Origin of the sequence: Dactylosporangium sp. CA-152071 (assembly GCF_050936335.1) — a bacterium.
In the GTDB taxonomy this organism is placed as follows: domain Bacteria; phylum Actinomycetota; class Actinomycetes; order Mycobacteriales; family Micromonosporaceae; genus Dactylosporangium; species Dactylosporangium maewongense.
This window is the reverse complement of sequence record NZ_JBNJMZ010000001.1, coordinates 6,759,197-6,815,831: the sequence shown is the minus strand read 5'-3', so window position 1 is coordinate 6,815,831 and position 56,635 is coordinate 6,759,197. Positions and strand designations below refer to the sequence as shown.

Genomic DNA, 56,635 nt, shown 5'->3' with positions numbered 1-56,635 from the left:
ATCATCGCGACCAGGATCACCGGCAGGGCGGCGACCAGCGCCGCGGCGACCCCCGCGGCGGTCTCCCGGCCGGCGCCGAGCGCGACCCTGCCGATCCGCCGCTGCACGTCGGGCTCCACGTCGAGCAGGAGCTTCGTCTGCCAGGCCAGGACCCCGAACAGCACGGCCGCGGACACCCCGTAGGCCTCGCCGGCCTGGGACTGCCCGCCGCCGTACAGGATGGACAGCACGACCAGGGCGGCCAGCAGCGGCGCGGCGGCCCGGCCCGTCTGGACGAAGCCCGCGAGCCGCATCCTGACCAGGGCGGTCACCGCTCCTCCCGGACGCCGAGGACGTCGAACCCGTCGGCGCGCAGCCTCGCCACCGCCCGGTCCGCGTGCGTCGCCGCGACGGCGAGCTCGATGATGCGCCTGGCGGCGGGGCGCTCGCCCCGGGGGCCGGTCACGCCCTTCCGGCCGTCTTCGCCCACCCGGCCGTCTTCGCCCACCCGGCCGTCTTCGCCCACCCGGCTGTCGTCGCCCACCCGGCTGTCTTCGCTCACCCGGCCGTCGCGGACGTGCCAGCGGCGGGCCCCCGGCAGGCGGGCGACCTCGCCGAGGTGGTCGCTGATGAGCACCGACCCGCCGCGGGCCACCACGTCGGCGACGATCGCCGGCACCTGTTCACGGGTCGCGGCGTCGAGACCCTCCCACGGCTCGTCGAGGACCAGCAGGCCCGGCGGGTCCAGCAGTGCCTGGACGAGGCCCACCTTCTGGGCGGAGCCCTTGGAGAGGCGGCTCAGGCGTACATCGAGAAACCCCACGAAATTGAGGCGGTCGGCCCATTCGTCGATGCCGGCGCTGTCGGCTCCGCGGATTGCCGCCATGTGCGTCAGGTAGGCCCGGGCGGTGAACGGCTGGTCGGCGGGGAACCGCTCCGGGACCCAGCCCACCACCGGCGGCCTTCCGGAGACCGTGCCCCGGCCGGGCCTCAGCACCCCGGCGGCGAGCTGGAGCAGGGTCGACTTGCCGGAACCGTTGGGGCCGAGCACGACCGCGGTCTCGCCGGGACCGAGCTCCAGGTCGACGTGCTGCAGGGTCCACGCCGCATTGCGGGCGTACCGGAACCAGACGTCGTGGAACTGCACGCCCCCGAACATAGACGACGGCGGGCACCCTCGGATGCCCGCCGTCGTCGTGCCGCTGTGCTTACTCCGCGGACGCGTCGTCCTCGAGGAGGTTGCGCGTGCGGTTCGGGTCGACCGGGATGCCGGGGCCCATGGTGGTGGTGATGAAGATCTTCTTCAGATACTTGCCCTTGGCCGCGCTCGGCTTGGCCCGGTTGACCTCGTCGAGGACCGCCGCGTAGTTCTCCACCAGCTGCTGCTCGGAGAAGCTCGCCTTGCCGATGATCAGGTGGAGGTTGGAGTGCTTGTCCACCCGGTAGGTGATCTTGCCGCCCTTGATCTCGTTGACCGCCTTGGTGACGTCCATCGTGACCGTGCCCGTCTTCGGGTTCGGCATCAGGCCGCGCGGGCCCAGGATCCGCGCGATCCGGCCGATCTTGGCCATCTGGTCGGGGGTGGCGATCGCCGCGTCGAAGTCCAGCCAGCCTTCCTGGATCCGGGCGACGAGGTCGTCGGTGCCCACCGCGTCGGCGCCGGCGGCCTCGGCCTCAGCGGCCTTCGGGCCCTGCGCGAAGACGATGACGCGGGCGGTCTTGCCGGTGCCGTGGGGCAGGTTGACCGTGCCACGGACCATCTGGTCGGCCTTGCGGGGGTCGACGCCCAGCCGCATGGCCACCTCGACGGTGGGGTCGAACTTGACGGTGGTGGTCTGCTTGGCCAGCTTCACCGCGGCGATGGGGCTGTACAGCGCGTTGCGGTCGACAAGGTCCGAGACCTTGCGGTAGTTCTTTCCGTGCTGCGACATGTCGCTTTTACTCCTGTGGTGATCGTGCGGGCGCTTTCCGCGCCCTCCCACTTGGTCTTTGGTTGTGCTTGCCGGCGGAGCTTGATCAGTCCTTGACGACGATGCCCATGGAGCGGGCGGTGCCGGCGATGATCTTCTCGGCCTGCTCGATGTCGTTGGCGTTGAGGTCTGCCATCTTCTTCTCGGCGACCTCACGCAGCTGGGCCTTGGTGATCGAGCCGACCTTGTCCTTCTGCGGCACGCCCGACCCCTTCGGCACGCCGGCGGCCTTGAGCAGCAGGCGGGCGGCGGGCGGGGTCTTGAGGATGAACGTGAACGTCCGGTCCTCGTAGACGCTGATCTGCGCGGGGATGATGTCGCCGCGCTGGGACTCCGTCTGGGCGTTGTACGCCTTGACGAACTCCATGATGTTCACACCGTGCTGACCGAGCGCGGGGCCGACCGGCGGCGCCGGAGTGGCCTGGCCGCCCGGCAACTGAAGCGTGAAGGTCTTGACGAGCTTCTTCTTCGGAGGCATGGCTGCTTTCGTCTTCCTGGGCTGGAGTTTCGTGCCTTGTTGTATGACGGCTCGCGGCCGTCTCCACGCACGACTGAGCGCCCGGCACTTGGCCGGACGCTCAAGCGTACCGCAGACGAATTAGATCTTCGTGACCTGGTTGAAGTTGAGCTCGACCGGGGTCTCCCGGCCGAAGATCGAGACCAGGACCTTGAGCTTCTGCTGATCGGCGTTGATCTCGCTGATCGTGGCCTGCAGCGAGGCGAACGCGCCGTCGGTGACGGTGACCGAGTCGCCGACCTCGAAGTCGAGGACCTTGACCTCGGGCTTGCCGGCCTTCTTGCCCTCCTGCTGCACCACCGGCGCGAGCCACTTGAGGACCTCGTCCAGCGACAGCGGCGCCGGCCGGTCGGCCCGGTCGGTCGCGCCGACGAAGCCGGTCACGCCGGGCGTGTTGCGCACGCACGAGTAGGACTCCGCCGTCAGCTCCATCCGGACGAGGATGTAGCCGGGGAAGACCTTGTTCTGCACCTGGGTGCGCTTGCCGTTCTTGATCTCGACCTCTTCACGAGTCGGGACCTCGACCTGGTAGATGAACTCTTCCATGTCGAGGCTCGTGATACGGGTCTCGAGATTCGTCTTGACCTTGTTCTCATACCCGGCGTAGGAGTGCACCACGAACCAGTCACCGGGCGCGAATCGCAGTGCGGCACGCAGCTCGGCGACGGGGTCCTCGGCGTCGGCCGCCGCCCCTGCCGGCTCGGGGGCCGTGCTGGGCGTGGAGGCCGTCATCACCGTCGACGTTTCCTCGTGCTGCTCGTCGTCGGTTGAGGCGGTCTCGTCGAATTCCTGCACGCTGCTCACTTCCGTCTGTCAAGTCTTCGCATCTGCGGCCGGTCCGCTGTGGACTACTCCGCTTTGTTGCCGAAGGCCCAGAGGACGCCCTTGGCGAGCAGGTAGTCGAGGCCACCCACGATCGTCAGCATCACGATCACGAACACGACGACAACCACCGTGTAAGTGGTCAGCTCTTTGCGGGTCGGCCAGATCACCTTACGCAGTTCGGCGACAACCTCGCGGACGAAGTTGATGAGCCGCGCGAAGATGTTGTTCGAGCTGCCCTCTTTGACCTTGGTCTTCTTCTTGTCCGTCTCTTTGACGTCCTTGGACTTGGCCTTCGCGTCCTTGGACTTCGTCAGGACCGTCTTGCCGTCCGCGTCGTCGTCATCGGCGTCCACGTCATCGTCAAGGTCGCCGTCGAGCTCGTCGAGCTCATCGGCGAACTCCTCCTCGATGGCCGCGTCCTCGGCGCTGAGCTCCTCGTCACGGCGATCGTCGGCGGGGTCGGTCCCGCGTCGCCTGCGTTCGGCCACTTTCGCCCTCTTCCGTGATCTCGCGAGTGCTCGGTCCGATGAGTGGCCCGCGGATCCGCCCGACCAGGGCCACCGGCGATGAGCCGGCGGCACTCGGCGGGACCAACCCGTGACCGCTGGAGGTCCGACCCGATCGGCGGATCGGGCACCCCAGACCCAGGTCAGGCCTTCGGCGCAGGGGCGACAGGACTTGAACCTGCAACCTGCGGTTTTGGAGACCGCTGCGCTGCCAATTGCGCCACACCCCTTCGTGGTGATCGCGCCTCCCGGACCCCTCTTCAGAGGGTGCCGAGAGGTTGCTCACCCCACGGGCGACCAGTGTACGGGTTCGGGTGGGATATCCCAACCACCCCCCTCCACCGAGTCGCTCTCTATGCCCTGACCAGGGCTTTTGCGGCACCAAGAATCTTGTCGCCGTTGCACGTGGCGGTGATGTCGATCTGCGCGACACCATCCTCCGCTACCCGCTTCACGACGCCGCTCACCACGATCTCGGTGCCTTTGTCGTCGTCCGGGACCACCACCGGGTTGGCGAACCGGGTGGAGTACTCGACGATCGACGCGGTGCCACCCACCCAGCAGGCAACCGCCTGTCCCGCCAGGGCCATCGTCAGCATGCCGTGCGCGATGACACCCGGCAGCCCGACCGAGGTCGCGACGCGGTCGCTCCAGTGGATCGGGTTGAAGTCGCCGGAGGCCCCCGCATACCGCACCAGATCGGCGCGGGTCACCTGGAACGTCTGCGGCGGGAAAACGGTGCCGACCTGCATCTCAGCCCTCCCCACGGACCACGAGCCGGGTCCAGATCGTCACGACGAGCTCGCCCTCGACGGTCGACACCTCGTGCCTGGTCGTCAGGAACGCGTGCCCGGCGCGGCTGCTGATCTCCTCCACCGCCATCACCGTCACCAGATGGTCGCCGGCGACGATCGGCCGCTCGTAGCGGAACGTCTGCCCGCCGTGCACCACCCGGCTGTAGTCCAACCCGAACGCCTGGTCCTCGACCAACTGCTGCCCGGCGTTCTGACTCAGGATGATCGCGAACGTGGGCGGGGCGATCACGTCCTTGTAGCCCTTGGCGCGCGCCTCGGCGAGATCCCGGTGCACCGGGTCGCTGGCGCTCACCGCGTCGGCGAACTCCCGGATCTTCTCCCGGGCGACCTCGTATGGCGGGGTCGGCGGAAACACCCGACCCATGTACGACTGATCCAACGGCATGGTGTGCAACTTACCGCTGACACGAAAAAGCCCCGGCCGTGGGCCGGGGCTTTGTTCCTTCGTTCCTGAGACTGGTTACCGCGTCTCGCGGTGCACGGTGTGCTTGCCGTCCCGGGGGCAGAACTTCTTCAGCTCGATGCGGTCCGGGTCGTTACGGCGGTTCTTCTTCGTGATGTAGTTCCGCTCTTTGCACTCCGTGCACGCCAGCGTGATCTTCGGACGAACGTCGGTCGCCTTGGCCATGGCGAAGTGCCTTCCTTCAGAGCGGGGTTCAGGTCCAGCGAACGAGCATAGCGGCTCACACTGGCAGTCGCCGAATCGGACGACCTCTGTGGTGCGTCTGTAGCGGTGGCCGGACTTGAACCGGCGACACAGCGATTATGAGCCGCTTGCTCTACCATCTGAGCTACACCGCCGCGGCGGACTCGATGACTCAAGCCCGGTCTCTCGAGCCCCCTTACGGAATCGAACCGTAGACCTTCTCCTTACCATGGAGACGCTCTGCCGACTGAGCTAAGGGGGCGCATCAAGTGCGATCCCGCACATGCGCTCGCTAAGCGTACACGGCCCTCGCCGTGGCACGAAATCGAGTTCCCCGAAGTGGTGTTTGCCCAGCTTGTGCCCCCTGCCTCCGGCGTGTCTCCCCGCTTCGGCCGACCCTTCCCGCACTCGCCGAGTGGGCCACGTCACCACCTTCTCGCGGATGCGCCACCGTCCAGCATCACTGCCTGCCGCACCGGCCTGAACGTCGCGCAGCCCCGGTCCAGGGCGCTGCTTCGTGTGTCGCCGCGAACCCACTGCACCGGGGCGCGCCGCCGGGTGACGATTCGGCCGGGAGGTCGGCGGACGACCGGGACCCTTGGTTCCCGCATGTCGCGGAACCGCTCGGGCCTCTCCGAGAGGCACAGGGGCCTCTAGAGGCAACGTCCGCCGGCACGCCCTACGCCCGGCACGTCCACGCCCGGTGACCACCGCGCCGGAGCCGCGTCGCTCTGCCACATCACCCCGCCGCGTCGCCCAGCCCAGCCGCCCGCCCGTGTCGCCCCGCCGGATCGGTTGGCGGGCCTACGGCGCATCGCAGGGCACGGAGCTCGGCGGCTGGAGTGGGGCTACGGCACGGCGCGGAGCCAGCGGACCTCGCCCGCGGGTGGGACGGTGGGGTCGGCGTCGGCCTGGATCTGGAGCCAGGACTCGAAGCGCTCGTAGGGCAGTGCGCGGCTGAACAGGAAGCCCTGACCCATGTCGCAGTACATGTCCTCGAGCAGCCCGAGTGTGAGCTCGCTCTCAACGCCTTCGGCGACCACGGCGAGCCCGAAGTGGCGGGCCATGTCGACAACGGTCCGCACGATCGCGAGATCCGCGGTGTCGGTCGCCATGCCCTGCACGAACGCGCGGTCGATCTTGACCTCCTGCACCGGCAGGCGGCTGAGGTCCGCGAACGACGACCGGCCCGCGCCGAAGTCGTCGACGGACAGCAGCACGCCCAGCTCGCGCAGGCGCTTCAGGGCGGGAACGCTGCGGCCGCTGCCGAGCAGCTCCTGCTCGGAGAGCTCCAGGATGATCCGCTCGGCCGGCACGCCGTGCTCCTCGAGCAGCTCCGACACCTGTAACGGGAAGTCTGCGTCGCCCAGGGTGCGGACCGAGATGTTGACCGCCACGGTGAGCGAACGCCCGGCGTCGGCCCATTCACGGGCCCTGCGGATGCCTTCTTTGAGGACCACACTGTTGAGCCGGGCGAGCTGACCGGTGTGCTCCGCGACCGCGACGAAGTCCGGCGGCGCCACCTGACCGTGCACCGGATGCTCCCAGCGGGCCAGGCACTCCACCCCGACCAGCCGGCGGTCCTTGAGCGACACCTTGGGCTGGAAGTAGACCTCCAGCTCGCCGGTGTTGAGCGCGGCATCCAGGTCCGCGGCCAGCCCGACGCGCCGCACAGAGCGCGACTGCAGGCCGGCGTTGAACAGCTGGACGATCCCGCGCGACTTCGCCACCGATGTGGCCACCACGGCCCGCTGCAGCAGCGCCTCGGGCTCCGAGCCGTGGTCCGGGTAGATCGACACACCGACGTTGGTGTCGACGTCGATCGTGAGCGAGTCGATGACCATCCGGTCGCGCAGCCCCGCCCGCAGCGTGTCGGCAACCGCCGCGGCCGCCTCGGCACTGGCCGTGCGCAGCTCGACCGCGAACTCGTCGCCGCCGACCCGAGCCACCAGCGCACCCTGCGGCGCCAGCCCACGCAGCCGCTTCGCGACCTGGATCAGCACCTGGTCGCCGGCGTCATGCCCCAGCGACTCATTGACCTCGCGCAGCGCGACGACGTCGAACAGCAGCACGGCGACGACCTCGCGCGGTCCCCGGCCGGTCATCGCCTCGCCCAACGCGGTGAGCATCCGGCGCCGGTTGGCCAGGCCGGTGAGCGCGTCGTGGTTGGCGTCGAACTGGAGCCGGTCGACCAGGCGGCTGTTCTCGACCGCCGCGCCGACCTGCAGCGACACCGTTTCCAGCAGCTGCACGTCTTCTTTGCCGAAGAGCACCTTGTCGCCGAGTCGGCCGGCGACCTCCAGCGTGCCGATCGCGACGCCGCTGGAGCGCAGCGGCACGACGATGATGTCCTTGACCTGCGCCTCTTGCAGCGCGGACTGCAGCTCCGGCCCGCCGGCCCTGGGCCCGGCGACGACGGTCTGCCCGGTGCGCATCGCCAGCTGCCGGAACAGGTCCGGTGTCGGGGCGCTGTCCAGCAGCCCCTGGTAGTCGAACCTGGACGACAGCAGCATCTCGTGATGGCGCCCGTGCCGCGGCAGCCAGAGCGTCGCCGAGTCCGCGGTCAGCAGCGCCCGCACCCGGCCGAGCAGCACGTCCGGCAGCGTGCCGTCGTGGTTGGTCGCGGCGATCTCACGCGTCAACGCATAGATCTCGGTGAGGTTGCGGTGCTGCCGGAAGAACTGCGTGTAGGAGCGATACAGAATGAACAGCACGATCGCCAGTGCGACCAGCAGCAGCGCACCCCAGTCGCTGGCGACCAGGGCGAGCAGCATGACCAGGCCCAGGACGATGTTGACGCCCATCACGGCGAATCCGGGGACCGACGACTTCAGGAACTGCGGCAGCTGGCCGACGCCCTGCAGCAGCACCATGACGCCCGCGATGGCAGCCAGGGTGACCACGTTGCCCGCGAGGATGGCCATGCCGAGCACCAGCCACGTCAGCGGCGAGCCGCCGCCGTGCAGCCCGAACTGGAACACGATCAGGTTGGCCGTCGCGGTGCCGGCGAAGTGGCTGGCGGCGTTGAAGGCGACCTTGTGCCAGCTGAACCGCGCACCGAAGACGTTCCACACCAGCCCGGCCGTCACCCGCACCGCCAGGACGAGCCACGGCGAGAGGTAGTACAGCGCCAGGATGAGCGGGATCTCGTTCATCTTGGTGCTCAGGCCCTGCCGCCTGATGTCGAAGCGGAGCTCGAGCGGCGTGGCGAGGGTCGCGAGGGCCAGCAGCGCCAGCGCGTGACCGTAGTGGTGCCCGACGTGTGACGGCCGGTCGGAGAGCAGGATGGGGAGCGAGAGCAGGACCCCCAGGACGAACAGGGGAGCCGTGATCAGCCACGAGTGGACCTCAGAGCGGCTGATCGGAACCTTTGGAGCCGGCACCCATTCCCCTACCTTTCGGGCATGGAGCCTGGTGCATCACACCGTCCGCGACGCGGGCGGGCCGGCTAGCTCCAGTCCCAGCCTTCAGTGACAAAGATCGGCTCGACCACCGGCGGGGCAGCCTGCGGCTGGATGGCGCGCAGAACGCTCACCAGTCTCACCACAGATCCCTCACTGTCCGTGCTCGCATGCGCTGCACCGGCCGAGACACCGAGCGCAACCACGCCAGCGCCGATCATCACCGCGAACCGTGTCATCCAACGGCCAGGCGTCGTCTCTCGCATCTGTCGCTCCCATGCGATCGCAGTGACATCAGGGTCCCGTATGGATACCCACGATCCTGCCACAGCCAACGTCTGATCCAACAGTGCGAGGGCCAGGATGAAGCGCCACCACGGAAGAATCGACCTTTCGGCCGATTCCGATAGTGGCGATCCGGCTACATCAGCCCGCCTGATCTAAATCCCTGGCAACTTTTTCGCGACGCCGGGAGTCAGACCTGCCCATCTTTCGTCCCCTGACGGACGGGAGACGGGGGGCCTCGTCGCGCATCTCACGCCAACCGGCTTCGGGATCGTCGGCAAGGACCGCGGACTCGACCCAGCCGACCGCATCCCGCTCGGAGTCGAACGACCGGACCCGGAGCCGCCCGTCGGGGCCGCCGCGCCGGAGCTCCACCTGCCACCGACCGCCGGCCGCGTTGCGCACGAAGACGTCCCGCCGCACGAGCCGGGACCACCGCCCGTTCCACCACTGCCGCTCATTCATGGGTACATCTTAGAACGCATGTACGACAATTTTCGGAGCTTCGGGAGCAGGCTCAACCGGTAGCTTGCCTACAGGTCTGGGGAGGGCCGCCGGAACGAGAACGGCCCCGGACCAGAGTCACCCCCGGTCCGGGGCCGTGCTGTCTTGCCAGTGGCGGGTAGAGGATTCGAACCTCTGTAGCTTTCGCGACGGATTTACAGTCCGCTCCCATTGGCCGCTCGGGCAACCCGCCTGGCGGAAGCAAGAATAGCGGTACGCCCCGGGGGCAATGCAAACGGGTACCCTCGGCACGCCCATACCGCCAATCGACCGCACCTCAGGAGCAGCTGCCATGGCTTCGGCACCCTCGTTCGACATCGTCAGCAAGGTCGACCGGCAGGAGGTCGACAACGCGCTCAACCAGGCCGACAAGGAGTTGGGGCAGCGGTTCGACTTCCGCGGCACCGGCGCTGAGATCAAGTGGGCCGGGGAGGAGACGGTCAGCCTCCAGGCGGAGACCGAGGAGCGCGTGGTCGCGGCGCTCGAGGTCTTCAAGGAGAAGCTGGTCAAGCGCAACATCTCGCTCAAGTCGCTGGACGCGGGCGAGCCGCGCGCGTCCGGCAAGACGTACAAGATCGACGCGAAGATCGTGCAGGGCATCGAGTCGGAGAAGGCGAAGGCGATCTCCAAGAAGATCCGCGACGAGGGGCCCAAGGGCGTCCAGGCGCAGATCCAGGGCGATCAGCTGCGCGTGACCGGCAAGAAGAAGGACGACCTGCAGGCGGTCATCACGCTGCTCAAGGGCGAGGACTTCGGGATCGCGCTGCAGTTCACCAACTACCGGTGACGGCTCAGTCCTGGCGGGCCGGCGGGCGCCGCTCGGGGCGCTCCGCGGTCTCCTCGGCCCGGATCAGCACGAAACTGTCGGTGTCACAGATCTCGGTGTCGGCCTTCTCCCGATGATCGGGGTCTGCCAGCACGGCGTGGATCGGCAATGCCATGAGGCTGGACCATACACGGACGTGCTCCTGGCATCACTCATGTGAGTGACGTCTGCGTGGCGGCCCGCGCGATCGCGCCGCGCGGGTTGGCCGCCACCAGGGCGCCGAACGCGACAGCGGTGCCCGCCAGCAGAAACGCCCAGACGACGCCGCCGGGGCGGTCGACGACGAGTCCCATCGCGGCGACGCCGGCGGCGCTGGACGCCACGGAGACGGTCACCAGCCAGGTGTACGCCTCGTTCAGCATCGATCCGGGCACGATCTGCCCGACGAGCGAGTTCTGCACGGTGAGGGCCGGGGCGATGGTCGCGCCGCCGAGCACGAGTGCGATGCCGAGCGCCAGCGCGCTGGGCATCGCGGCCAGGATCAGGATGCTGGCGGAGACCCCGCCGAGCAGCCAGCCGAGGCGCCCCGGCGGGCGCGTGCCGAAGTAGAAGCCGCTCACGGCGCTGCCGATGCCCCACACCCCGAGCAGCAGCCCGCCGACGCCGGCCGGGTCGTGCTCGACGTACGCGGTGGCGTACGCCGGCACCGCGACCCCGACCCCGCCGAACGCGAACCCGAGGCCGAACGCGGTCACCAGCAGCGGCACGAAGCCGGGGACCCGCAGCGGGCCGAGGCCCTTGGCGTTGGTGTGGTCCGCGTGGCGGCGCCAGGACCGGATGGCCCGGCCCCGGGCGACGGTCAGTGTGCCGAGGAGCGTGACGCCGGCGGCGGCGCCGAGCGCGACCGCGGGCTGCCACAGCACGACGCACAGCGCGACCAGCATCGGCCCGGCCACGAAGACGACCTCGAACAGCGCCGTCTCGGCCGCGAGCGCCGTCACCCGAACGTGTGGCAGTTCGGCGGTCAGCGCGTTCCACGTACCGCGCACCGCGGCCGTCAGCGGCGGGAACGTGGCGCCGGCCAGCACCGCTGTACCGACGACGAACGGCATCGGCGAATGCCGGAGCGCGACCACGATCAGCGCCGCGAGGGCGAGCGGGTGGGCGATGCCGGTGACGAGCAGGACCGGTCCGGGACCGACCCGGTCGGCGAGCCGTCCGGCGATCGGGCTGGCCGCGGCGCCCGCGAGGGCGTAGACGGCGCAGGCGGCGGCCGCCTGCGCGTACCGGCCGGTCGTCTGCTGCAGGAGCAGCAGCAGCGACAGCGAGACCATGCCGATGCCGAGCCTGGCGATCACGCCGACGACCAGGAGGACCGGTGCGCCGGGGAGCCGCCAAACCGCCGCGTACTGCCGCAACGCACTGCCTCATTTCCTGCCGGTAACGGGTGAAGAGCCTGCCGATCCTAACGGCAGGCTCCGGTCACCCGTTCAGGAATTTGCGTCAGCGGCGCGTGACACCCGCCATCTGCTCCAGCCTGGCGATCCGCTGCTCCATCGGCGGGTGGGTCGAGAACAGCGATGCGATGCCCCCGCTCCGCAGCGGGTTGTCGATCATCAGGTGGGCCTGGCTGGCGAGCTGACCGTCGGCCGGCAGCGGCAGGGCCTGCGTACCGCGATGGATCTTGCGCAGGGCGCTGGCCAGGGCGAGCGGGTCCGTGGTGAGCCGGGCGCCCGACTCGTCCGCCTGGTACTCACGGCTACGGCTGATGGCGAGCTGGATCACGGTCGCGGCGAGCGGGCCGAGGATCAGCATCAGCAGCAGGCCGCCGATGCCCGGACCGTCGTCGTCGCTCGACGAGCCCCCGATCGGCAGGAAGATCGCCAGCTGCGCCAGCATGGTGATCATGCCGCCGAGCGCGCCGGCGACGCTGGAGATGAGGATGTCGCGGTTGTACACGTGTGACAGCTCATGTCCGATCACGCCGCGCAGCTCGCGCGGGGTGAGGATGCCGAGGATGCCCTGCGTGACGGCGACCGCCGCGTGCCGTGGGCTGCGCCCGGTGGCGAAGGCGTTCGGTTGCGCCGTCGGGCTGATGTACAGCCTGGGCATGGGCTGCCCGGCGGACGTCGCGAGCTCCCGGACGATGGCGTAGAGCTCGGGCGCCTGGGCCTCCGTGACAGGCTGGGCGTTCATCGCACGCAGGGACAGCTTGTCGGAGAAGAAGTAGCTGAACGCGTTCATGCCGAGCGACAGGAACACGGCGACGACCAGGCCGGTGCTACCACCGAGCCAATAGCCGACGAGCAGGATCAGCGAGGTCAGCAGCCCCAGGAGAGCCGCCGTCTTGAGACCGTTGAGATGCCTGTGCTGCATACCATCTACAACACCCCGGTCGGCCGTGCCCCTTCCCTACGCCGGCTGTGAGCTGGCTGAACGTCTCGTCCGAGCCTCATGCAGTGCCTCATGGGGTGAAGAACGCTGCCAGCTCGAGCACTCCCTGCGGCGCCAGCCCGACCAGCACCGCGAGCACGGCGGCGACCCCGACCGCCGCGGCGACCGGCCACCCGGCGCGCACCGGCGCCGCGCCTGGGGCCATGACCGCTGCGATGGCCGGTGCCGGCGCGGTCACCGTGGTCGTGGTTGTGGCGGGCGCCGGTGCGCCCGCAGTGGTCGCGGTCGTCGCGGCTGTGACGGCCGTCACGGTCGCTGGTTCCGCGGAACCAGAGAACAGGCTCGCGACGACCCGGATGTAGTACGCGAGGCCGATGACCGCGTTGATCGCGACGACGATCGCCAGCCACGCCGCGTCACCGCCGAGCAGGGATCGCACCACGGCGACCTTGGCGAACAGGCCGGCCAGGCCCGGCGGCAGCCCTGCGAGGCCCGTCAACGCGATCACGAGGACCGCCGTCAGCCACGGCGAGCGGCGGGCGAGCCCCCGGTAGTCGGCGATCTCACCACCGTCGGCACTGCCCCGGACCGCGACGACGGCGGCGAACGCCGAGAACTCGAGGATGACGTAGAAGAGGGCGTACGCGACGGTCGCGGTGACGGCGAGCGCGACCGCCTCGGTGGTGCGGCCGCCGGTCGCCAGGAGCGCGCCGAGCGGGGCCAGCACGTAGCCCGCCTGGGCCACCGACGACCAGGCGAGCAGCCGCACCATGCGCCGCTGCCGGAGGGCGACGAGGTTGCCGACCGTCATGCTGAGCACGGCGATCACCGCGAGCGTCAGCCCCGACGTGGCGAGGACCGGACCGCCGGCCAGCACACCGACCAGCAGCAGCGCGACAACCCCACCGAGCTTCGAGGCGGTCGACAGGTACGCGGCGACCGGCAGCGGGGCGCCGTCGTACGTGGCCGGCGCCCAGGCGTGCGCGGGCACGGCGGCGACCTTGAACGCCAGCCCCGCCAGCAGCAGCACCATGCCGACCTTCAGCAGCGGGCGCAGCTCGGGCACGGCGAGGTCCGCCCGGGCGATGTCGGCGAGGTGCACGCCGCCGGTCGCCGTGTACACGAGGGCGGCCCCGAGCAGCGCCACCGCCGTCGACACGACGCTGACCACGAAGAACGTGACCGCCGCCGACGCCCCGGCGGTGGCGCCGCGCCTGATGCCGACCAGCAGGTACAGCGGCAGGGTGAGCGTCTCGAGCGCCACGATCAGCGTGATCAGGTCGCGGGCTCCGCCGAGGACGACCGCGCCGGTCAGCGAGCAGGCGAGCAGGAAGCAGTACTCGCCGACGGGCACCTCACCCGTCCGCAGCACCGGCAGCGACAGCGCCACCGCGCCGAGCGCCAGGATCGCGAACGCGGCACCGACGGCTGCGGCGGCCGGGTCCGCCACCAGCGAGCACTGGTCGGGCCCGACGCAGAACGCGGTCCGCCGGCCGGCGTCACCGAGCCCCAGCCCGACCCCGATGGCGGTGCCCGCGGTCGCCACCATCCCGAACGCCGTCGTCCCCACGACCGCGCCCAGCCTGCCCGGCGCGACCAGGTCGGCGAGCAGCACGAGGACCGCGGTGGCGGCGGCGACGTACGTCGGCAGGAGCGCGATCTGGTCGATCGTCATCGCCCGACCTCCCTGACAGGCTCACGGCCCACCGGCCCGGGCGCGAACCCGGACTCCGGGCCAGGCAGAGCCCAGGCCGCCGAACCGGGCACGTGGTCGGGGCGTGGGCCGGGTGGACGGGCGGCCACGGGTGCGGTGGCCCGGAGTGCGGCGCGGCGCGTGGAAGGCGTCATCGGGTGATCACGCCTGCCAGGGCGTCGGCGGCGCCGGCGGAGAAGAACAGGACGCCCATCGGGACCACGCCGATGGCGAGGGTGAGGACGATCAGCGGGGACCAGGCGACCAGTTCGCCCGGTCGGAGGCGGCCGGTCGCGGTCGTGGTGAGCGCGGTGACCGGTGGCGTCGCGGCGCCGTGGGTGACGCGGCGGAGCAGGCGCAGGAAGTACGCGGCGGCGAGGGCGGCGCCGATGGCCGCGACGACGCCGAGGGTGGTCCAGAGGGGGCCGCCGCGCTCGAAGGCGGCGACGACCGCGAACGCCTCACCCCAGAAGCCGGCGAGGCCGGGCAGCCCGAGGGACGCGATGGCGGCGAACGCGAGAACGCCGCTGAGCGCCGGCGCGGTCTCCCGCAGCCCGCCGAGCTGGGCGAGGTCGCCGGTGTGCGTGCGGTCCTTGATGCCGCCCGCCACGAAGAACAGCAGGCCGGTGATGACGCCGTGGGCGATGTTGCCGATGAGGGCGGCCTGGAAGCCGGTCGTGGTGAGGGTGGCGACGCCGAGGAGGACGAAGCCCATGTGGCCGACGGAGGAATACGCGATGAGGCGCTTGAGCTCCGTCTGGGCGAGGCACACGAGGCCCCCGACGATGATGGCGGCGGTCGCGAGGATCCCGAGGACCGGCGCGCTGCGGGCGGCGGCCTCCGGCGCGACGCCGACGGCGACGCGGAGCAGGCCGTAGGTGCCCATCTTCAGCAGGACGCCGGCGAGGATGACCGAGCCGACGGTCGGCGCCTCGGTGTGCGCGGCGGGCAGCCAGGTGTGCAGCGGCCAGAGCGGGCTCTTGACCGCGAACGCCACGGCGAGCAACACGAACGCGAGCAGCTGCACGCCGCCGCCCATCCGGGTGCTCGTCGGGTCGGACAGCGCGACGAGGTCACCGGTGCCGGCGGCCGACACGACGGTGAAGATGCCGACGAGCAGCAGCACCGAGCCGAACAGCGTGTACAGCACGAACTTGCGCGCGGCGCGGCGGCGGTCGGGGCCGCCCCAGACGGCGATGACCGCGTACATCGGCAGGAGGACGACCTCGAAGAACACGAAGAACAGCACCAGGTCGAGGGCGAGGAACACGCCGATGATGCCGACCTCGAGGACCAGCAGCAGCGCCACGAGGAGCCGACCGCGGCCGGGGTCGGGCACCCGCCAGAGGCAGTACGCGCAGCAGAGCATCGTCAGCCCGGCCGTGAGCGCCACGAGCGGATACGAGATGCCGTCGATGCCGAGATGGAACCGCAGGCTCAGGTCGGGCGCCCACGGCAGGTCAATCTCGGCCCACGGCGCGATGGGGTTGGCCTTGATGGGCGCGAACGTCGGGACCTCGCTCGCCGACGACGGCGGATCCCCGCCGGGCAGGAACGCGAGGACCACGCCGCAGTTCGCGGCGGCGAAGGCGGCGCCACCGATGCGGGCGACCCGGTCGAGCCTCGCCGGCATGCCCGCCGCGAAGAGCGCCCCGATCGCCGGGACGATCAGCAGCGCGAGGAGCAGACCCTGATCGGCGCTCACCAGGACACCCCCACGACAAGTGCGACGACAGCGGCTGTGCCCCCGGTGTGCTGGGGCCGTGCGGGCGCCCCGGCCGAGGGGCGGGCCGGACGGGCAACCGGTCCGGCGCCCGCTGGAACATTCCGGCGAGCGGCACGGGACACCGCCGGACCGGCAGCAGGCGGCGCCGCGAAGGCCGGCCGGACCACCGATACCGGGCTCCCGCAGACACCCCCGCGCCGACCACGACGGGAAGCACGGCCGCCGGCGAGGGCCAGACGAGGCGGCGCAGCGGCGGCGGCACGGGCCACCTCGACCTGGCTGCGGAGTAGCGGCTCAGCAGACTGGCAGACCGACGGCCGGACCAGGTGCCCGACGCGCCGCACGGCCGGAAAGCGCACTGGCGACCAAACCCGGACGTGAACACACGGGCCGGGTGGCGGCGGGGTCGGGAGCGGGGACCGGGTCACCAGGACACCCCCACGACGAGGGCGATGACCACGGTCAGCAGGGCGGCGCCGGTCAGGACGGTGGTGACGGCGCGGGGCAGGCCGGCGGTGTGGGCCCGGGTGAGGAGGCCGCCGGTGGTCGTGGCGGCGGTGCCCGTGGCGTCGACGGCGCCGTCGACGGCGGACTCGTCGGTGCGGCGGGCGAGGCGGGCCAGGGCGGTGACTGGGCGGGTGACCAGGGCGTCCTGGACGGCGTCGAGGTAGAAGGCGTTGGCCAGCAGGCGGGTGACGGCGGTGTCGGGCAGGGCGGCGGCCGGGTCGCGCCGCCAGGCGAGGGCGGCCCCCGCGACCAGCAGGGCGAGCGGGATCAGCGCGAAGGCGCCCACCTCGGCGATGGGCCCGTCGCCGCCGAGGCGGGTGGCGAAGGCGGCCGACAGGCCGGCGAAGCCGAGCAGGACCGTCGGCACTGCCAGGACGAGGAGCGGGCCGCGCATCGCCCACGGGGGCTCGTGCGCGGTGCGGGCGGTGGCGGTGCGGGCGTCGCCGAAGAACGTGCGGCGCCAGAGGCGGACCACGTAGGCCGCGGTGAGCAGGACGGTGAGCGCGGCGGCGGCCAGCACGAGCCAGGCCGCCCATCGGGGCAGCGGGGATGAGGCGGTCTCGTCGTGGGCGGCGTGCCAGGCGGCCTCGATGATCGAGTCCTTGCTCCAGAAGCCGGCGAGGGGTGGGACACCGGCGAGGGCGGCAAGGCCGGCGGTCATGGTCCAGAAGGTCACCGGCATGCGGGGCCGCAGCCCGCCCATGGCGGCCATGAGGTTGGTGCCGACGGCGTGGATGACGGCGCCGGCCGCGAGGAAGAGCAGCGCCTTGAAGGCGGCGTGCGTGAGCAGGTGGAACAGGGCCGCGGCCGGGGCGCCGACGGCGAGGGCGCCGGTCATGTACCCCAGCTGGCTGACCGTCGACCAGGCCAGGACCCGCTTGATGTCGTCCTGCCCGAGGGCGGCGAGGGCGCCGAGCAGCATCGTGATCGACGCCATGACCGCGAGGACGGTGACGGCCGCGGCCGAGCGCTCGAACAGCGGGTGGAGCCGGGCGACGACATAGACGCCGGCGGCGACCATCGTCGCGGCGTGGATCAGGGCGGAGATCGGGGTCGGGCCGGCCATGGCGTCGGGCAGCCAGGTGTGCAGCGGGAACTGGGCGCTCTTGCCGGCGACGCCCGCGAGGAGCAGGACGCAGGCGGCGGTGAGGGTGCCGGCCGGCAGGTCCGCCGCGAAGATGTCGGCGATGCGGAAGCTGTGGGCCTGCAGCCCGAGCAGCACGATGCCGAGCAGGAAGCCGACGTCGCCGACGCGGGTGACGAGGAACGCCTTGACCGCGGCGCGGGGCGCCTCGGGGAGCCGGCGGTCGTGGCCGATCAGCAGGTAGGAGCAGATGCCCATGATCTCCCAGCCGACCAGCAGGGCGATCAGGTCGCCGGAGACGACGACGAGCAGCATCGCGCCGGTGAACAGGCTGACCTGCGCGGCATACGGCGCATAGCGCTCGTCGTCGTGCAGGTAGGCCACCGAGTAGAGCTGGACGCAGAGCGCGACGACGCCGACGGCGACCGCGACCAGGCCGGCCGGGCCGTCGAGCCAGGTGCCGAGCCGCACGGAGAACCGCCCGAACTCCGCGACGGTGAGCCCGGCGTCGGCCGGCCGCGGGCCCCGCACGGCGACGGCGACGGCGCAGGCCAGGGCGGCCGCGGCGGCGCCGGTGCCGAGCGCGGCCGCGACGCCGCGGCGCTGATACCGCAGGAGCAGCCCGAGCAGGCCGGCGGCGAGCGGGACGGCGGGCAGCGCGAGCCCGAGCAGGTCCGCCTTCACCGCGCCACCTCCGAGTCGGGTGCAGGGGCCTCGGTGAGCGGCAGGTCCTCGACGTCGACGGACCGGCGCAGCCGGTACAGCTGGAGAATCAGCGCGAGCCCCACGCCGATCTCGGCGGCGGCGAGCACGATGACGAACAGGGTGAAGGACTGGCCGCTGTGCGGCACGACCGACCGGATCGTCGCGTCGGCGGTGACGAACACCAGGTTGACGGCATTGAGCAGCAGCTCGACCGCCATCAGCAGCAGGACGGCATTGCGCCTGACGATCACGCCATAGACGCCGATGGCGAAGAGCAGCGCCGCGATCGTGAACGGCAGGACCGGATGCATCAGCGCCCCCGCGAGTCGGAGCGGGAGCGGGTGCTGATGTCGGGCCGGGACACCACGATCGCGCCGACCAGCGCCGCCAGCAGCAGCACCGACACCAGCTCGAAGGGCAGGACCCAGGTGCGGAACACCGCGCCGCCGATCGCCTCGGCGGTGCCGGGCGCGGGCAGCCCGACCCGGCTCCAGTGGAACGCGTCGGCGAACAGGACCACGAGCCCGGCGCCGGCGCCGGCGCCGACGAGCGCGCCGGGCCAGCGGGCCCGGTCGAGATCGTCGCTGGCGCCGATCGGCGCGCGGGTCAGCATCACCGCGAAGAGCAGCAGGACCACGACGGCGCCGACATAGAGCAGCACCTGCACCCAGGCGAGCAGCTCGGCCGACAGCACGAGATAGAGCCCGGCCACCGCGCCGAGCGTCACAACGAGCCAGAGCCCGGCGCGCACGACGTGGCGGGTGGTCACGACCAGCAGGCCGGCGCCCAGCGCGACGGCGCCGAGCGCGGCGAGCAGCACATCCGCCGCTGTCATCCCGATGCCACCCTCATGGCGGACATCCTGCCACCAGGGTGTGACAGGTTTCGACCGGCGGGCGGCAAAAGACGAGCAAAAAGCTACGCCCGGAAGCGCGACACCACCCGGCTCAGCTCCGCGGACATGCCCGCCAGCTCCGCCGCCGCCGTCTCCGTCTCCTGCACGCCGACGCTCGTGGACTGCGCCGCCTTCGCCACCCGGTCGATGCTGGCCGCGATCTCGGTGCTGCCGTTCGCCGCGTTCGCCGCGTTGCGCCCCATCTCGTTCGTCGTCGCGGTCTGCTCCTCGACCGCCGAGGCGATCGTCGTCTGGTAGCCGTTGACGCTCTCGATGACCTCGCTGATGCGGCTGATCGCGGCCACGGCGCTGGCCGCGTCGGCCTGGATCGCGGAGATCCGCTGGCTGATGTCCTCGGTGGCCTTCGCGGTCTCCTGGGCGAGGTCCTTGACCTCGTTGGCGACGACGGCGAAGCCCTTGCCGGCCTCGCCGGCGCGGGCGGCCTCGATCGTCGCGTTCAGCGCGAGCAGGTTGGTCTGGGCCGCGATGCCGGTGATGACGTTGATGACGTTGCCGATCTCGGCGCTGGACTCGCCGAGCTTCGCCATGGTGCGGGTGGTCTCGTTGGCGGCCTCCATGGCCTCGTTGGCCACCCGGACCGCCTCGGTGGCGTTCTGCGCGATCTCGCGGATGCTCTCGTTCATCTCGTCGGTGCCGACGGCGACGGTCTGCACGTTGCGCGACACCTCGCCGGCCGCGCCGCTGACGGCGGTGGCCTGCTCGGCGGCGTCGTCGACGCCGGAGGCGATGGTGCGGGCGACGCCGGTGAGCCGGTTGGACGAGCCGGCCAGGGACGTCGCGGAGGTGCCGACGAGGCGGACCATCTCCGCGATGCGGTCGAGGCTGTCGTTCAGCGACCGGCCCATCTGGCCGACCTCGTCACCGCTGGTCACGTCCATGCGGGCGGTCAGGTCGCCGCCGGCGACCTCGTCCAGGACGGTCTTGGCGCGGCGCACCGAGCGCACGATCGAGCGGGCGACGAGGCCCGCGAGGAGCATCGACAGCGCGATGCCGAGCACCAGCATGACGATCAGGCTGGTCCGGGCGGAGCTGTAGGTGTCGGTGGCCCGGTCGGAGATCTTCTTCGCGTTCGCCTGCTCGAGGTCGGCGATCTTGCTGCCGGTGTTCTGCTGCGCCTCCAGGATCGCGCCCATCTCCGGCTTGAAGAGCATCCCCATGGCGGCGGGCGTGTTGCCCTGCCGGGCGGCCGGCAGCAGCTGCTCGTCGCGGATCTTGCGGACCGTGGCCATCTGCCTGGCCAGCTCGTCGGCGAGCTGCCTGCCCTCGGCGGTGTGCCGGCTGGCGAGGTAGCCCGCGTACGCGGCGTCGAACTCGGCGTCGACCGGATTGATGTAGCCGGTGACGATCTGCTCGAGGTTGGCCGCCGGGCTGATGGCCGCCGCATACATGAGCAGCTGCGTCTCGGTCCAGTGGTTCTGCATCCGCTGGGCGTTGTACCCAGGGGCGCCGGCCGTCGCGTACACGTCGCCGGTGTGCTGGTTGAGCACCCGTAGCCGGGTGATCCCGTAGACGCCGACCACCACCGTCACCACCGAGACGAGCAGGAAGCCGATGAACAGTTTCTGCGAGATCCCCAGCCGGGACATGCCGCCACCTCCGCGCAGTCGGCCGCGGCGAAGGCGCGGCTCACCACGAGGATCGGTCAGACAGCGCCGCGACCTGAGCGTTTTGCGGCGGCGGTCTGCTCTTTGGCCGGTTCGCCGCGGGGGTCGTGGGCCGGCGGGGCGGGGACGGTCGCGACCCACTCCTCCAGGCGTTCCTTCTCGTGCAGCAGGTCCCGGATGTCGTGCTCGGCGTACTCGAACTCGGGCGTCCAGTGCAGCGCGTCGAAGGGGCACACCTCGATGCAGATCCCGCAGTACATGCAGAGGGAGAAGTCGATCGCGAACCGGTCGAGCACGTTGCGCTGCCGGGCCCGCGCCGCGCCCGGGACGACGACCTCCTCCTTGTGGGAGTCGATGTAGATGCACCAGTCGGGGCACTCCCGGGCGCACAGCATGCAGACCGTGCAGTTCTCCTCGACGAGCGCGATGACGCCGCGACTGCGGGGCGGCAGGTCGGGCTCGACGTCCGGGTACTGGTGCGTGTGGGAGCGTTGGGTCAGCGTGCCGAGCGTGACGGCGAGACCCTTGACGAGGCCCTTACCAGGAATGTCCACAGTCGGAGACCTTTCAGAGCGCGACCTTGACCGCGGCGGTGAGCACGAGCTGCAGCAACGCGAGGGGGACGAGGATCAGCCAGCAGAGGCGCTGCAGCTGGTCCTCGCGCAGCCGCGGATACGCCACCCGCAGCCAGATCACGACGAACGCGACGGCGAAGACCTTCAGGAGTGTCCACAGCCAGCCGAGCTGGTCGTCGAACGGCCCCTTCCAGCCGCCGAGGAACAGCACGGTGGTGAGGGCGGCGATGACGACGATGCCGACATACTCGGCCAGCAGGAAGAACGCGAAGCGCAGGCCCGTGTATTCGGTCATGTAGCCGAAGACCAGCTCGGAGTCGGCGATCGGCATGTCGAAGGGCGGGCGGCGGATCTCGGCGAGCCCGGCGATGAAGAAGATCAGCATCGCGGGGAGCTGCCACAGCAGCCACCAGGGGCGCCACGCCTCGACGATGCCGGACAGCGACAGCGTGCCGGCGGCCATCGCGACCGACGCCGCCGAGAGCACGAAGGGCAGCTCGTAACCGAGCAGCTGCGCGGCCGCCCGCAGCCCGCCGAGCAGCGAGTACTTGTTGGCGGAGGACCAGGCCGCCATGAGCACGGCGATGACGCCGATGCCGACGACCGCGAGGACGAAGAACAGCCCGACGTCGAGCGGCTGGGCGACGAGGCCGTGCGGGCCGAGGGGGATGACGAGCAGGACGGCAAGGTAGGGCAGCAGCGCGACGACCGGCGCGAGCCGGAACACCGGCCGGTCGGCGGCGCGCGGGGTGATGTCCTCCTTCTGCACGAACTTGACGCCGTCGGCGACCAGCTGGGCCCAGCCGTGGAAGGCGCCGGCATACATGGGGCCGAGGCGGCCCTGCATGTGCGCCATCACCTTGTGCTCGGCCTGGCCGACGATGAGCGGCAGGGTGAGGAACGCGCCGACGACGACCAGCACGCGCAGCGCCAGCTCCAACCAGATCGGCATCAGGTCCGGCCTCCCGGCCACTCGCTGGGGTCCGGGACGCCCGGTGGACGCATCGGGGCACGCTTGCTGACGGTGTGCTCGCTCTCCCCGGGCTCCTTCGCGCCGGGCCACGGCTTGGCGACCCGGGACGCGAGGACGAACTCCTTGCGCAGCGGGTGCCCTTCGAACTCCGGCGGCAGCAGCAGCGGCGTGAGCGCGTCGTTGCCGGTGAAGTCGATGTCGAACATCTCGTGGGTCTCGCGCTCGTGCCAGGCCGCGCCCGGATAGACACCGACGGCGGTGGGCACCGACGGCGCGAGCCGCGGCAGCACCGCGCGCAGCAGCACGCCGGACAGGCGCGACGTCGAATAGACGTGCGCCACCACGGCGAAGCCACCCGGCAGCTCGTCGACGGCGGACAGCCAGTCGAAGAAGTCACAGGCCAGCTCGTCGCGCGCGATGCGGAGCGCCTCCGCCCAGCGCTCCGGCGGCACGTCGACCGTCGGCCGGGCGAAGCGACCGCCGCCGGCGGACTCGGTCACGGACGCACCGTCGCCGAACAGCTCGCCGATCTCGTCCGAATCCATGCCCGCGATCCTAAGGCTTGTGTACCGGAGGGGCGGTCAGCGCTTTGACGTCGGTCCGGTTGACGCCGCCGAGCCCCGACCGCTCCCCCGCGATCTTGTCCTGGAGCTTCATGATGCCGTGCAGCAGCGCCTCGGGGCGGGGCGGGCAGCCGGGGATGTAGACGTCGACGGGGATGATCTGGTCGACGCCCTTGGTGACGGAGTAGGAGTCCCAGTAGGGCCCGCCGCAGTTGCTGCACGCGCCGAAGCTGATCACGTACTTCGGCTCCGGCATCTGGTCATAGAGCCGCTTGACCGCGGGCGCCATCTTGTCGGTGACGGTGCCGGAGACGACCATGAGGTCGGCCTGGCGCGGCCCGTGCGCGAACGGGATGACGCCGAGGCGCATGAAGTCGTGCCGCCCCATCGAGGTGGCGATGAACTCGATCGCGCAGCAGGCGAGACCGAAGTTGAACACCCACAGCGAATAGCGGCGGCCCCAGTTGAGCACGAACTTGATCGGGTCACCCAGGACACTCGACATGCCTTTCAGCCTACGCTCGTCGGCCGCTGCAGCAGACTGAGGAATGCGACCAGTAACTGCTCGCGCACGGCCGGTGGCGCCGCGTTCAACAACGTGTTGATCACGGCCATCCGATCGGGCAGCACCGACGGACCGGAGCCGACACCGAGGGCGGCCGCGACCGCTTCGACGGACCCCAGGAGATCGAAAATCCCGTCAGGAAGCGCGACCGGCCCGAGTGCGCGGGCGGCGTCGACCGAGGCGGCGAGATCCGCCGCGAACTCCGACACCCGGGGCGCCACCGCCGCGGTCACCGTCAGGTGTACCGACGGCGCGATGTCCCCGTGCTGGAACTGCGGCTGCGTGTGCCACCCCCGCGCCGCCAGCTCGTCCGCGAGCACGAAGAGATCCACCGAGGTGGACTGGAACGCGACCACCGTCGACTCGACCGGCAGCAGGACGAGCCCGTCCACGGCGGAGACGGCGGCGGCCAGCCCGCGCACCGCCTCAAGGGTGGTGGCGGCCAGCGCCAGGTAGCCGTCGTCGCCGAGGTGCCGCAGCGTCGCCCAGGCGGCCGCGATCGGCCCGCCGGAGCGGGTCGAGGAGATGACCGGGTTGACCATCGTGTACCCCGGCCAGTCGGCGTAGCCGAAATACTGCGGCAGCCGCAGCCGCTCGTCGCGGTGCAGCAGGACCGAGACGCCCTTCGGCGCGTACGCGTACTTGTGCAGGTCGACGGAGATGCTGGTGACGCCCGGGACGGACAGGTCGAACGGCGGGACCGGCTCGCCGAGGCGGCGCAGGAACGGCAGCGTCCACCCGCCGAAGCAGGCGTCGACGTGGCAGCGGACCCCGGCCGCGGCGGCGGCGGCCGCGATCGGCTCGACCGGGTCGATGAGCCCGTGCGCGTAGGACGGCGCCGAGCACGCCACGAGCACCGTGGAGGGCCCGATGGCCGCCGCGACCGCCGCCGGGTCGACCCGGAGGTCGGCGCCGACCGGGACGACATCCAACGCCACCCGGAGGTAGGCGGCGGCCTTCGCGAGCGCGGCGTGCGCCGTCACCGGCATCACCAGGCGCGGCTCGGCGATGTGCGGCGCGGCGTCCCGGGCGGCCTTCACCGCGAGGATGAGCGACTCGGTGCCGCCGCTGGTGACGCTGCCGACCGTCGCCGGGCCGCCGCCGAGGACCGCCGCGGCCATGCCGACGAGGTCGTTCTCCATCCGCAGCAGCGACGGGAACGCGGTCGGGTCCAGCCCGTTGACGTGCGCGGACGACGCGTACGCGGCGGCGGCCAGCTCGTCGAGCCCGGGCACCGCCGGGTCGTAGACGTAGGCGAACAGCCGCCCGCCGTGCGTCGGCAGGTCAGCCTTGCGCAGCTCGGCGAGCTCCGCGAGCACCTGCTCGGCCGGGACACCCTTCACGAGACCTCCTCGGTGAGCCGTCGTTCGGTCAGGTCGTAGCCTCGCAGACCGATGAGCGCCGATGCCACGACGATGGCCGGCACGACGGTGAATCCGAGCAAAACCCCGAGTTTCGCGGTGTCCGACTGCACGGCCGCCTCCCCCGACGAGCTGGAGACGTATCCGAAGATCGCCAGCAGGACGGCGAAGACGCCGGGGCCGAGCGCCATGCCGAACGTCTCCCCCGCGGTCCACAGGCCGGTGAACACGCCGGCCTGGCGCCGCCCGGTCCGCCGCGCGTCGAAGGCGATGCAGTCCGGCAGCATGGCCATGCCGAAGACCTGCTGCCCCGCGTATCCGCTGCCGACGAGCCCGGTGAGGACGTACACGGCGACGGCGGGCAGCAACGGGGCGAACGCCAGCAACGCCGCGGCGGCCGCGAACACCAGCGACGCGACCGTGTAGGAGCGCAGCTTCCCGAGCCGCGCGCCGACCCGGGTCCAGACCGGCATCACGAGCAGCGCCGGGCCGACGAAGCAGGCGAAGAGCAGCGTCGCGCCGGTGTCCGGGGACTCGAGGATCTGCGTGGCGAAGTAGCTGACCCCGGCGAGCATCGTGGCGATGCCGGCGGCCTGCACGACGAAGCAGATCAGCAGCAGCCGGAACGGCCGGTTGCCCCGCACGACCTTCAGCTGCGCGGCGAACGACGGCTCGCTCGGCAGCACCGTGCCGACCGGGGCGCTCCTGGTGCCGAAGAAGGAGCCGAAGGTGCCGATGAGGATCAACGCCGCGACGAACACCCCCATCGCCCGGTGACCGGGGACGCCGCCCCCGAACTGCTTCGTCACCATCGGCGACAGCGCGCCGGAGACCAGGATCGCGACCGCGAGGATCGCGACCCGCCAGCTCATCAGCCGGGTCCGCTCGGCGTAGTCGTCGGTCATCTCGGCCGGCATCGCGACGTAGGGCACCTGGTAGAACGCGAACGCGGTCGCCGCGAGCAGGAACATCACGGCCGCGTAGGCGGCCGATCCGCCACCGAACGGCGCGGCGAAGATCCCGGCGAACAGCACCGCGAGCGCGAGGCCGCCGAAGAGCAGAAATGGCCGCCTGGCACCCATCGAGGTGCGAGTACGATCGGAAATCCTCCCGGCAACCGGGTTGATCAGCACATCCCACGCCTTCGGCGCCAGCACCAGCAGCCCGGCCACCCCGGCAGCGACGCCGAGGGTGTCCGTCAGGTATGGCAGTAGGAGGAGTCCCGGCACGGTGCCGAACGCGCCGGTGACCAGTGAGCCGAGCGCGTAGCCCGCCCGCACACGTCCCGGCAGGACCTCGGTTCGCACGTCTGGGGCCATGGTCCACGGATGCTAGCCATCGCCTCGCAGGAAAGGAACCTCCGCTGTCCACCGCGCTGCTGCAGCCCCAGTCACGCCCCAGGTCGTCGGTGCCTGCCGGGGTCGCCGCCGGGCATCCGGCCACGACCGAGGTCGGGCTGCGGATCCTCGCCGCCGGCGGGTCCGCGGCCGACGCCGCCGTCGCCGCGATGCTGGCGGGATGCGCCGCGGAGAGCGTCCTGACCGGGCTGGCCGGCGGTGGGTTCGCGACCTACTTCGACGCGTCCACCGGCGAGGTCACCTGCCTCGACTTCTTCTGCTCGGTGCCCGGCCTGGGCAGCACCACCCCCGCGGCCCCGATGGTGCCGATCAAGATCTCCTTCGGCGGTGTGCCGCAGCGGTACGAGATCGGCGCGTCGAGCGTCGGCGTGCCCGGCATCCCGGCCGGGGCCGGCGAGATCCACCGGCGCTGGGGCCGCCTCCCCTGGCAGCGGATCGTGGCGCCGGCGCAGAACCTGGCCCGCAGCGGCGTGCTCCTGCCGGGTGCGCACGCCCGGACGCTCGTGTCGCTCGCGCCGGCGATGCTGCCGGGTCTCGGTGCCGCGGTGTACGCGCCGGACGGGCGGCTCCTGGAGGGCGGCGAGCTGCTGCACCACCCCGGGCTCGACACGACGTTCGGGATCCTGGCGGAGGAGGGCCCGGCCGCCTTCTACACCGGGCGGATCGGCGCCGCGATGGTGGCGGAGGTGGCCGCCGGCGGTGGCGTGCTCAGTCCGCTGGATCTGTCGTCGTACCGCGTGATGCAGGCACCGGTCTCATCGGCCTCGTTCGGTCCCTGTCGGGTGCTGGCCCGCGCCGACCTGAACGAGACGATCAGGACCATCGCCGCGCTGCCGCCCCTGTTCTCGCCGCTCGATCTCGCGTCGGCGCTGCTGGCGTACGGGTCGCAGCGCCTCGGCGACACCACCAACATCTCGGTCGTCGACAGCGCGGGCAACGCCTGCGTGATCACCATGACGCTCGGGATCGGGGCCGGGGTGTGGCTGCCCGGCCTGGGCGTCCACCTCAACTCGATGCTCGGCGAGGGCGAGCTGATCCGCCCCGGCACGCTGCCCGGCGAGCGGATGGCGTCGTGCATGTGCCCGGCCGTGGTCCTGGACCCCGCCGGCGCGCTGGTCATGGCGATCGGCTCGGCCGGCGCGACCCGCATCCGCACCGCGATCATCCAGACGCTCACCAACGTCCTCGTCCACGGCGACGACATGACGACCGCGATCCGCCGGCCGCGCTTCCACCCCGTGTCGGTGGACGGGTCGCGGCTCGTCCACCTGGAGCCCGGCTGCGACCCGTCGCACTTCAACGGCTTCAAGGTGCAGCACTGGGACCGGCTCGACCACTACTTCGGCGGCGTCAGCGCCGTCGGTCTCGCGGGGGCCGCCGGCGACCCCCGCCGCGGCGGCGTGGGCCGCACGCTGTAGGCGCTCTAGAGCAGGACCAGGTCGTCGCGGTGGACGACCTCGCGCTCGTACGCCGGGCCCAGCGCGGCGGCGAGCTCCCCCGTCGACCGGCCGAGCAGCGGCGGCAGCTCGGCCGCGTCGTAGTTGACCAGGCCGCGGGCCACCGGCACGCCGCCCACGTCGACCAGGTCAACCGGGTCCCCCGCGGCGAACCGGCCGTCGACCGCGGTGATCCCGGCGGGCAGCAGCGACGCGTGCCGCTGCCGCACTGCCTGCACGGCGCCGGGGTCCAGGTGCAGCCGGCCGCGGGGGCTGGTGGCGTGCGCGAGCCAGAACAGCCGCGCCTGCGGCCGCTCCCGCAGCCGGTGGAACAGCGTCCCGACCGGCTCCCCGTCGAGCACCGCCTTGGCGTCGGGCGCGGAGGCCAGCACCACCGGGATGCCGCTCGTCGTCGCGATCCTCGCCGCCTCGACCTTCGTCACCATGCCGCCGGTGCCGACCCCGGCCTTCCCGGGCCGCTTCACGTCGATGTCCAGCAGGTCGTCCGGCGTTCGCACGTCGGTGATCTTCTTGGAGGTCGGGAGCGACGGGTCGCCGGTGTACAGGCTGTCCACGTCCGACAGCAGCACCAGCAGATCCGCGTGGACGAGGGACGCGACCAGCGCGGCGAGCCGGTCGTTGTCCCCGAACCGGATCTCCTCCGTGGCGACCGTGTCGTTCTCGTTGACGACCGGGACCGCCCGCAGGTCGAGCAACCGGCGCAGCGTCCGGTACGCGTTGCGGTAGTGCGCCCGGCGGGTCACGTCGTCGACCGTCAGCAGCACCTGCCCGACGACCCTGCCGTGCCTGGCGAACGCGTCGTTGTAGGCCCGCATCAGCAGCCCCTGCCCGACGCTCGCCGCCGCCTGCTGCGTCGCGAGGTCCTTCGGCCGCTTCAGCAGCCCCAGCGGCGCCAGCCCGGCCGCGATCGCCCCCGACGACACCAGCACCACCTCCGCGGGGCTCCCCGCCAGGGCGTCGACGAGCGCATCGACCCGCTTGCCGTCGAGCCCGCCGGCCGCGGTGGTCAGCGACGACGACCCGACCTTGACCACGATCCGTCGAGCCTCGGTGACCTGGGTGCGCACGCCGCCTATCTTGCCGGGTCGCCGTCGTCGATCCACGGTAGGTTCCCATATCGTGGCCGACGACGACTTCACAGAACTGGTCCTCACCGTGGTGGAACGCATCCCGCCCGGCCGCGTCATGTCCTACGGCGCCATCGCCGAGTACCTGGGTCGCGGCGGCCCCCGCCAGGTCGGCGCCGTCATGTCCCACTACGGCGGCGGCGTCCCCTGGCACCGCGTCGTCGCCGCCAACGGCCGCCTCGTCCCGGGCCACGAGCAGGAGGCCCTCCGCCGCCACCGCGAGGAAGGCACCCCGCTCAGGTCGGACAAAATCGACATGCGCCGAGCCGCCTGGTGGCCCGACGACACCCCCTGACGCTGCTCCCGCCCCGGCCTCATGATCCCGAACGATTCCGGCAGCCAGAACAGCCACAACCGTTCGGGATCATGCGAATGGGCGGGAGGGGTCAGGCGGAGACGGCGAGGGCGAAGGGCAGGACCGCCGGAGCGCCGGCGCGCAGCAGGAGGCGGCCGGCGATGGCCATCGTCCAGCCGGTGTCGACCAGGTCGTCGACGAGGAGGACCGGGCCGTCGAGAGTCCCCAGCCGGGCGGCCAGCTCCGGCGGGACCGTGAAGGCGGTGTGCAGGGCGCGGACCCGCTGGGCGCTGTTGGTGCGGGAGACGGCGTCGGCCGTGTGGGCCGGCTGGACCGTGCCGAGCAGCGGCATCCGGCCGACCTCGGCGATGCGGGCGCCCAGCGACTCCAGCAGGACGGGAGTGCTCTGGGAGCCGAGGACCACGACGCCGACGGGGCGGGCGGGCCAGCGCTCGTCGCCCTTCGCCCACTCGGTCAGGGTGGCGACGACGCCGGCGAAGATGTCGTCGGGGAGCGGGGCATCGGGGGCGGCGAGCAGCCTGCGCAGCTTGTCGCCCCAGCCGAGGTCGCTGAGCCGGCCGATCGCCCGGCCGGGGAGGGTCTGCTCGGCGGGCGGGATCTTGCCGGTGAGGGAGACGCCGACGGCGGAGAGGCCCGTCGGCCACAGCTTGCGCGGGGCGATCTCGACGCCGGTGCGGCCGAGGTGGGCGCGGGCCGAGGCGAGGGCGTCGTCGGAGACCTCCGCCGGATACCAGGTGCCCGCGCAGGTGTCGCAGCGACCGCAGGGGACGGCGCCCGGGTCGTCGAGGGTCCGGCGCAGGAACTCCAGGCGGCACGTGGTCAGGGCGGCATACTCGCGCATCGCGTCCTGCTCGGCGGCGCGGGCGGCGTCGATGCGGTCATAGCGCTCGCTGTCGTGGCGCCAGGGCGCGCCGGTGGACTCCCAGCCGCCGCGGACGCGACGGACGGCACCGTCGACGTCGAGGACCTTGAGCATCAGCTCGAGCCGCCCGCGGCGCAGCTCGACCTGCGGCTCGATGGCGGCGGTGGACATCGGCCGGCCCGCCGCGCCGAGGACGGACAGCACGCCGCGGACCTGCGCCTCGGGCGGGAAGGCGAGGGACGCGAAATACCGCCAGATCGCCTGGTCCTCGGTGCCGGGCAGGAGCAGGACGTCGGCCTTGTCGACGGCGCGGCCGGCCCGGCCGACCTGCTGGTAGTAGGCGATCGGCGACGACGGGGCGCCGAGGTGCACGACGAAGCCGAGGTCGGGCTTGTCGAAGCCCATGCCGAGCGCGGACGTGGCGACGAGGGCCTTGATCCGGTTGTTGAGCAGGTCCTCCTCGGCGGCGAGGCGGTCCGCATTCTCCGTCTGGCCGGTGTAGGCGGCGACCTCGTAACCACAGCCGCGCAGATAGGCGGCGGTCTCGTGGGCGGCGGCGACGGTCAGCGTGTAGATGATCCCGGAGCCGGTGAACGCGCCGAGGTGCTCGCCGAGCCAGGCGAGCCGGTGCGGCGCGGACGGCAGCGTCAGCGAGCCGAGGCGCAGCGACTCGCGGTCGAGCGAGCCGCGCAGCACGAGCGCGTCGCCGAGCTGCTCGGCGACGTCGGCGGTGACGCGGGCATTGGCGGTGGCGGTGGTGGCCAGGACCGGCGTGCCGGGGGCGAGGTCGGCCAGCAGGGTGGCCAGCCGCCGGTAGTCGGGGCGGAAGTCGTGGCCCCAGTCGGAGACGCAGTGCGCCTCGTCGACGACGAGCAGGCCGGTGCTCGCGGCGAGCTTGGGCAGCACGTTGTCGCGGAAGTCGGGGTTGTTGAGCCGCTCGGGCGAGACGAGCAGGACGTCGACGGTGCCGGCGGCGATCTCGCCGGTGATCTGGTCCCACTCCTCCAGGTTGGCCGAGTTGATCGCGCGGGCGGCGATCCCGGCGCGGGCGGCGGCGTCGACCTGGTTGCGCATGAGGGCGATCAGCGGCGACACGATCACCGTCGGGCCGGCGCCACGGGCCCGCAGCAGGGCGGTGGCGATGAAGTACACCGCGGACTTGCCCCAGCCGGTGCGCTGCACGCAGAGGACGCGGCGGCGCTCCGCCACCAGGGCGGAGATGGCGGCCCACTGGTCCTCCCGCAGTTCGGCGGAAGGACCAGCGAGCTTCTTCAGAAGTACCGATGCCTCAGATCGCACCCCACGAACTTAGCCGTCGGGTACGACAGAAACCCGCTAAGGCGTGAACCGGACCGCCGTCCCCGACACCAGCAACGGCTGGTTGAACAGGTACTGCGCGGCCGTGGTGCCGGCGGCGTTCTCGACGCCGACGGTGGCGCCGCCGCCCTTCTCGATGTCGTTGTCCAGGCTGGAGTAGTGCAGCGTGATCACCCCGTCGGGGGCGAACACGACGGAGAACGTCACCCGGTTGTGGACGCCGTTGCCGTAGATGTACGGGTTGCGCCACTCGATCACGACCGAACCGTTGACGAGCGCGGTGCGCACCGACGCCGAGCCGTCGACGACGAGGTCGTCCCAGAAGGCGTAGACGGTCGCGTTCGGGGCGGCGGTCGACGGCAGCGCGGAGTGCTCCACGTAGGCGCCGCCCGGGTTGACGAACGAGACCTTGCCGTTGGTGTCGATCCACGCCGTGGTGTAGGTGACGCCGTACAACGTGACCGGCGCCGGCAGCGTGACCTGCTGGATGTTGTCGTCACCGGTGAGCGTGAGCACCGTGGCGTCGGCCGGGACGAACGGGGTGGCCACCGTGGTGATCCCGTAGTTCCCGGTCGGCGGCGGCGGGGCCGGCAGCGTCAGGTTGAGCGTCTCCGTGGCGGCGTCGACGGTGAGTGCCGCCGACGTCGACTGCCCGTTGGCGGTGGCGCTCACGGTGTACGAGCCGTACGCAACGCTCGAGAAGCTGTACTTGCCCGAGGCGTCGGTGGTCGTCGTCGTGCCTGCCGTGAGGGTCACGGTCGCCCCGGCGACGGGCCCACCGCCCGCGACGCTCACGGTGCCGCTGACCGTCCCGGTGGACGGCGGCGGCGGGGGCGGCGGGGTCGTGCCGCCCGGCGCGGTGAAGATGACCGCGCGGCCGGACTGGAGCTTCGGGGTGTTGACGGAGTACGCGAGGCCCACGGTGCCGTCGGCGTTCTCGATGCCGACCGTCGCCGCGTTGCCCTTCTCGATGTCGTTGTCGAGGCTCGCGTAGTTGGTGACCACGTCACCGTTCTCCGAGAGGATCGCCTCGAACGTGACGCGTCGGCTGGTGTTGCCGTAGATGTACGGGTTGCGCCACTCGACGACGAACTGGCGGTTGGGCGCGGTGCCGAGGGTCGTGGTCCGCACCGACGCGTTGGCGTCGACCACGAGGTCGTCCCAGAAGGCGTAGACCGCCGCGTTGGGCAGGGCCGCGCTCGGCACCGCGGTGTTGTCCCACTTCGGCCCGTTCGGGTTGACCAGGCTGACGACGCCGTTGGTGTCGACCCACGCGGTCGAATACGAAGCGCCGTACAACTTGACCGGGAACGGCAGGGAGATCTGCTGCAGCGCCTCGTCGCCGGTCAGGCTCAGCACCGTCGTGTCGGCGTTGACGAACGCCTTGGTCGCGGTGGTGCACACGTAGCCGAAGCTGTCGGAGCACGTGCCGCCGCCGGTCGCCGCGTAGGTCGCGGTGTAGGTCGTCGCCGTGGTCGGCGCGGTGATCACCTGCGTGGCCGCGCCGCCCTGGCTCCAGGAGCCGAAGGTGTACTGGGTGCTGTTGAGCGTCTGCGGCGTCGGCGCCGACACGGTCTGCGTCGACTTCTGGATGACCGTCGCGGTGAACGGCGTGACGCCGGTGACCGAGCCGACGGTGATGTTGAGGCCGCTCGGCACGGTGTTGAACGTCATGTTCGCGGTCTTCGGGTCCAGCCGGCGGCTGACCGTCGTGCTGAGCCCGCTGCTGTCGGTCGCCGTGAGCCGCAGCTCCACATAGGACGGGTACTCGTGGTCGGGCCCGATGAACGAGCCGGACGCGCCGTCGCTCTCGCTGATGTAGTGCTGGTGGCAGTTGTCGGCCGAGGCGCAGTGCTGCAGGATCAGCTGCCAGTGCAGGTTGGCCGCGGGGACGTTGCCGTCCTGGACGTCGGTGGCGTGTCCGGTGAAGTTGACCGTGTCGTTGGTCGCCCACGTGAAGCCGGCCGCGGGTGTGTCGATCACCGGTACGGGCGCGTCGGAGCCGACGAGGATCTGCAGGTACTTGGTGTCCGACAGCCCGCCCGCGTCGGTGACCCGCAGCTTGGCCGTGTAGTTGCCGGCGGTCGTGTAGGTGAAGCTCGCGGTCGGGCCGGTCGCGTCGTAGCTGCCGTTGTTGGTGAAGTCCCACTGGTACGTGAGGACGTCGCCGCTGTTGGGGTCGCTGGTGCCGGCGGAGTTGAACTGGACGGCCAGGGGCGGCGCGCCGGAGGTCTTGTCCGCGCCGATGACCGCGGTCGGCGGCTGGTTGCCGGCGCTGTAGTTGATCCGGCGGACCGTGCCGCCGTCGACGTCGACGTAGTACAGGTCGCCGCCGGGGCCGATCTCCAGGTCGACGGGGCCGGCCGCGCCGGGCGCGAACGTCTCGATCTTGCTCGGGTCTGGGGTGCCGTTGGTCGGCAGCATCGCGTAGACGCAGCGGCGGGCGTAGTCACCCCAGAAGAGCGCGCCCTGGTACTTGGCCGGGTAGGCGCCGCCGGACGTCGGGTAGAACGCGACGCCGGTCGGGCTGGACCCGCCGGTCGGGCAGCCGTCGTTGTCGTTGACCTGCTGGTGGTGCCCGTAGGTGTAGACCGGACCGGTCGCCGTGTTCTGGTTGTACAGCGAGGTGCACAGGTTCAGGTTCGCGTCGCGGTAGCCGGGCTGCTGCGAGTTGCCCTCGAAGCACGGCCAGCCGAAGTTGGTGACGGGCGTCGCGAGCGGGTTGGGCAGCCGGTTGATCTCCTCCCAGGTCCGCCAGCCGACGTCGCCGATCCAGATCTCGCTGCTGCCGGGCTTGAACGTCCACCGGAAGGGGTTACGCAGGCCGTACGCGACGATCCGCCGCGCGTTGGGGTCGGTGGTCGCGTTGTAGAGCGGGTTGTCGGTCTTCGCGGCGCCGGTGACCGGGTCGATGCGGATGATGGTGCCGCTCAGGCCGGTCGGGTCGCCGAGGGTCCGCACGTCCTGGGAGCGCAGGGCGCCGCCCTCGGAGGTGGGCGGGCTGAGCGCCGCACCGACGCCGCCGGGCGGGTCGCCGCACGGGTTGACCGGGTTGCCCTGCTGGCCCCAGTCGGTGAAGACGGGGCTGGCGCCCTCGCCGCCGCTGACGTAGAGCGCGCCGTCGGGGCCGAAGCGCACGTCGCCCACCGAGTGGGTCTCGAACTGCTGGCACCAGTCGTTGATGAGCACCTGCTCGGTGCCGGTCCACGTGTTGCCGCTCGCGGTGAGCTTCGACAGCCGCCCGCTGACGATGCAGCCGGTGCCGGGTGTCGGGCAGGTGTCGCCGAGGTCGAGTCCGCCGCCGATGGGCTGCGTCGCGGTGTACGTGACGTACACCGACGGGTTGGACGGGAAGTTCGGCGGCAGCGCCAGGCCGAGCAGGCCCTTGTCCTCGTTGTCGTGGACGCGGGCGCTCAGGTCGGCGAACAGGGTCGGCGTCGGGTCCGACAGGCTGTCGTAGACCTGGATCGTGCCGCCCTTCTCCGCGACGAACACCCGTCCGTCAGGAGAGAACACCAGCTTTGTCGGGTGGTTGAGCCCGGACAGCACGACCTGCTCGGAGAACCCGCTCGGCAGGGTGGTCACGGCGCCCGCCGCCTCGGGTGCGGTGAGCGCCGCCGAGGCCGGGACGCAGAGCGCGAGCACTAGGCCCAGGGACAAACGGGAGCGGCGGCGACGCCTCATGAGGGCACTCCTGGATGCGGACGCGCAGGGGGAGACAGCCAGTAGATGTCCACTGTCAGGAAGATGCTGTCGCCAAGCCGACTGGCGCGCCTCGTCCGTTAGGACACAAACAGGCCCGTCGTAGCTGGTCCGCAGGGAGTTGATCAGCGCATCGTGGTGGCTCGATCGCGATGCGCTGATCTTCTATCGGTAGTCCGGCCGTCCGTAGCCCACGATCGGGGCGTAGTCGAGCAGCCGCATCGAGATCCGCTCGCCCTCGCGCGGCGCCTCGATCACCCTGCCGTCGCCGATGTACATGCCGACGTGGCTGACGTCCTTGTAGTAGAAGACGAGATCGCCGGGGCGCAGCTCCTCGCGCCCGATCGGCGTGACGGTCTTCTTCTGCCTCGCCGCGTTGTGCGGCAGGACCACGCCGGCCGCCTTCCATGCGGCCATCGTCAGGCCCGAGCAGTCGAACGTGTCCGGGCCGTCGGCGCCCCACCGGTACACCTTGCCCAGCTGCGAGTAGGCGTACCTGACCGCGCGCCCGGCCGGGTCGTCGGTGAAGCGCGGCACGTAGCCGTCGCGCAGCGCCCCGGACGGCGTCCTGGCGGTGCGTGCGGCCCGGGCCCCGCCGAGCCGCCGGACCTGCGCCTCGATCGTCGCCTTGCGCTGGCCCAGCTCCTGCTCCTGGGTGCGCTGGCGGACCTGGAGGTCGCCGAGGTCGGCCTGCTCCTTCTTGAGCGCGGCCTTGTCGGCCTTCAGGCGGCGCAGCGCGTCGGTACGCCGGCGCTGCAGGTGGTCCAGGGTCGCCAGCTGGTCCATGAACGACTCCGGGGACGGCGCGCTGACGAGCACGGCCGTGCTGGTGACGGCACCGCTGCGGTACAGCCTGGCGGCGAGCTCGTCCGCGTCGCGCTGGGCGGCGTCGACGCTCGCCTGCAGCGGGCCGGTGCGGGCGTTCACCCGCTCGAGCTGCGCCTCGGTGGCGCGCAGGTCGTCGCGTACGGCGTTGAACCGCTCGATGACGCCTTCCAGCTCCTGCCAGGCGGTGGCGAGCTGCCGCTGCCGGTCGGTGACCGGGTCGGCGAACCCGATGCCGGGCACGATCAACGCAGCGACCATGCCCGCGGCCGCGGTCCACATCTTGCCGATTGACCCCACGTGTCACTAACACCACGATTTGGACAAACGTGACTAAAGGTCCCCCGGTGGAGTGGTGGCGACGGCCTGCCGCTACGGTCTTGGGCATGAAGGGGCCGGTCGTCGCGGGTGGACTCGTGTTGGCGCTGCTGCTTGGCTTCGTGATCGCCAGGTCCACCGCATCACCGCAGGCCGCCGCCCCCGCCCCGACGGCCATCCCCTCGCACTCCCACGGCGGCGCGACCGCGGGCGACCTGGGCGGCCTGTCGCTCAGCGCCGCCGGCTTCACGCTGTCGCCGACGACCACGACGTTCGCCGCCGGCGCCACCCAGCCGTTCGCGTTCCGGATCCTCGGCCCGGACGGCAAGCCGGTCACCCGCTTCGTGGTCAACCACGAGAAGCTCATGCACCTGGTGGTGGCCCGGCACGACCTGTCCGGGTTTCAGCACCTGCACCCGGAGATGGCCCCCGACGGCACCTGGTCGATCCCGCTGGCCCTGCCGTCGCCGGGCATCTGGCGGATCTACACGGACTTCGTCACCTTCGACGCGACCGGCGCCCAGGCCCCGGTCACGCTCGCCGTGGACGCCACCGTCGCCGGCGATTACCAGCCGGTGGCCCTTCCCGCGCCCGCCCGGACCGCGGAGGTCGCCGGGATGACGGTGGCGATGGAGGGCACCCCGGCGGTCAACGCCACCCAGCCGTTGTCGCTGCGGGTGCTGGCCTCGGGCACCCCCGTCACCGACCTGCAGCGTTATCTCGGCACGTACGGCCACCTCGTCGTCCTCCGCGACGGCGACCTCGGCTACCTGCACGTGCACCCCGAGACCGAACTGGTCGGCGGCGCGGTGAAGTTCTGGCTGTCCGCCCCGAGCAGCGGCCGCTACCGCCTCTACTTCGAGTTCCAGCGCGCCGGCCAGGTCCACCGCGTCGAGTTCACCGTCGTCGTCCCCTGACCACCCGGCGACGGGTGCCGGCGCCAGGACGGCGAACAGCGCGGCCGGCTGGGTGCCTGCCGCGCTGTTCGGATCGTCGGGATGAAGTCGGCCAGGGACGGCCGGAAGGGTCAGGCCTCGGCGCTGTCGCTGCCCTCGGTTGCGGAGCCTTCGCCGCCCTTGCCGCGGCCGCCGCGACGGCGGCGGCGGGTGCGGGCACGGGCGGTGCGGGGCTCGCCGTCCTCGGTGGCCTCGGCGGTGGCGACGGGGCCGGTGTCCGCGGTGTCCGAGCCCTCGGCCACCTGGCCGACCACCTGGCGGCGGCGGGTGCGGGTGCGGGCCGGACGGGGCTCCGGCTGCTCGCCGGCGTCCGCGGAGGCGCCGGTGGCCTCGGCGGTGTCGGTGACGGGCAGCTCGGCGGGGTCGACCTCGCCGCGCCGCCTGCGGCGGCGGGGACGGCGGGGCTCGCCGGTCGGATCCGCGGCGGGGGCGGAGCCGGACGGGTCGCCGCTGCGGCCCCGGCCACGGGTGCGGCCCCGGCCGCGGGGCTTGCCCTCGATGTCCTCGAGCTGCTCGGCGGCGAGGCCTGCGCGCTTGCGGTCCGCGGTCGGCAGGGAGCCGGTGACGCCCTCGGGGATGCCGATGTCGGTCAGCAGGTGGGCCGAGGTGTGGTAGGTCTCCGGCGGCTCCGCCAGGTCCATGCCCAGCGTCTTGTCGATGATCCGCCAGCGGGGCATGTCCTCCCAGTCGACGAACGTCACGGCGACGCCCGTCGCGCCCGCGCGGCCGGTGCGGCCGATGCGGTGGGTGTAGGTGTCCTGGTCCTCGGGGCAGTCGTAGTTGATGACGTGGGTGACGCCGGAGACGTCGAGGCCGCGGGCGGCGACGTCGGTGGCGACCAGCACGTCGATCTTGCCGGCGCGGAAGGCGCGCAGGGCGCGCTCGCGGGCGCCCTGGCCGAGGTCGCCGTGGACGGCGGCGGCGGCGAAGCCGCGGAAGTCCAGGTCCTCGGCGACGCGGTCGGCGGCGCGCTTGGTGCGCGTGAAGATCATGGTCAGGCCGCGGTCCTCCGCCTGCAGGACCCGCGCCACGATCTCGATCTTGTTCATCGGGTGGGTGCGGTAGATGAACTGCTTGGTCAGCGGCGACGGCCCGGTGCTGGCGTCGTGGTGCGCGTGGATCGTCATCGGGTGGCGCAGGAACCGCCGGGCGAGGGTGACGATCGGGTCGGGCATCGTGGCGGAGAACAGCATCGTCTGCCGGTCCTCCGGCAGCAGGGTCAGGATCCGCTCGACGTCGTCGAGGAAGCCCAGGTCGAGCATGCGGTCGGCCTCGTCGAGCACGAGCGCCCGCACGGCGTGCAGCCGCAGGTGCTTGCTCTTGGCCAGGTCGAGCAGGCGGCCGGGGGTGCCGACGACGATCTCGACGCCCTTCTGCAGCGCGTCGACCTGCGGCTCGTAGGCGACGCCGCCATACAGCGGGAGCACGCGGACGCCGCGGGTCTTGCCGGCGGCGGCGATGTCGCGGGCCACCTGCAGGCCCAGCTCGCGGGTCGGGACCACGACGAGCGCCTGCGGCAGGCCGTCGGCGCCCTCGGTGGGGGCGGTGACCCGGTCCAGCAGCGGGACGCCGAAGCCGAGCGTCTTGCCGGTGCCGGTCGGCGCCTGGCCGATGAGGTCGGTGCCGCGCAGCGCGATCGGCACGGCGTATTCCTGGATGGCGAACGCGTGGATGATGCCGACGGCTTCGAGGGCGGCCACGGTCTCCGGCCGCGCCCCCAGATCGGCGAACGTGGGTGCGTCTGGGCGCACGGGTGCGCGCGGGGCCACTGCTTCGGCGGCCTCAGTGTTGTCGATCGTCATGTTGTGCTCAGGGTGTCTCTCTCGCGGGAGCGCCCCTGGTGAAGCTGGGTGCGCTCAAATGGGTAGGGCGCGGGCCACACGCGACCGAAATGATCAAGGTCGCGGGCTACAAGCGCCGGGCGCCAGGACTAGGGTCCGTCCACGGCTATCGGAGTCATTGTACCGGCTTGTGAGCGGTTCCGCTCAGTGGCTTCGATCGGGCTTCGGTCGGGCTTCGGCCGGGCTTCGGCCGGGCATCGGGGCGCGCCCGGTGATCCGGCGATGTAGTGTGCCGTCGTGTCCGATCTCACTCCGCCCGCCACGGCAGTGGTCGACCTGCTGGGCATGCTGGCCTTCGGCGAGCTGGTCGCGTTCGACCGGATGGCGGCCGACGCGCGGCTCGCGCCCGACCTCCGCCGCCGGGCGGTGCTCAGCGAGATGGCCGCCCGCGAGATCACCAACTACCGCCGGCTGTCCGACCGCCTGGCCGAGCTCGGCGCCGACACCGAGGACGCCATGCGGCCCTACGTGCAGGCGGTGTCGGAGTACCACCAGCAGACCGAGCCGGCCGACTGGCTGGAGGGGCTGGCCAAGGCGTACGTCGGCGACGGCATCGCGGACGACTTCACCCGCGAGGTCGCGGCGGTGCTCGCCGGCCCCGACCGGGACCTGATCCTGGACGTCCTGCACGACTCCCGGCACGCCGACTTCGCCGCCGACGAGCTGCGGGCCGCGATCGCCGCCGACCCGAAGGTGGCCAACCGGCTGTCGATGTGGGCGCGCCGCCTGGTCGGCGAGGGCATCTCGCAGGCGCTGCGGGTCGCGGCCGAGCGGCCGTCGCTCGCCGAGCTGCTGGCCATCGGCGGCGCCGACTTCCAGGCCCTGCTCAGGCGCCTGACCTCGGCGCACACCGCCCGTATGGGCGCCGTCGGGCTCAACAACTGAAGGCTCAACAGCTGAGCGCTCAACAACCGAGGGATCGAACAGCTCGGGGCACGACGGCTGACGACGCCCAGGCCCTGGCACCCGTACGGGGCAGGGCCTGAGCGCTATCTGTCAACGCGCGGAAGAGAACCCAACCGGCCGCGGCGACGACTCGGCGATCTCCACGTAGGCGATCTTGCCGACCGGGACGATCACCCGGCGGCCCTTCTCGTCGACGAGAGAAAGCACACCCTTGTCGCCACCGTCGATCGCGTCGGTGACCGCAGCTTCGACCTCGGCGGGTGACTGGTTGCTCTCCAGCACCAACTCCCGAGGCGCATACTGCACGCCGATCTTGACCTCCACGTCTTCCTCCTTGATCGGGCTGCGGCGCGGCCGTGCCTCGGCGCGCACACCCAGTGTGGTTGAAGACTAACGCGATCAGGCGTGTTCGCCGTGCAGGGGGAAGCTCGCGATGCCGCGCCACGACAGCGCGGTCAGCAGCGCCTCCGCTTCGGGCTTCGCGACCTGGCGGCCACCGGCGACCCAGAACCGGGCCGCGACCTCGGCGGCGCCGACGAGCCCCGACGCGAGCAGCTCGGCGCGCTCCTGGCTCAGGTCGGTGTCGGCCATGATCGTGTCGGTGATCGCGGCGATGCAGCCGCTCTCCACCCGGTCGACCCGCTCGCGGACCGCGGGGTCGTTGCGCAGGTCCGACTCGAAGACGAGGCGGAAGGCCTCGCTCTCGTGGTCGATGAAGTCGAAATACGCCTGGATGGCGCCGCGGACCCGCTCCTTGTTGTCGGTGGTCGCCTCCATCGCGGCGCGCATCCGCGAGACCATCGCGTCGCAGTGCGTGTCGAGCAGCGCCAGATAGAGCTCGAGCTTGCCGGGGAAGTGCTGGTAGAGCACGGGCTTGGAGACACCCGCCCGCTCGGCGATGTCGTCCATCGCGGCGGCATGGTAACCCTGCGCCACGAAAACCTGCTGCGCCGCGGCGAGCAGTTGCTTGCGGCGGGCCGACCGGGGCAGCCGCACCGGCCGTCCGGCCGCCTGGGTGCCGCTCATCGCCGAGGTCATGTTCACCATCCGGATTTGGGTCGGGATTGCAACTTACCCCCTTTCCGCCCACACGGTAGCCTCACCTAGGGGCGACGGAGGAGCGCGCGGTGGACGAAACGGGGCAAGCCGGAAGCCCACAAGGGTCAGGCGCATATCGCGGAGGAGGACACACGGATCCGCACAGGTCACCGGACGGCACCCATGGTGACGGGTCGACGCCGAGCGATGACGCGCTCGAGGCGATCGTCTCCGCATGGCGTGAGCCGGCAACAGGAGCCATCGCTGGGCGCGCGTCGGTCAACGGCTCGATCAACGGCTCGATCAGCGGTTCGATCAGCGGTTCGATCAATGGCGGCGGCCCGCGTGGCCGCGCCGAGGTCCGCGGCTCCTACTCCGACATGCTCGCCCCGATGAGCCCCCCGGTCTCCGCCCCGCCGCCGGTGCACCCCACCACGTCGCTGCACTACGGGCACTACGGACCCGACGGCCAGGGCTGGCCGAGCTCCGTCGGCCAGCCGGAGACCAGCGGGTCGCTCCCCGCCTCCGGGTCGCCGGCGCAGGCCCAGCCTCCGCACGAGACCGGCCACACCGGCCCGCTGCCCGCCGTCAGCTCCGGCACCGTCTACGGCGCCGCCCCGGTCGCCGACGCTCGCGAGGAGGCGGTCCGGCCGACCTCCGGGGGCTACGGTCCGCCGCCCGCGCCGACGTCCGGCGGGTATGGCGCGGCACCGTCGGCCCTGGACCGGCTCAGCGGCCTGCCCGGCCCGGTCGACCCCCGCGCCCGGGTGCACGGCGACAACGGCATGCCGCCGTATGGCTCCTACCCGAACCAAGCCCCCGCCTACCAGGACCAGACCTCCGCCTACCCGGACCAGAGCGCCGCTTACCAGGACCAGGCCGCTGCCTACCAGGACCAGAGCGCCGCCTACCAGGACCAGGCCGCTGCCTACCAGGACCAGACCCCGGCCCGCCCGGAACAGGCCGTCGCCTATCCGGACCAGGCCAGTGCCTACCCGGACCAGAGCGCCGCCTATCCGGACCAGGCCTGGGGCTACGAGACCAGGGGCATCCGCCCGCACAACGGCGCGTTCCACCAGGAGACGCCCGCCGCCAACGGCGCGGCCCACCACGACCCGCAGGCCGGCGGCCACCAGGAGCCTTACCAGGCACAGGAGCAGTACCAGGGCCAGGATCAGCGGGAGCAGTACCCGTACCAGGGCCAGCAGTACCCCGCGCAGTACCCGCAGCAGCAATACCCCCAACAGCAGTACCCGTCGCAGGAGTACCCGCAGCAGCAGCCGCCACCCCCGAACGGCTTCCAGGCGTACGAGCAGCCCGGCCCCGAGTTCGACTGGGCCGCGCCGTCGCAGGAGCCGGTGGTCCCGGCGCCGGCCCTGCACCCTGTGCCGCAGCCCGCCCTGCACCCTGTGCCGCAGCCCGCCCTGCACCCCGTGCCACTGCCCGCGCTGCACCCGGTGCCGCCGCTGCCCACGCAGCGGATGCCGGAGGACGACCCGCTCGTCGGCCCGCTGCCGCCCGAGCTGCTCGGCAACGCCACGCCCCTGTCCGCGGCGGAGCCGACGATGCCGGCGTTCGCGTCGGAGCCGCCGTACGCCGCCCAGCAGCCCGCCGGGATCGCCGACGCGGACTGGGGCAACGGCCCCGAGCTGCCGCAGCGCGTCCCGTCGCACCCTGACGTGCCGCAGGTGCCGGAGGTCGAGGTCGAGCCCCTCGTGGCGGAGGCCACCCCGGCCGGCGGTGCGGAGCTGGCGAGGATCGCCACGTTCCTGCGCGAGGAGCGCGAGGACGAGGACGACGAGCCCAGCCTGGACGACCGCCCCGACGGGTTCGACATCCCGGCGGTCCTCCGCGCCGTACAGGGTGTCTCCGGTGTACGCGAGGCGACGCTGCGCAAGAACGCCGACGGCCTGCACACGCTCCGGCTGGAGCTGCTCGACGAGGCCGACCCGGGTCGGGTCAGCCGGGCCGTCGCGCGCCTGCTCAACGAGCGGATGGGCCTGGCCGCCGAGCCCAACCCGCCGGAGCCCGCCGCGCTCTCGGGCCGCCCGGCGATCCGGGGCAACGCGCCGCACAGCGCCCTGCCCGGCTACGGCCGCGAGGCCCGCCGGCGGCGCCCGGTCAGCGGCGTGCGCCGCCCGGCCGAGGCCCCCCGCCCCGAGGTCGAGGAGCTCCCGCAGCAGTTCCGTGCGGAGGTGCCGAACGCCGAGGTCGACGAGCCGCGCCGGCCGCCGCAGCCGCCGGGTCTCGTCGCGTCCGGCCTGCAGCAGCCTGTACAGGCGCCGAAAACGCCGGGAGAGCACGCGCCGGTCCCGGTGAACCGGGACGCGCCCCCGGCGCTGGTGCCGCAGTCCAGCACGATCGTGTCGCCGCGGGTGATCATCGACCAGGTCGAGGTCAGCACGCAGGGCGTCGACGCGGTGGTCGAGGTGCGCCTGATCGCGGACGGTCACCCGGCGGTCGGGGTCGCCAGCGGCCCGGCGGTCGACGGCTACATCCTGCGGCTGTCCGCGGTGGCCGCCGCCTCGGCCGTGGACCAGCTGCTGGTCGACGTCGACGCGACGTCCCGCGCCAGGTGTTACATCGAGCACGCCGCGGTGGTGCAGCTCGGCGGCTGCGAGGTCGCCGTCGTCGTGCTGTTGCTGCTGTACGACGGCTGGGTCGAGCAGCTGACGGGCTCCGCCGTGAACTCGGGCGATCCGCGGCAGGCTGTGGTCCGCGCCACACTCGCGGCCGTGAACCGGCGCCTGGAGGCCCTGCTGCCATAGTCCTTTCGGGCAGCCGGGTAAGCATTTTGGAAGCACGGCTGCCGTAGACCCCTTGGGGCACACTGGTAAGCATGAAGAGAGCTGCCCTTGTCCCGGAGTTCACCGTCCCGTCACCTGAGCGGCTGCCGGACATGTGGCCCGGGCGCGAGGTGGAGCTCGATGGTCTGAAGGCGTACGTGCGGGACACGCCGGCCACCGCGCCGGGCGCCGAGCCGGCGGTCTACGTGCACGGCCTCGGTGGTTCCTCGACCAACTGGACCGACCTGGCCGGCGTGCTCGCCGGGCGGCTCGACGGCCAGGCGATCGACCTGCCCGGGTTCGGGTACAGCGACCCGGCCCGCAGCTACTCGCTGGCGGCGATGGCCTCGCACATCGTCCGGTGGGTCGAGCACAGCGGCCGCGGCCCGGTCCACCTGTTCGGCAACTCGATGGGCGGCGCGGCCGTGGTCGTGGCCGCCGCGCTGCGCCCCGACCTGGTGCGCAGCCTGACGCTGATCTCGCCGGCGATGCCGTTCCTCGACCCGCGCCGGTCGCTGCAGGGGCCGATCGTGCCGCTGCTCCTGCTGCCCAACGCGGCGAAGCTGGCGGCCCGGCGGATGTCGTCGATGGAGCCGGAGGCCCTCGCCTCGATGGTCATCGAGTCCTGCTACGCCGACCCGACCCGCTACCCGGAGCAGCGGCGGCTGGAGGCGATCGAGGAGGCCCGGCGGCGGCACCTGGTGCCGTGGTACGCCGAGGCGTACGTGGGCAGCCTCCGCGGCCTGGTGAGCAGCTTCCTGCGCGCGTACCTGCCGGGCGAGGGCTCCATGTGGAAGATGGCCGCGAGGATCAAGGCGCCGACGCTGGTGATCGCCGGACGGCAGGACCGGCTCGTCGACATCCGCACCGCGCCGCAGGTCGCCCGCCTCATCCCGGACAGCCGGCTGATGATGCTGGAGGGCGTCGGCCACGTGGCGCAGATGGAGGTGCCGCGCACGGTCGCGCGCGCCGTGTTCGGCATGCTCGACGAGCTGCAGGAGGACAAGGCCGGCCGGGCCGCCACCCAGCAGGTTGCAACTCAGGTGCGGGATGGGGTGCGGCAGCGCGCGCCGCGGGTGCGCATGGCAAGCTGACCAATCGATGGCGAGCCGGCTGCGCAGCGACCGCCGGGGCCTGTCACGCCATGCCGACAGCTCCCGGGATCCGTCACACCCTTCCGGCAACTCCCCGGAGATGTCACGCCCTTCCGGCAGCTCCGGGGACCTGGCACGCCCGGTCGGCAGCTCCCAGGAGCTGTCACACGCTGCTGGCAGCCCCCAGGAGCCCCCTTCCGGCGGCTCCCGGCTGCCGGTGCCGCTGCCGAGCGACCCGCGGCAGGCCCGTGAGGTCGTCCGGGCCGAGCAGCGCCGGCGGCGTGAGCAGGTCCGCCGGCGGCGGCGCTACGTCGTCGCGGGCGTGATGGCCGCCGCGTTCCTGATCGCCGCGGCCGGCCTGGGCCGCCTGCTGTTCTTCGGCGGCGCCGACAAGGAGGCGCCGGTGACGGTGGCCGCGACCCGCGGGCCGGCGCCGATGCTCGACCCGCCGAGCCGCCCCGCGAGCCAGCCGCCGGAGGCCGGCCCGTCCAGCGCCGCCGGCACGTTCGCGTACGCGACCAGCGCCGGACCGGTCGCCGGCAGTGCGGGGACGGTGCGGAAGTACCGGGTCGCGGTGGAGAACGGCAGCGGCCAGGACGCGGACGCGTTCGCCGCCTCGGTCGAGCGGGTGTTCGCCGACCCGCGCGGCTGGCCCGCCGCCGGCCAGGTGCGGCTGCAGCGGGTCGCCGGCCAGGGCACCGCCGACTTCACGATCTTCCTGGCCACGCCGGTCACGTCGGAGCAGATCTGCGCGACCGCCGGGCTGCACACCGCCGGGTACAGCTCCTGCCGGATCACCGGGAAGGTCGTCATCAACCTGGCCCGCTGGCTGACCGGGGTGCCGGACTACGGCGCGCCGGTCGAGGACTACCAGCACTACGTGATCAACCACGAGGTCGGCCACGAGCTCGGCAACGGCCACGAGGCCTGCCCCGGCCCCGGCCGGCCGGCACCGGTGATGCAGCAGCAGACGTACGGGCTGAAGGGCTGCGTCGCCAACGCGTGGCCGTTCGTCGATGGCCAGCGGTACAGCGGCGCCAAAGTGCCGTAGGTCACGTGGGTTTGCGGTGCTGGCGCGGCAGAATGAGAACCATGTCGTTGCCTCCACTGGTCGAGCCCGCCGCCGACCTCTCCGTTGACGAGGTCCGTCGCTACTCCCGGCACCTGATCATCCCCGACGTGGGTGTCGCCGGGCAGAAGCGCCTGAAGAACGCGCGCGTGCTCTGTGTGGGCGCGGGCGGTCTCGGCTCGCCGGCACTGATGTATCTCGCCGCGGCCGGGGTCGGCACGCTCGGCATCGTCGAGTTCGACACCGTCGACGAGTCCAACCTGCAGCGCCAGATCATCCACGGCCAGTCGGACATCGGCCGGCCGAAGGCCGAGTCGGCGCGCGACTCGGTGCTCGAGATCAACCCGTATGTCAACGTCGTGGTGCACAACGAGGCCCTCGACAACGACAACGTGATGGACATCTTCCGGCAGTACGACCTGATCGTCGACGGCACGGACAACTTCGCCACCCGGTACATGGTCAACGACGCGGCGGTGCTGCTCGGCAAGCCGTACATCTGGGGCTCGATCTACCGGTTCGACGGCCAGGCTTCCGTCTTCTGGGCCGAGCACGGCCCGTGCTACCGCTGCCTCTACCCGGAGCCGCCGCCGCCGGGGATGGTCCCGTCCTGCGCCGAGGGCGGCGTCCTGGGCGTGCTGTGCGCCTCGATCGGCGCGATCCAGGTCACCGAGGCGATCAAGCTCCTGACGGGTGTCGGCGACTCGCTGCTCGGCAGCCTCATGGTGTACGACGCGCTCGAGATGACCTACCGCAAGATCCGGCTCCGCAAGGACCCGGGCTGCGCGATCTGCGGTGAGAACCCGACGGTCACCGAGCTCATCGACTACGACGACTTCTGCGGCGCCGTGTCCGACGAGGCGCAGGCCGCCACGCAGGGCTCGACGATCACCGCCACCGAGCTCAAGGACTGGCAGGACTCGGGCAAGCCGATCGAGCTGATCGACGTGCGCGAGCCGGCCGAGTGGGAGATCGTGCGGGTGCCGGGGGCGCGGCTCGTGCCGAAGGGCGAGATCCTCAACGGCTCCGCCCTCGCCGATCTGCCGCAGGACCGCCAGATCGTCCTGTACTGCAAGAGCGGCGTCCGCTCGGCGGAGGCTCTCGCGGCGGTCAAGGCGGCGGGCTTCAAGGACGCGGTCCACGTGCAGGGCGGGGTGGTCTCCTGGGTGAAGACCGTCGATCCGTCACTGCCGGTGTACTAGGTCACGACGCGCGGGCAGCGGGCGGGCGGTAGCGTACGGCCCATGGTCGACCTTGATGCCGCGATCGGCTACGTCGTCGCACACGGCGACGCCGTCGATCGCGCCCGCCTCGCCTGGCTGCGCACCGGCCAGTCCCCACCGGCCGACGTGCTGGAGCAGGCCGAGATCGGCCAGTCGCCCGACGGCGGCTGGCCGGCGCTGTGGGGCGCCGACGTCGCGTCCGTGGACGCCACCTGTTTCCGGCTCGGCGAGCTCGACGACCTCGGCGCCATCGACCGCCCCGCGGCCCGCCGGGCCCTGGGGTGGCTCGGCCGCAGCCAGCGGCCCGACGGCATGTGGGAAGAGGACGCGGCCCTGGCGGGCATCGCCCCGCCGTGGGCCCAGCCCGGCGACGACGAGGCGAAGCTGTACCTGACCACCAACGCCGCCTACTGGCTGGTGGTCGGCGGCCCGAACAATGGCGACGACCAGCACGCGACCCGGGTCGCCCGCGCCGCCGAGGCGTTCCGGGCGTCGCTGCGGCCCGACGGCAGCTGGCCGTCGTTCCTGGTCGCGGGCTGGCTCGGCTGCGCCGTGCTCTTCCACCTCGGCTGGTTCTACGAGTCGGCGCAGATCCAGGTGGCGCTCGCCGACCGGGTGCCGGAGATGACCCCCGCCGACACGGCGTCGCTCTACGCGGCGCTGCGGCGGGTCCGCATGTCACCGGAGGACTGGCTGCTCAGCGCGGCCCGCAAGCGCCTCAGCGAGACACAGCGCAGCGACGGCGGCTGGGAGAGCGACGACGGCGCGCAGTTCAATGTGCACACCACCCTGACGGCGATCCGGGCGCTGCGCTGAGCCGGTGGCTCAGCCCGCGATCGTGAACTCCCAGTCGGACTTGCCGTAGGTCCTGGTCGTGATCTCGAACTGGGTGTTGGACTCGTAGGAGTCCGAGCCCTGCCGGATCTGGATCACGACCTTGCCGCCCTCGTCGAGGTTGAGGTATCCGGCGTGGACGGCAGCGGTGCAGACGGACGAGGCGGTGGTGTAGGGGCCGTTGCCCCAGACCTTGCCGGCCTTGCCGCCCTTGGGGCAGGTGTACCGGATGAGCTTGCCCTCGTTGCCGTTGTACTCCTCGGCGTTGGTGTTCCAGTCGCTGTCGTCCTTCTCGACGTTGACCTCGGTGGTGCTGTCGGTGCCGCCGCCATCGCCGCTGTCGCCGCTGCCGTCGCCGGGGGTCTCTGTCTGGCTCGCCGACTGGTCGCCCTTGCCACCGTTGTCGTCGTCGCCGCCGAGCTTGGTGAAGCCGTAGATGCCGAGGCCGACCACCAGGAGCACGACCACGGCGGCCGCGGCGAGCATCCCGGTCCGGCGCTGCCCGCCGGGCGCCGCCGCGGGTACCTGCTGCGGCGGCTGCGGCGGGGCCGGCGTCCGTGGCGAGGCCTGCGGCGGGGTCTGCGGAGGGGTCTGCGGCGCCGGCTGTGGCGGCGTTCCGTAGGTGGCGGGCACGGCGGCCCGGCCGGGCTGCGGGCCCGCCGGCGAGTGCTGGGCCGGACCGGGCTGCGGGGCGGCCGGGGAGTGCTGCGCGGGCCCGGGCTGGGCGGCGGCGTAGCCGGACGGCGGGGTGTACCCGGAGTCCTGCCCGAACTGCGACGACGGCTGGCCGGAGGTCGGCTCGGCGGCGAACCCCGGCGACACCGGCACCGCCGACATCGGCACCCCTGACATCGGCGCTCCCGACACCGGCACGGCGGCGGAGCCGGACACCGGACCGGAGACCGGTGACGACGCGGGCGGCGCCGAGGTCGGGAACCCTGCGGACGGCGCCGGCGGGGACGCGGCCGGTGCGGACGCCGCCGCTGCCGGTGCCTGGAACGCGGCCGGCGGGGACGAGGTCGGGAACGTGACGGGTGGGGACGAGGTCGGGAAGGCGGCACCGGAGACCGGGGCGGAGGCCGGCTGGCCGGCCGGGCCGGGTTGGGCCGGGGCGCCGAGGCTGCCCTGCGCCACCACCATCTCGGGCTGCTCGACGGCGGTCGGGGCCGTGCCGAGGGCCTGGTGCAGCAGTGTCGCGACGAGCGGGATCCGGCTGCCGCCACCGACGAGGAAGACGCCGGCGATGTCGGCCGGGGTGAGCCCGGCGGCGGCGACGGCGGCCCGGGTCGCGGTGACCGTGGCGGCGAGGATCGGGCGGGCGAGCTGCTCGAACTGGTCGCGGCCGAGGGGGACGTCCTCGTCGTACATCGGGATATGGATCATCGTCGAGGACGTGCGCGACAGCATCTCCTTGGCGGCCCGGACGTCGTCCCAGAGCAGCCGGTTGGCGCGGCGTTCGGCGCTGGTCGTGGGGTGCACGAGCCGGCTCCAGGCGGCGGGGTCTCGGGAGGACTGGCTGGCGCCCAGGTAGCCGACGATCGCGGCGTCGATGTCGAGGCCGCCGCTGGTGCTGAGCCCCTCCGCGGCGAGGACCTCGAACGTGCCTGGGCCGTGCCGGACGACGGACGCGTCGAACGTGCCGGCGCCCAGGTCGTAGACGACGAACGCGGTGCCGGGGCGCACGTCGGTGCCTTCGAGGGTGCGGAACACCTCGGCCGCGGCGACCGGCTCCGGCACGAGCGTCACGGTGCCGAGGCCGGCGCGTTCGGCGGCGGCGAGCAGCACACCGCGGCGGGTGTGCGCCCAGGCGGCGGGGCAGGTGATGGTGACCTGGCCGATCGGGCCGCCGGCGACCCGCCGCGCCTCGCCGCCGACGCGGGCGAGCACGGCCGCGAACAGGTCGGCGGTCGGCACCTCGTGGTCGCCGAGCAGGACGGCGGGCTCGTCGATGCGCCGCTTCGGGTTGGGCTCGAAGCGCTCGGGGCTGACCCGGGCGGCGTGCACCGCGTCGCGCCCGACGAGCAGGCCCGACTGCGGGTCGGCGTACACCGCCGAGGGCAGGCTCGGCGAACCGTCGAAGAGCAGCGGCCGCACGTGCCCGTCGGGCCAGGCCAGCACCGCCGCCGTGTTCGAGGTGCCGAAGTCGATGCCCAGCCGGTAGCCTCGCGAGTCCACAGCGCCAATATACGGACCTCACACCATCGCGAGATCCTCTCAACGGTTCTGTCAACCGGCGCTGGTCAGAAAATAGTTCGGCCGAAGGTGCAACCGATCGTCGATGCCCGCGTCTGACTGATGCGCTCCGCACCCCCGGGGCACATCACGAGGGGAATCCATGAGTCTGCATCGACTGCGTCGCCTGGCCGCCACCGCGGCGGCGGTCCTGGTGGCGCCCGCCGTGGCCGGCGCCGTCCTGGCCGCCGAGCCCGCGTCCGCGGCGGGAGTGCTGGCACCGACCGTCACGGCGCTCACGACCGCGCCGGTGGTCGGCGCCGCCGCCAGGTTCCGGTTCGGCACGGCCGCCGGCAGCATGCCGGTCACCCAGTTCGTGTTCTCGCTCAACAGCGGCCCGGGTGGCCACGTCACGGCGACCAACGGGCGGGCCGCCGCTTCGATGGTCGTCGAGCGGGCCACCAACGTCCTGTCGGTCTACGCCGTGGCCGCCGACGGCTCGGTCAGCGGCTCGACCGTCACCATCTTCAACGCGGCGTTCCCACCACCGGCCGCCGACCAGGACCTCGACAGTGACGGCAAGCCGGACCTGCTCGCCGTCGGCGGCACCCCGGGGCTCGCTCCCGGCCTGTGGCAGGCCACCGGGCGCGGGCTGCGCGGTCAGGTGCGCACCCCGGCGGTGGACATCGGCGTCAACGGCAACGGTGTCGGCACCCCCTTCACCGGCGCCCAGGTCTTCACCGGCAAGTTCAGGGGCGGGCCGTTCGAGGACGTCTTCGTGTACTACCCGGGCGGGATCAACCCGGGCAGCGGCATGATCATCGATGGCCTCGGCCGTGGTGAGCCGCTGCGCGCCGACCGGGGCTACGAGGCGACGCTGTCCGCGGGCATGTTCGCCGACATCAACAACGACAACCCGCTGCAGCTCGTCAACGCCTACGACGGCAGCGGCAACCACTTCGCCTACCCGGACCTGCTGGGCATCGTGGGCAGCCCGGCCAACGGGTACACGCTGCAGTACTACGCCTCGCAGAACGGCACCGCCAACTTCGCGTTCCCCACGCAGCTCGGGACGGCGACCCCGACCGGCGGCAGCGACTGGGAGCACTGGCGCCTCGCCTCGAAGCTGCTGCCCAGCGGCACCGCCGTCGCGCTGTGGAACCAGTCGACCGGGGCCCTGTACCTGTGGCAGGGCGTCACCTACAACCAGGAGACCGGGGCGCTCGCCTTCACGCAGTTCCGCCTGGCCGGCGCCTGGCTGCCGGGCGCGCAGCTGTCCGAGCTGCAGCTCACCGACGTGAACGCCGACGGTGTGCCCGACCTGTGGGCGGTCACCCCTGACGGGACCGTGACGGCCTACGTGATCACGAACCTCTCGGCGACCGGTCCGGCGAAACTGACCGCGAAGACCCCGCAGCACCTCGCCTGAGCCCACCTCAGCAGTCCGCCGCCGCGGGCCGGGTCAGCACGCCCCGGCCCCGCGGCGGCGGGATGTCATCCCCATCTCGACACGCGGAGCCCATCGTGACCGACCTCAACTTCGCGGACTTCTACGCCGCGACGTTCGGGCCGCTGACGGCGCAGCTCCACGCGTTCATCGGGGATCACGGCGAGGCGCAGGACGTGGTGCAGGAGGCGTTCTGCCGCGCGTACGCCCGATGGCCCGCCGTCTCGCGCTACGACAACCCGGTCAGCTGGGTGCGCCGGGTCGCCTGGAACCTGGCGATCAGCCGCTGGCGAGGGGCCCGCCGCCTGCTGAAATGGCGCCGCGACCTGCTGCCGCCGGCGGTGCCCGACCCGAGCGACGCCGACCAGGACCTGGTCCGGGCGCTCGCCGGCCTGACGGCGAACCATCGCCAGGCCGTCGTGCTGCACTACCTCGCCGGGTTCTCCGTGCGCGAGATCGCGCAGTTCACCGGGGTCGCCGAGGGCACCGTCAAGTCGTGGCTGTCCCGGGGCCGGGCGGCCCTCCAGGCCCGGCTCGGCATCAGCGACGGGGAGGTGTCGAATGCCTGACGACCTGCCCGACCAGCTGCCCGGTGACCCCCTCTCCCAGCGGTTCGCCGCCTTCCGCGAGTCGTCCTCCACGGCGACCCGGCCGCCCGGCGCCGACGCCGTGATCCGCACCGTCCACCGCCGCCAGCTCTCCCGTACGGTGGCCGCCGGCGTCGCGCTGACCCTCGCCGCGCTCGTCGCGTTCGTCCTCTGGCGGCCGACCGGACGGCCGGAGCCGGCCCGCACCCCGCCGACCGCCGCCCCGAGCACGTCCGACTCGGCGCCGAACCCGATCGCGGCGTCGACCGCCACGCCTACGCCCACGCCCACGCTCACCGGGGGCTCGGGCAGCCCGTCCGGCACCGCGTCCACCGCGCCCACCGCGACGACCGGCTCCCCCGCCCGCTGCGGGATCCAGCCCCAGGTGCTCGGCGGCGACCCGCTGTACGTCGCGCCGGACAACTACTTCCAGCGGTGTCCGGACGCCCGCATACGGATCTACTCGATCACCTACGAGTGGAGCGCGGCGCAGCAGCAGTACGTCCGCGCGCGCCTGACCAACCTGTACTTCACGGCGACCAGTCCGACGCTGCCCCTGCCCGAGCCCGACCTGAACCCGATCGCAAGCTCCTGCGGTTACCTGTTCTTCGTGGTGTACGCCGCCGGCGACCCTCCCTCGTCGCTGCCGGTCTCCTACACCGACGCTCCCGACATGGCCTGGCCTATGGAGCACCTCGGCAATCTGTTGCTGTGGACCACGTCCACCCACACCTTGACCGACCAGCAGAAGGTGCCGAGCTGTCGGCGGACCTCCGGGAGTGTCGCACCATGACGGCAACGCGCCGGCTGCTCATCGCGCTCCTCGCGGCCCTGGCCGCAGGCGCGCCCGCCGTCACCGTCGCCGGCCCGGCCGCGGCCGACGACCAGTACGTGCCGGGCAACGCGGTCGTCCGGGTGAGCAAGCTGCCGAAGGTCATCCTGCCCGGCACCACGATCTCCCCGACGATCGAGATCACCCAGACCACGCCGTACGAGCTGACGTGGTGGCCCGCGCTGGGGTTCTCCATCTACCTGGACCCGATGCCGGCCGACATGGACATCAGCGCCAGGATGCAGAGTCCGGTCACGGGCGCCTGGCTGACCGGCACGCCCGAGGTCCTGTCGGACCAGGTCACCCTCCGTTTCCCCTACACCGAACGCTTCGCCCTTCCGGTGAACGGCCGGACGACCGTCCGGTACGAGATCCACTTCGGCGCGGACACGCCGGTCGGGTACTACTGGCCGATGATCGGTGCGGGCATCGTGCCGCCGCCAGAGACGGGGAAGATGGTCGAGACCCAGACCGTCCCCCTCCGCTCCCAGCAGATCTTCCACGTCGGCGCGCTGCCGGCGGAGGACCAGCCGACCACCGCGCCGCCGGCCCCTGGGCGCACGACCGCCCCCGGCGCGTCGCGGCAGCCCTCCGCGGGTCCCTCGCCGGCGCCCGTGCCGGCGTCCGCCTCTGTACTCGCATCGGCACCGACTGCCCTCGCGGAGCCGGCGGGTGGCGGGCTGCTGCCGCCGGCCGCTTCCCCACCTCCGCCGGAAGCCGAGGCCGAATCCGAGCCCGAAGCCGAGTTCGAGCCCGAGGCCGAGGCGCGTGTGGCCGCCGCCAGCAGCACGCCGCTCGCGGCCGGACTGGCGGTGGCGGTCGTGGCCGTCTGGATCGGGTTGATCGGCCGGCACCGGCTGCGGGTGCGCCGGCTCCGCCGGGCCGCCGGTCCCGTGCCGCCCGGCTAGTCGATCAGGCGCAGGGCGACCGTGGGGGCGTCGAGCAGGACCGAGGCGGGCTCGGAGCCGACGATCGTCTGCAGGCGGTGGTCGCCCACGATGAGCTCGACGCCGGTGTAGAGCTCGACGGAGTCCCAGCCGGTCAGCTGGTACGACTTCCGGTAGATCCGCTCGGTCTCCTCCTTGATGTCGGGGGCCGAGCGCTTCCAGATCAGGGTGCCGTTTTCACTCGTGTCGGTGACGACGGGGTCGCCGTCGCGGACCTCGAGCTTCAGGTGCTCCTTGGCGATCCAGGCGGCCGCGGCCTCGTGCAGCCACTGGCCGACGGCGATGTCGTCGGGGTCGGCGGGCTCGCGGCCGACGATCACGGGACGGTCGGCGCCGACCACGAACCGGCGCCGGGCCAGGTCCTCGACGACCACGGACACGGCGAACGCGGGCGGCCGCGGGCCGATGTCCTTGACCGCCTGGCCGTGGCGGGGGCAGGCGGGCACGCCGGCGCGCATGCGCGGGACCGGCTGGCCGATCCGGCGGAAGCGGCCGAACGCGGGGCACTCGGGCTCGCCGCACCGCCACTCGCGGGCCATCAGGGCGGCGCCGACACCGCTGGGCTCCGCGCGGGTAAACCGCCGCCGCATCACCCGGGTGCGCCCCGCGCGCTGCGACCCGCGGGCGGTGAACGACTGCAGCCCGTCCGGCCGCCCGCCCTGCTCCTGCTTGGGTGCCGGGGCGGGCTTGTCGGCGGCGGCCTTGTCGGCGGTGGTGGCCGCGGCGGGCTTGGCCGGACGAGGCGATGGCTTGGGCGTGGGCTCCACCGGCTCCGACGACTCGCCCTGCTCGGAAGGTTCCCCCTCCGCCGACACATCCGAAATTTCGGTTTCGTCGGCGGGAAGGACGGAGGGTGCGGCCGGAGACTCCGCGTCGGCGGGCTCGAGCGGGATGATCGGCAAGGTGGCGGTGCCCTTCACGACCAGGCGTTCCTTGCCGTCCTTCGGCGGGGTGGGCTCGCCGCCGGGGGTCAGGACCGCGCCGCCGGCGCGCGGGGTCAGGCGCAGCACGCGCTCGGGGCTGTCGACGAGCCACGGGAACCGGGCGGCGAACTGCGGCTGGTCACGGACCACGATCAGGGGCAGGCCGGTGAAGTCGGCAATCTCGGCGGGCCGGTCGGCGACGACGGGCGTGACCTCGATGAGGCCGTCGTCGGCCCAGCGGCCGAGCACCATGCGCTCCTTCGAGGTGAGCGCCGCCTCGGACAGGGCCTCGCGGCCGACCACGGGGTAGAGCATGGCGCCGGCGTCGATGAGGTACCGGCTGAGCGCGTCGACGACCATCCCGAGACGTAAGAGGTTGATGGGCCGGCCACCGTCGAGGGCCACGAACCGGGCGACGTCGGCAAGGTCGACGACGGCCTGCGCGAGCGTGACGTCGGTCGTCAGCCGTTGCTCGATGGTGTCCATGACCCGGCTGACCTCGAAGCGCACGGCCCCTCCCATCCCTCGACCCGGACACCATAGGGCATCACCGAGATCAGACTTGTGTACCAGTCGGGAAGGTTGCACGCCATAAGCAACGAAAAGGTTCAGCCACCACTTTTCTTGCCGTTGCCGTTGTGCTTGCCCTTCGCCTTGCCATTGTGCGCACCGCCGGCATTCCCGGCGGCGGGTGGCGCGCCGCCGGGGTGCTTGGCGGCGGTCTCGGCCCGGGTCTCGGCCTGGGCGGCCGGATCGGCGGCCGGCACCACCGGGTCGGACGGCTGCGGGTCGGTGCCGGCGACGGGAGAGGTCACCGGGGAGCCCGGGGTCCAGGCGGCGGACGGGTCGCGGTCCTGCGCGGCGGCACCCACGGCGCCGGAGCCGAAGAGCAGGAGGGCCGCGACGGCGACGGAGACCCGCCGCCTGGCCGACCCGCCGAGCGCGACGTCGCTCAGCCGCAGGGTGGGCGCGGCACGCCGGGCGGCGAAGCGGTGGCGGGCGCCGAGCCGACGGGTCACCGCCGGGGCGGACAGCAGCGCGGCCAGGTCGGTCGCGGAGGGCCGGTTGCCGGGCGCCTTCGCCAGGCAACGGCGCAGCGCGTCCGCCACCCCGGCGGGCAGGGTCAGGCTCGCGGGCAGCGGCGCCGGCGGCAGCTTGCGGTGCGCGTGCAGCAGCTCCTCGGTGGTGGTGACGGGCCACGGCAGTTCGCCGGTGAGCATGCGGTACAGGACGAGGCCCAGCGCGTACACGTCGGTGGCGGGCGACGGCGGGACCCCGCGGATGCGCTCGGGCGCGAGGTAGGCGGGGGTGCCGATCAGCTGGTCGGGCTCGTTGCCGGCGATCGCGGAGACGCCGAAGTCGACGAGCTTCGGCCCGCCTGCGGTGAGCACGACGTTGGCGGGCTTGACGTCGTGGTGCACCAGGCCGCGCTCGTGGACGGCGGCGAGGGCCGAGGCGAGCTGCCCGGCGATCCGCAGCGACTCGGTGACCTCGAGCGGCCCGCCCGCGTGGACCAGCCGGTCCTCGAGGGACTCGCCCTCGACGAGCTCCATGACGACGAACGGCGCGCCGTCGGTGTCGTGGCCGAAGTCGTACACGGCGGCGATGTGCGGGTGGCTGAGGAGCGCGGCGGCGCGCGCCTCGTCCTGGATGCGGCGGCGGGACCGCGGATCCGCGGCCGCCACCAGGTGCTTGACGGCGACGGACCGGCCCAGCACCTCGTCGCGGGCCCGCCAGACGACGGACATGCCGCCCACTCCGAGTTGCTCGATCAGCCGATAGCGCTCCACGTCATACAGATGCCCCGATGAGCGGAAA

50 protein-coding genes, 4 tRNA genes and 2 pseudogenes (2 of these 56 cut by a window edge) are annotated in these 56,635 nt (G+C 72.3%); 14 read left to right on the top strand and 42 right to left on the bottom strand.

The window, feature by feature from the left end:
* From ACQEVZ_RS30685 to ACQEVZ_RS30610, 16 genes and pseudogenes are all read right to left on the bottom strand, one after another.
* Nucleotides 1–311, bottom strand: the 5' portion of a protein-coding gene (locus ACQEVZ_RS30685; protein WP_354890825.1) for a hypothetical protein. Its footprint begins 379 nt before the window's first position; 311 of the gene's 690 nt are visible here — the first part of the coding sequence; it begins with the start codon at nt 309–311; its stop codon lies beyond the left edge, outside the window.
* Entirely contained in the window at nt 308–1,126 is an 819-nt protein-coding gene (locus tag ACQEVZ_RS30680; RefSeq protein ID WP_433372928.1) for an ATP-binding cassette domain-containing protein, read from the bottom strand. The genes ACQEVZ_RS30685 and ACQEVZ_RS30680 overlap by 4 nt, the downstream gene beginning before the upstream one ends.
* Before the next feature lie 61 nt (nt 1,127–1,187).
* Nucleotides 1,188–1,910, bottom strand: a complete 723-nt coding sequence (rplA, locus tag ACQEVZ_RS30675) for a 50S ribosomal protein L1 (protein WP_344501847.1) — start codon at nt 1,908–1,910, stop codon at nt 1,188–1,190.
* Between the two features lie 85 nt (nt 1,911–1,995).
* Complete coding sequence (rplK, locus tag ACQEVZ_RS30670; RefSeq protein ID WP_033357679.1) at nt 1,996–2,427, bottom strand: 50S ribosomal protein L11; 432 nt, start codon at nt 2,425–2,427, stop codon at nt 1,996–1,998.
* Between the two features lie 120 nt (nt 2,428–2,547).
* Nucleotides 2,548–3,147 (bottom strand): annotated as a pseudogene (nusG, locus tag ACQEVZ_RS30665) (transcription termination/antitermination protein NusG); the annotation flags it as partial.
* Between the two features lie 167 nt (nt 3,148–3,314).
* Nucleotides 3,315–3,779, bottom strand: coding sequence for a preprotein translocase subunit SecE (gene secE, locus ACQEVZ_RS30660; protein ID WP_344501849.1), 465 nt, complete (start codon nt 3,777–3,779; stop codon nt 3,315–3,317).
* Between the two features lie 175 nt (nt 3,780–3,954).
* Nucleotides 3,955–4,027: transfer RNA gene (locus tag ACQEVZ_RS30655), tRNA-Trp, on the bottom strand.
* A gap of 123 nt (nt 4,028–4,150) precedes the next feature.
* Complete coding sequence (locus ACQEVZ_RS30650; protein ID WP_344501850.1) at nt 4,151–4,549, bottom strand: MaoC family dehydratase; 399 nt, start codon at nt 4,547–4,549, stop codon at nt 4,151–4,153.
* 1 nt (nt 4,550) lies between these two features.
* On the bottom strand, nt 4,551–4,997 hold the full coding sequence (locus ACQEVZ_RS30645) for an FAS1-like dehydratase domain-containing protein (RefSeq protein WP_344501851.1): 447 nt from the start codon (nt 4,995–4,997) through the stop codon (nt 4,551–4,553).
* A 75-nt stretch (nt 4,998–5,072) separates the two neighbouring features.
* Complete coding sequence (rpmG, locus tag ACQEVZ_RS30640) at nt 5,073–5,240, bottom strand: 50S ribosomal protein L33 (protein WP_033357682.1); 168 nt, start codon at nt 5,238–5,240, stop codon at nt 5,073–5,075.
* 100 nt (nt 5,241–5,340) lie between these two features.
* Nucleotides 5,341–5,413: transfer RNA gene (locus ACQEVZ_RS30635), tRNA-Met, on the bottom strand.
* Between the two features lie 34 nt (nt 5,414–5,447).
* Nucleotides 5,448–5,520, bottom strand: a tRNA-Thr gene (locus ACQEVZ_RS30630).
* A 586-nt stretch (nt 5,521–6,106) separates the two neighbouring features.
* A complete protein-coding gene (locus ACQEVZ_RS30625) occupies nt 6,107–8,641 on the bottom strand; it encodes a putative bifunctional diguanylate cyclase/phosphodiesterase (protein WP_433372921.1) in 2,535 nt (844 codons plus the stop codon).
* 65 nt (nt 8,642–8,706) lie between these two features.
* Nucleotides 8,707–8,925 carry a hypothetical protein gene (locus ACQEVZ_RS30620; protein WP_433372918.1) on the bottom strand — a complete coding sequence of 73 codons (219 nt, stop codon included), beginning with the start codon at nt 8,923–8,925 and terminating at the stop codon, nt 8,707–8,709.
* Between the two features lie 160 nt (nt 8,926–9,085).
* A complete protein-coding gene (locus ACQEVZ_RS30615) occupies nt 9,086–9,409 on the bottom strand; it encodes a hypothetical protein (RefSeq protein ID WP_433372915.1) in 324 nt (107 codons plus the stop codon).
* A 151-nt stretch (nt 9,410–9,560) separates the two neighbouring features.
* Nucleotides 9,561–9,641, bottom strand: a tRNA-Tyr gene (locus ACQEVZ_RS30610).
* A gap of 99 nt (nt 9,642–9,740) precedes the next feature.
* Between ACQEVZ_RS30610 and ACQEVZ_RS30605 the strand changes: the two genes are divergently transcribed.
* Nucleotides 9,741–10,235, top strand: a complete 495-nt coding sequence (locus tag ACQEVZ_RS30605; RefSeq protein WP_433372912.1) for a YajQ family cyclic di-GMP-binding protein — start codon at nt 9,741–9,743, stop codon at nt 10,233–10,235.
* Nucleotides 10,236–10,239: 4 nt separating this feature from the next.
* Here the strand turns inward: ACQEVZ_RS30605 and ACQEVZ_RS30600 are convergent, their stop codons facing one another.
* From ACQEVZ_RS30600 to ACQEVZ_RS30530, 15 genes and pseudogenes are all read right to left on the bottom strand, one after another.
* A complete protein-coding gene (locus ACQEVZ_RS30600; RefSeq protein WP_344501856.1) occupies nt 10,240–10,389 on the bottom strand; it encodes a hypothetical protein in 150 nt (49 codons plus the stop codon).
* 37 nt (nt 10,390–10,426) lie between these two features.
* The gene (locus tag ACQEVZ_RS30595) at nt 10,427–11,632 is read right to left on the bottom strand and encodes an MFS transporter (RefSeq protein ID WP_433372907.1); all 1,206 of its coding nucleotides are present in this window, start codon (nt 11,630–11,632) and stop codon (nt 10,427–10,429) included.
* An 85-nt stretch (nt 11,633–11,717) separates the two neighbouring features.
* Nucleotides 11,718–12,590 (bottom strand): zinc metalloprotease HtpX, encoded by an 873-nt coding sequence (gene htpX / locus ACQEVZ_RS30590; RefSeq protein WP_344501858.1) that lies wholly within the window; start codon nt 12,588–12,590, stop codon nt 11,718–11,720.
* A gap of 88 nt (nt 12,591–12,678) precedes the next feature.
* Entirely contained in the window at nt 12,679–14,283 is a 1,605-nt protein-coding gene (locus ACQEVZ_RS30585; protein ID WP_433372904.1) for an NADH-quinone oxidoreductase subunit N, read from the bottom strand.
* Between the two features lie 169 nt (nt 14,284–14,452).
* A complete protein-coding gene (locus ACQEVZ_RS30580) occupies nt 14,453–16,006 on the bottom strand; it encodes a complex I subunit 4 family protein (protein WP_433372901.1) in 1,554 nt (517 codons plus the stop codon).
* Nucleotides 16,007–16,451: 445 nt separating this feature from the next.
* Nucleotides 16,452–18,302, bottom strand: coding sequence for an NADH-quinone oxidoreductase subunit 5 family protein (locus ACQEVZ_RS30575; RefSeq protein WP_433372898.1), 1,851 nt, complete (start codon nt 18,300–18,302; stop codon nt 16,452–16,454).
* Nucleotides 18,299–18,634: an NADH-quinone oxidoreductase subunit NuoK gene (gene nuoK / locus ACQEVZ_RS30570; RefSeq protein WP_344501862.1), complete on the bottom strand. Its 336-nt coding sequence runs from the start codon at nt 18,632–18,634 to the stop codon at nt 18,299–18,301. The genes ACQEVZ_RS30575 and nuoK overlap by 4 nt, the downstream gene beginning before the upstream one ends.
* A complete protein-coding gene (locus ACQEVZ_RS30565; RefSeq protein ID WP_344501863.1) occupies nt 18,634–19,158 on the bottom strand; it encodes an NADH-quinone oxidoreductase subunit J family protein in 525 nt (174 codons plus the stop codon). The genes nuoK and ACQEVZ_RS30565 overlap by 1 nt, the downstream gene beginning before the upstream one ends.
* 83 nt (nt 19,159–19,241) lie before the next feature.
* Nucleotides 19,242–20,825, bottom strand: a complete 1,584-nt coding sequence (locus ACQEVZ_RS30560) for a methyl-accepting chemotaxis protein (RefSeq protein WP_433372893.1) — start codon at nt 20,823–20,825, stop codon at nt 19,242–19,244.
* A gap of 74 nt (nt 20,826–20,899) precedes the next feature.
* Nucleotides 20,900–21,397: pseudogene (locus ACQEVZ_RS30555) on the bottom strand (NuoI/complex I 23 kDa subunit family protein); the annotation flags it as partial.
* Nucleotides 21,398–21,410: 13 nt separating this feature from the next.
* A complete protein-coding gene (gene nuoH, locus ACQEVZ_RS30550) occupies nt 21,411–22,370 on the bottom strand; it encodes an NADH-quinone oxidoreductase subunit NuoH (RefSeq protein WP_354890820.1) in 960 nt (319 codons plus the stop codon).
* A complete protein-coding gene (locus ACQEVZ_RS30545) occupies nt 22,370–22,936 on the bottom strand; it encodes an NADH-quinone oxidoreductase subunit C (protein ID WP_433372889.1) in 567 nt (188 codons plus the stop codon). Before ACQEVZ_RS30545 ends, nuoH begins: the two co-directional genes overlap by 1 nt.
* A 10-nt stretch (nt 22,937–22,946) precedes the next feature.
* Nucleotides 22,947–23,459 carry an NADH-quinone oxidoreductase subunit B gene (locus tag ACQEVZ_RS30540; RefSeq protein ID WP_360572281.1) on the bottom strand — a complete coding sequence of 171 codons (513 nt, stop codon included), beginning with the start codon at nt 23,457–23,459 and terminating at the stop codon, nt 22,947–22,949.
* Between the two features lie 5 nt (nt 23,460–23,464).
* Entirely contained in the window at nt 23,465–24,862 is a 1,398-nt protein-coding gene (locus tag ACQEVZ_RS30535) for a pyridoxal phosphate-dependent decarboxylase family protein (protein WP_433372885.1), read from the bottom strand.
* The gene (locus tag ACQEVZ_RS30530; protein WP_433372882.1) at nt 24,859–26,187 is read right to left on the bottom strand and encodes an MFS transporter; all 1,329 of its coding nucleotides are present in this window, start codon (nt 26,185–26,187) and stop codon (nt 24,859–24,861) included. Before ACQEVZ_RS30530 ends, ACQEVZ_RS30535 begins: the two co-directional genes overlap by 4 nt.
* A 101-nt stretch (nt 26,188–26,288) precedes the next feature.
* Here ACQEVZ_RS30530 and ACQEVZ_RS30525 point away from each other — a divergent pair, with 101 nt between their 5' ends.
* The gene (locus ACQEVZ_RS30525) at nt 26,289–27,656 is read left to right on the top strand and encodes a gamma-glutamyltransferase (RefSeq protein WP_433372879.1); all 1,368 of its coding nucleotides are present in this window, start codon (nt 26,289–26,291) and stop codon (nt 27,654–27,656) included.
* 5 nt (nt 27,657–27,661) lie between these two features.
* On the opposite strand, the gene proB is transcribed toward ACQEVZ_RS30525, so the two are convergent.
* Complete coding sequence (proB, locus tag ACQEVZ_RS30520; RefSeq protein WP_433377085.1) at nt 27,662–28,771, bottom strand: glutamate 5-kinase; 1,110 nt, start codon at nt 28,769–28,771, stop codon at nt 27,662–27,664.
* Between the two features lie 43 nt (nt 28,772–28,814).
* On the opposite strand from proB, the gene ACQEVZ_RS30515 reads away from it, so the two are divergent.
* Nucleotides 28,815–29,117 carry an MGMT family protein gene (locus ACQEVZ_RS30515; protein ID WP_344501872.1) on the top strand — a complete coding sequence of 101 codons (303 nt, stop codon included), beginning with the start codon at nt 28,815–28,817 and terminating at the stop codon, nt 29,115–29,117.
* A gap of 91 nt (nt 29,118–29,208) precedes the next feature.
* On the opposite strand, the gene ACQEVZ_RS30510 is transcribed toward ACQEVZ_RS30515, so the two are convergent.
* From ACQEVZ_RS30510 to ACQEVZ_RS30500, 3 genes are all read right to left on the bottom strand, one after another.
* Nucleotides 29,209–31,299, bottom strand: a complete 2,091-nt coding sequence (locus ACQEVZ_RS30510; RefSeq protein WP_433372875.1) for a DEAD/DEAH box helicase — start codon at nt 31,297–31,299, stop codon at nt 29,209–29,211.
* A gap of 36 nt (nt 31,300–31,335) precedes the next feature.
* Nucleotides 31,336–35,001: a PQQ-dependent sugar dehydrogenase gene (locus ACQEVZ_RS30505; RefSeq protein WP_433372872.1), complete on the bottom strand. Its 3,666-nt coding sequence runs from the start codon at nt 34,999–35,001 to the stop codon at nt 31,336–31,338.
* Nucleotides 35,002–35,184: 183 nt separating this feature from the next.
* Nucleotides 35,185–36,126, bottom strand: coding sequence for an NlpC/P60 family protein (locus tag ACQEVZ_RS30500; RefSeq protein WP_433372869.1), 942 nt, complete (start codon nt 36,124–36,126; stop codon nt 35,185–35,187).
* Between the two features lie 104 nt (nt 36,127–36,230).
* Here ACQEVZ_RS30500 and ACQEVZ_RS30495 point away from each other — a divergent pair, with 104 nt between their 5' ends.
* Nucleotides 36,231–37,079 carry a hypothetical protein gene (locus tag ACQEVZ_RS30495; protein WP_433372866.1) on the top strand — a complete coding sequence of 283 codons (849 nt, stop codon included), beginning with the start codon at nt 36,231–36,233 and terminating at the stop codon, nt 37,077–37,079.
* A 110-nt stretch (nt 37,080–37,189) separates the two neighbouring features.
* Here the strand turns inward: ACQEVZ_RS30495 and ACQEVZ_RS30490 are convergent, their stop codons facing one another.
* The gene (locus ACQEVZ_RS30490) at nt 37,190–38,920 is read right to left on the bottom strand and encodes a DEAD/DEAH box helicase (protein ID WP_433372864.1); all 1,731 of its coding nucleotides are present in this window, start codon (nt 38,918–38,920) and stop codon (nt 37,190–37,192) included.
* Nucleotides 38,921–39,196: 276 nt separating this feature from the next.
* Here ACQEVZ_RS30490 and ACQEVZ_RS30485 point away from each other — a divergent pair, with 276 nt between their 5' ends.
* Entirely contained in the window at nt 39,197–39,844 is a 648-nt protein-coding gene (locus ACQEVZ_RS30485) for a ferritin-like fold-containing protein (RefSeq protein WP_344501878.1), read from the top strand.
* Between the two features lie 111 nt (nt 39,845–39,955).
* Here ACQEVZ_RS30485 and ACQEVZ_RS30480 read toward each other — a convergent pair whose 3' ends face one another.
* Both ACQEVZ_RS30480 and ACQEVZ_RS30475 read right to left on the bottom strand, forming a co-directional pair.
* Complete coding sequence (locus tag ACQEVZ_RS30480; RefSeq protein ID WP_344501879.1) at nt 39,956–40,189, bottom strand: DUF3107 domain-containing protein; 234 nt, start codon at nt 40,187–40,189, stop codon at nt 39,956–39,958.
* Between the two features lie 75 nt (nt 40,190–40,264).
* Entirely contained in the window at nt 40,265–40,903 is a 639-nt protein-coding gene (locus tag ACQEVZ_RS30475; protein WP_344501880.1) for a TetR/AcrR family transcriptional regulator, read from the bottom strand.
* A gap of 392 nt (nt 40,904–41,295) precedes the next feature.
* On the opposite strand from ACQEVZ_RS30475, the gene ACQEVZ_RS30470 reads away from it, so the two are divergent.
* From ACQEVZ_RS30470 to ACQEVZ_RS30450, 5 genes are all read left to right on the top strand, one after another.
* Nucleotides 41,296–43,671 (top strand): hypothetical protein, encoded by a 2,376-nt coding sequence (locus ACQEVZ_RS30470; RefSeq protein WP_433372859.1) that lies wholly within the window; start codon nt 41,296–41,298, stop codon nt 43,669–43,671.
* A gap of 71 nt (nt 43,672–43,742) precedes the next feature.
* Nucleotides 43,743–44,783 carry an alpha/beta fold hydrolase gene (locus tag ACQEVZ_RS30465; RefSeq protein ID WP_354890811.1) on the top strand — a complete coding sequence of 347 codons (1,041 nt, stop codon included), beginning with the start codon at nt 43,743–43,745 and terminating at the stop codon, nt 44,781–44,783.
* A 100-nt stretch (nt 44,784–44,883) separates the two neighbouring features.
* Nucleotides 44,884–45,834 carry a DUF3152 domain-containing protein gene (locus ACQEVZ_RS30460; RefSeq protein WP_433372855.1) on the top strand — a complete coding sequence of 317 codons (951 nt, stop codon included), beginning with the start codon at nt 44,884–44,886 and terminating at the stop codon, nt 45,832–45,834.
* Between the two features lie 41 nt (nt 45,835–45,875).
* On the top strand, nt 45,876–47,054 hold the full coding sequence (moeZ, locus tag ACQEVZ_RS30455; protein WP_360572251.1) for an adenylyltransferase/sulfurtransferase MoeZ: 1,179 nt from the start codon (nt 45,876–45,878) through the stop codon (nt 47,052–47,054).
* Nucleotides 47,055–47,096: 42 nt separating this feature from the next.
* Nucleotides 47,097–47,891: a prenyltransferase/squalene oxidase repeat-containing protein gene (locus ACQEVZ_RS30450; protein WP_433372851.1), complete on the top strand. Its 795-nt coding sequence runs from the start codon at nt 47,097–47,099 to the stop codon at nt 47,889–47,891.
* Between the two features lie 9 nt (nt 47,892–47,900).
* Here the strand turns inward: ACQEVZ_RS30450 and ACQEVZ_RS30445 are convergent, their stop codons facing one another.
* Nucleotides 47,901–50,084 (bottom strand): Hsp70 family protein, encoded by a 2,184-nt coding sequence (locus ACQEVZ_RS30445; protein WP_433372848.1) that lies wholly within the window; start codon nt 50,082–50,084, stop codon nt 47,901–47,903.
* 160 nt (nt 50,085–50,244) lie between these two features.
* Here ACQEVZ_RS30445 and ACQEVZ_RS30440 point away from each other — a divergent pair, with 160 nt between their 5' ends.
* The 4 genes from ACQEVZ_RS30440 to ACQEVZ_RS30425 all read left to right on the top strand — a co-directional run bounded on the left by ACQEVZ_RS30440 (nt 50,245) and on the right by ACQEVZ_RS30425 (nt 53,855).
* Entirely contained in the window at nt 50,245–51,510 is a 1,266-nt protein-coding gene (locus tag ACQEVZ_RS30440; protein ID WP_433372845.1) for a hypothetical protein, read from the top strand.
* A gap of 95 nt (nt 51,511–51,605) precedes the next feature.
* Nucleotides 51,606–52,097 (top strand): SigE family RNA polymerase sigma factor, encoded by a 492-nt coding sequence (locus ACQEVZ_RS30435; RefSeq protein WP_433372842.1) that lies wholly within the window; start codon nt 51,606–51,608, stop codon nt 52,095–52,097.
* Nucleotides 52,090–52,908, top strand: coding sequence for a hypothetical protein (locus ACQEVZ_RS30430; RefSeq protein ID WP_433372839.1), 819 nt, complete (start codon nt 52,090–52,092; stop codon nt 52,906–52,908). Before ACQEVZ_RS30435 ends, ACQEVZ_RS30430 begins: the two co-directional genes overlap by 8 nt.
* A complete protein-coding gene (locus ACQEVZ_RS30425) occupies nt 52,905–53,855 on the top strand; it encodes a hypothetical protein (protein ID WP_433372836.1) in 951 nt (316 codons plus the stop codon). Before ACQEVZ_RS30430 ends, ACQEVZ_RS30425 begins: the two co-directional genes overlap by 4 nt.
* On the opposite strand, the gene ACQEVZ_RS30420 is transcribed toward ACQEVZ_RS30425, so the two are convergent.
* The 3 genes from ACQEVZ_RS30420 to cphA all read right to left on the bottom strand — a co-directional run.
* A complete protein-coding gene (locus tag ACQEVZ_RS30420) occupies nt 53,852–55,327 on the bottom strand; it encodes a hypothetical protein (RefSeq protein ID WP_433372833.1) in 1,476 nt (491 codons plus the stop codon). The two genes, ACQEVZ_RS30425 and ACQEVZ_RS30420, sit on opposite strands and share 4 nt — an antisense overlap.
* Before the next feature lie 98 nt (nt 55,328–55,425).
* Nucleotides 55,426–56,565, bottom strand: a complete 1,140-nt coding sequence (locus tag ACQEVZ_RS30415) for a protein kinase domain-containing protein (RefSeq protein ID WP_433372830.1) — start codon at nt 56,563–56,565, stop codon at nt 55,426–55,428.
* Between the two features lie 43 nt (nt 56,566–56,608).
* Nucleotides 56,609–56,635, bottom strand: the 3' portion of a protein-coding gene (gene cphA, locus ACQEVZ_RS30410) for a cyanophycin synthetase (protein WP_433372827.1). 2,646 nt of this gene lie beyond the right edge of the window; 27 of the gene's 2,673 nt are visible here — the last part of the coding sequence; its start codon lies off the right edge, out of view; its stop codon occupies nt 56,609–56,611.

Coding starts and splice junctions, on each gene's coding strand:
- rplA (WP_344501847.1), bottom strand. CDS start 1,910: ATGTCGCAGCACGGAAAGAACTACCGCAAGGTCTCGGACCTTGTCGAC.
- rplK (WP_033357679.1), bottom strand. CDS start 2,427: ATGCCTCCGAAGAAGAAGCTCGTCAAGACCTTCACGCTTCAGTTGCCG.
- ACQEVZ_RS30650 (WP_344501850.1), bottom strand. CDS start 4,549: ATGCAGGTCGGCACCGTTTTCCCGCCGCAGACGTTCCAGGTGACCCGC.
- ACQEVZ_RS30645 (WP_344501851.1), bottom strand. CDS start 4,997: ATGCCGTTGGATCAGTCGTACATGGGTCGGGTGTTTCCGCCGACCCCG.
- rpmG (WP_033357682.1), bottom strand. CDS start 5,240: ATGGCCAAGGCGACCGACGTTCGTCCGAAGATCACGCTGGCGTGCACG.
- ACQEVZ_RS30620 (WP_433372918.1), bottom strand. CDS start 8,925: ATGCGAGAGACGACGCCTGGCCGTTGGATGACACGGTTCGCGGTGATG.
- ACQEVZ_RS30615 (WP_433372915.1), bottom strand. CDS start 9,409: ATGAATGAGCGGCAGTGGTGGAACGGGCGGTGGTCCCGGCTCGTGCGG.
- ACQEVZ_RS30605 (WP_433372912.1), top strand. CDS start 9,741: ATGGCTTCGGCACCCTCGTTCGACATCGTCAGCAAGGTCGACCGGCAG.
- ACQEVZ_RS30600 (WP_344501856.1), bottom strand. CDS start 10,389: ATGGCATTGCCGATCCACGCCGTGCTGGCAGACCCCGATCATCGGGAG.
- htpX (WP_344501858.1), bottom strand. CDS start 12,590: ATGCAGCACAGGCATCTCAACGGTCTCAAGACGGCGGCTCTCCTGGGG.
- ACQEVZ_RS30585 (WP_433372904.1), bottom strand. CDS start 14,283: ATGACGATCGACCAGATCGCGCTCCTGCCGACGTACGTCGCCGCCGCC.
- nuoK (WP_344501862.1), bottom strand. CDS start 18,634: ATGCATCCGGTCCTGCCGTTCACGATCGCGGCGCTGCTCTTCGCCATC.
- ACQEVZ_RS30565 (WP_344501863.1), bottom strand. CDS start 19,158: ATGACAGCGGCGGATGTGCTGCTCGCCGCGCTCGGCGCCGTCGCGCTG.
- ACQEVZ_RS30560 (WP_433372893.1), bottom strand. CDS start 20,825: ATGTCCCGGCTGGGGATCTCGCAGAAACTGTTCATCGGCTTCCTGCTC.
- nuoH (WP_354890820.1), bottom strand. CDS start 22,370: ATGCCGATCTGGTTGGAGCTGGCGCTGCGCGTGCTGGTCGTCGTCGGC.
- ACQEVZ_RS30545 (WP_433372889.1), bottom strand. CDS start 22,936: ATGGATTCGGACGAGATCGGCGAGCTGTTCGGCGACGGTGCGTCCGTG.
- ACQEVZ_RS30540 (WP_360572281.1), bottom strand. CDS start 23,459: ATGTCGAGTGTCCTGGGTGACCCGATCAAGTTCGTGCTCAACTGGGGC.
- ACQEVZ_RS30505 (WP_433372872.1), bottom strand. CDS start 35,001: ATGAGGCGTCGCCGCCGCTCCCGTTTGTCCCTGGGCCTAGTGCTCGCG.
- ACQEVZ_RS30500 (WP_433372869.1), bottom strand. CDS start 36,126: ATGTGGACCGCGGCCGCGGGCATGGTCGCTGCGTTGATCGTGCCCGGC.
- ACQEVZ_RS30495 (WP_433372866.1), top strand. CDS start 36,231: ATGAAGGGGCCGGTCGTCGCGGGTGGACTCGTGTTGGCGCTGCTGCTT.
- ACQEVZ_RS30490 (WP_433372864.1), bottom strand. CDS start 38,920: ATGACGATCGACAACACTGAGGCCGCCGAAGCAGTGGCCCCGCGCGCA.
- ACQEVZ_RS30475 (WP_344501880.1), bottom strand. CDS start 40,903: ATGACCTCGGCGATGAGCGGCACCCAGGCGGCCGGACGGCCGGTGCGG.
- ACQEVZ_RS30470 (WP_433372859.1), top strand. CDS start 41,296: ATGAGCCCCCCGGTCTCCGCCCCGCCGCCGGTGCACCCCACCACGTCG.
- ACQEVZ_RS30465 (WP_354890811.1), top strand. CDS start 43,743: ATGAAGAGAGCTGCCCTTGTCCCGGAGTTCACCGTCCCGTCACCTGAG.
- ACQEVZ_RS30460 (WP_433372855.1), top strand. CDS start 44,884: ATGTCACGCCCTTCCGGCAGCTCCGGGGACCTGGCACGCCCGGTCGGC.
- moeZ (WP_360572251.1), top strand. CDS start 45,876: ATGTCGTTGCCTCCACTGGTCGAGCCCGCCGCCGACCTCTCCGTTGAC.
- ACQEVZ_RS30450 (WP_433372851.1), top strand. CDS start 47,097: ATGGTCGACCTTGATGCCGCGATCGGCTACGTCGTCGCACACGGCGAC.
- ACQEVZ_RS30440 (WP_433372845.1), top strand. CDS start 50,245: ATGAGTCTGCATCGACTGCGTCGCCTGGCCGCCACCGCGGCGGCGGTC.
- ACQEVZ_RS30430 (WP_433372839.1), top strand. CDS start 52,090: ATGCCTGACGACCTGCCCGACCAGCTGCCCGGTGACCCCCTCTCCCAG.
- ACQEVZ_RS30425 (WP_433372836.1), top strand. CDS start 52,905: ATGACGGCAACGCGCCGGCTGCTCATCGCGCTCCTCGCGGCCCTGGCC.
- ACQEVZ_RS30415 (WP_433372830.1), bottom strand. CDS start 56,565: ATGTCCGTCGTCTGGCGGGCCCGCGACGAGGTGCTGGGCCGGTCCGTC.